The 57,232-nt window shown below is 64.1% G+C and carries 59 protein-coding genes and 1 tRNA gene (1 of these 60 cut by a window edge); 18 read left to right on the forward strand and 42 right to left on the reverse strand.

Annotation, left to right across the window (positions count from 1 at the left end):
* The 4 genes from KGZ40_00315 to KGZ40_00330 form a co-directional block, all read right to left on the reverse strand.
* Positions 1-415 (reverse strand): hypothetical protein (locus KGZ40_00315; protein ID MBS3955966.1); only part of this gene is annotated, 415 nt, incomplete at its 3' end.
* Positions 412-1,047 carry a DUF3343 domain-containing protein gene (locus KGZ40_00320; protein MBS3955967.1) on the reverse strand — a complete coding sequence of 212 codons (636 nt, stop codon included), beginning with the start codon at positions 1,045-1,047 and terminating at the stop codon, positions 412-414. The genes KGZ40_00315 and KGZ40_00320, both read right to left, overlap by 4 nt.
* Positions 1,044-1,253 carry a sulfurtransferase TusA family protein gene (locus tag KGZ40_00325; protein ID MBS3955968.1) on the reverse strand — a complete coding sequence of 70 codons (210 nt, stop codon included), beginning with the start codon at positions 1,251-1,253 and terminating at the stop codon, positions 1,044-1,046. The genes KGZ40_00320 and KGZ40_00325 overlap by 4 nt, the downstream gene beginning before the upstream one ends.
* An 11-nt stretch (positions 1,254-1,264) precedes the next feature.
* Positions 1,265-2,500, reverse strand: a complete 1,236-nt coding sequence (locus KGZ40_00330) for a YeeE/YedE family protein (GenBank protein ID MBS3955969.1) — start codon at positions 2,498-2,500, stop codon at positions 1,265-1,267.
* A gap of 250 nt (positions 2,501-2,750) precedes the next feature.
* Here KGZ40_00330 and KGZ40_00335 point away from each other — a divergent pair, with 250 nt between their 5' ends.
* Positions 2,751-3,200 carry an META domain-containing protein gene (locus KGZ40_00335; GenBank protein ID MBS3955970.1) on the forward strand — a complete coding sequence of 150 codons (450 nt, stop codon included), beginning with the start codon at positions 2,751-2,753 and terminating at the stop codon, positions 3,198-3,200.
* Positions 3,201-3,377: 177 nt separating this feature from the next.
* On the opposite strand, the gene KGZ40_00340 is transcribed toward KGZ40_00335, so the two are convergent.
* The 22 genes from KGZ40_00340 to KGZ40_00445 all read right to left on the reverse strand — a co-directional run bounded on the left by KGZ40_00340 (position 3,378) and on the right by KGZ40_00445 (position 28,726).
* Positions 3,378-3,776, reverse strand: coding sequence for an ACT domain-containing protein (locus KGZ40_00340; protein MBS3955971.1), 399 nt, complete (start codon positions 3,774-3,776; stop codon positions 3,378-3,380).
* Positions 3,777-3,877: 101 nt separating this feature from the next.
* Positions 3,878-4,165: a 4Fe-4S binding protein gene (locus tag KGZ40_00345; GenBank protein ID MBS3955972.1), complete on the reverse strand. Its 288-nt coding sequence runs from the start codon at positions 4,163-4,165 to the stop codon at positions 3,878-3,880.
* Between the two features lie 2 nt (positions 4,166-4,167).
* Positions 4,168-5,244: an acetyl-CoA synthase subunit gamma gene (locus tag KGZ40_00350; protein MBS3955973.1), complete on the reverse strand. Its 1,077-nt coding sequence runs from the start codon at positions 5,242-5,244 to the stop codon at positions 4,168-4,170.
* Between the two features lie 164 nt (positions 5,245-5,408).
* Positions 5,409-7,313 (reverse strand): selenocysteine-specific translation elongation factor, encoded by a 1,905-nt coding sequence (selB, locus tag KGZ40_00355; protein MBS3955974.1) that lies wholly within the window; start codon positions 7,311-7,313, stop codon positions 5,409-5,411.
* A 4-nt stretch (positions 7,314-7,317) separates the two neighbouring features.
* Positions 7,318-8,718: an L-seryl-tRNA(Sec) selenium transferase gene (selA, locus tag KGZ40_00360; protein MBS3955975.1), complete on the reverse strand. Its 1,401-nt coding sequence runs from the start codon at positions 8,716-8,718 to the stop codon at positions 7,318-7,320.
* Between the two features lie 55 nt (positions 8,719-8,773).
* A complete protein-coding gene (gene selD / locus KGZ40_00365; protein ID MBS3955976.1) occupies positions 8,774-9,805 on the reverse strand; it encodes a selenide, water dikinase SelD in 1,032 nt (343 codons plus the stop codon).
* 6 nt (positions 9,806-9,811) lie between these two features.
* Positions 9,812-11,185: a GGDEF domain-containing protein gene (locus KGZ40_00370; protein MBS3955977.1), complete on the reverse strand. Its 1,374-nt coding sequence runs from the start codon at positions 11,183-11,185 to the stop codon at positions 9,812-9,814.
* A 55-nt stretch (positions 11,186-11,240) separates the two neighbouring features.
* Complete coding sequence (locus KGZ40_00375) at positions 11,241-13,253, reverse strand: cellulase family glycosylhydrolase (protein ID MBS3955978.1); 2,013 nt, start codon at positions 13,251-13,253, stop codon at positions 11,241-11,243.
* A gap of 8 nt (positions 13,254-13,261) precedes the next feature.
* Positions 13,262-14,428: a tetratricopeptide repeat protein gene (locus KGZ40_00380; GenBank protein MBS3955979.1), complete on the reverse strand. Its 1,167-nt coding sequence runs from the start codon at positions 14,426-14,428 to the stop codon at positions 13,262-13,264.
* Entirely contained in the window at positions 14,425-15,087 is a 663-nt protein-coding gene (locus KGZ40_00385; GenBank protein ID MBS3955980.1) for a cobalamin-dependent protein, read from the reverse strand. The genes KGZ40_00380 and KGZ40_00385 overlap by 4 nt, the downstream gene beginning before the upstream one ends.
* Before the next feature lie 116 nt (positions 15,088-15,203).
* Positions 15,204-15,290: transfer RNA gene (locus KGZ40_00390), tRNA-Leu, on the reverse strand.
* 3 nt (positions 15,291-15,293) lie between these two features.
* Entirely contained in the window at positions 15,294-16,268 is a 975-nt protein-coding gene (locus KGZ40_00395) for a Ppx/GppA family phosphatase (GenBank protein MBS3955981.1), read from the reverse strand.
* Positions 16,268-16,795 carry a DUF501 domain-containing protein gene (locus KGZ40_00400; GenBank protein MBS3955982.1) on the reverse strand — a complete coding sequence of 176 codons (528 nt, stop codon included), beginning with the start codon at positions 16,793-16,795 and terminating at the stop codon, positions 16,268-16,270. The genes KGZ40_00395 and KGZ40_00400 overlap by 1 nt, the downstream gene beginning before the upstream one ends.
* A 6-nt stretch (positions 16,796-16,801) precedes the next feature.
* A complete protein-coding gene (locus KGZ40_00405) occupies positions 16,802-17,350 on the reverse strand; it encodes a septum formation initiator family protein (protein ID MBS3955983.1) in 549 nt (182 codons plus the stop codon).
* Between the two features lie 86 nt (positions 17,351-17,436).
* The gene (gene pyk, locus KGZ40_00410; GenBank protein ID MBS3955984.1) at positions 17,437-18,900 is read right to left on the reverse strand and encodes a pyruvate kinase; all 1,464 of its coding nucleotides are present in this window, start codon (positions 18,898-18,900) and stop codon (positions 17,437-17,439) included.
* A gap of 85 nt (positions 18,901-18,985) precedes the next feature.
* On the reverse strand, positions 18,986-19,921 hold the full coding sequence (locus tag KGZ40_00415) for a class I SAM-dependent methyltransferase (protein MBS3955985.1): 936 nt from the start codon (positions 19,919-19,921) through the stop codon (positions 18,986-18,988).
* Between the two features lie 28 nt (positions 19,922-19,949).
* The gene (gene eno / locus KGZ40_00420; protein MBS3955986.1) at positions 19,950-21,248 is read right to left on the reverse strand and encodes a phosphopyruvate hydratase; all 1,299 of its coding nucleotides are present in this window, start codon (positions 21,246-21,248) and stop codon (positions 19,950-19,952) included.
* On the reverse strand, positions 21,245-22,666 hold the full coding sequence (mazG, locus tag KGZ40_00425) for a nucleoside triphosphate pyrophosphohydrolase (GenBank protein ID MBS3955987.1): 1,422 nt from the start codon (positions 22,664-22,666) through the stop codon (positions 21,245-21,247). The genes eno and mazG overlap by 4 nt, the downstream gene beginning before the upstream one ends.
* A 61-nt stretch (positions 22,667-22,727) precedes the next feature.
* Positions 22,728-23,699, reverse strand: a complete 972-nt coding sequence (locus tag KGZ40_00430; GenBank protein MBS3955988.1) for a peptidylprolyl isomerase — start codon at positions 23,697-23,699, stop codon at positions 22,728-22,730.
* Positions 23,696-27,208 (reverse strand): transcription-repair coupling factor, encoded by a 3,513-nt coding sequence (mfd, locus tag KGZ40_00435; GenBank protein ID MBS3955989.1) that lies wholly within the window; start codon positions 27,206-27,208, stop codon positions 23,696-23,698. Before mfd ends, KGZ40_00430 begins: the two co-directional genes overlap by 4 nt.
* 236 nt (positions 27,209-27,444) lie before the next feature.
* Positions 27,445-28,392, reverse strand: a complete 948-nt coding sequence (locus tag KGZ40_00440; GenBank protein ID MBS3955990.1) for a DUF4065 domain-containing protein — start codon at positions 28,390-28,392, stop codon at positions 27,445-27,447.
* Positions 28,393-28,459: 67 nt separating this feature from the next.
* Positions 28,460-28,726 carry a hypothetical protein gene (locus tag KGZ40_00445; protein ID MBS3955991.1) on the reverse strand — a complete coding sequence of 89 codons (267 nt, stop codon included), beginning with the start codon at positions 28,724-28,726 and terminating at the stop codon, positions 28,460-28,462.
* A gap of 355 nt (positions 28,727-29,081) precedes the next feature.
* On the opposite strand from KGZ40_00445, the gene KGZ40_00450 reads away from it, so the two are divergent.
* The 11 genes from KGZ40_00450 to KGZ40_00500 all read left to right on the forward strand — a co-directional run bounded on the left by KGZ40_00450 (position 29,082) and on the right by KGZ40_00500 (position 37,516).
* Complete coding sequence (locus KGZ40_00450) at positions 29,082-29,303, forward strand: hypothetical protein (protein ID MBS3955992.1); 222 nt, start codon at positions 29,082-29,084, stop codon at positions 29,301-29,303.
* 344 nt (positions 29,304-29,647) lie between these two features.
* Positions 29,648-30,070, forward strand: coding sequence for a hypothetical protein (locus KGZ40_00455; protein MBS3955993.1), 423 nt, complete (start codon positions 29,648-29,650; stop codon positions 30,068-30,070).
* Positions 30,071-30,241: 171 nt separating this feature from the next.
* Positions 30,242-31,267 (forward strand): hypothetical protein, encoded by a 1,026-nt coding sequence (locus KGZ40_00460; protein ID MBS3955994.1) that lies wholly within the window; start codon positions 30,242-30,244, stop codon positions 31,265-31,267.
* On the forward strand, positions 31,257-31,664 hold the full coding sequence (locus KGZ40_00465; GenBank protein MBS3955995.1) for a hypothetical protein: 408 nt from the start codon (positions 31,257-31,259) through the stop codon (positions 31,662-31,664). The genes KGZ40_00460 and KGZ40_00465 overlap by 11 nt, the downstream gene beginning before the upstream one ends.
* Complete coding sequence (locus tag KGZ40_00470) at positions 31,654-33,096, forward strand: DEAD/DEAH box helicase (GenBank protein ID MBS3955996.1); 1,443 nt, start codon at positions 31,654-31,656, stop codon at positions 33,094-33,096. Before KGZ40_00465 ends, KGZ40_00470 begins: the two co-directional genes overlap by 11 nt.
* Positions 33,093-34,142: a hypothetical protein gene (locus tag KGZ40_00475; GenBank protein MBS3955997.1), complete on the forward strand. Its 1,050-nt coding sequence runs from the start codon at positions 33,093-33,095 to the stop codon at positions 34,140-34,142. The genes KGZ40_00470 and KGZ40_00475 overlap by 4 nt, the downstream gene beginning before the upstream one ends.
* A 16-nt stretch (positions 34,143-34,158) precedes the next feature.
* Complete coding sequence (locus KGZ40_00480) at positions 34,159-35,490, forward strand: cobalamin-dependent protein (protein MBS3955998.1); 1,332 nt, start codon at positions 34,159-34,161, stop codon at positions 35,488-35,490.
* A gap of 160 nt (positions 35,491-35,650) precedes the next feature.
* Complete coding sequence (locus KGZ40_00485; protein MBS3955999.1) at positions 35,651-35,863, forward strand: addiction module protein; 213 nt, start codon at positions 35,651-35,653, stop codon at positions 35,861-35,863.
* Between the two features lie 44 nt (positions 35,864-35,907).
* Entirely contained in the window at positions 35,908-36,228 is a 321-nt protein-coding gene (locus KGZ40_00490; GenBank protein MBS3956000.1) for a type II toxin-antitoxin system RelE/ParE family toxin, read from the forward strand.
* A gap of 12 nt (positions 36,229-36,240) precedes the next feature.
* Positions 36,241-36,462 carry a hypothetical protein gene (locus KGZ40_00495; protein MBS3956001.1) on the forward strand — a complete coding sequence of 74 codons (222 nt, stop codon included), beginning with the start codon at positions 36,241-36,243 and terminating at the stop codon, positions 36,460-36,462.
* Between the two features lie 544 nt (positions 36,463-37,006).
* Complete coding sequence (locus KGZ40_00500; protein MBS3956002.1) at positions 37,007-37,516, forward strand: pyridoxamine 5'-phosphate oxidase family protein; 510 nt, start codon at positions 37,007-37,009, stop codon at positions 37,514-37,516.
* Positions 37,517-37,588: 72 nt separating this feature from the next.
* Here the strand turns inward: KGZ40_00500 and KGZ40_00505 are convergent, their stop codons facing one another.
* The 3 genes from KGZ40_00505 to KGZ40_00515 all read right to left on the reverse strand — a co-directional run bounded on the left by KGZ40_00505 (position 37,589) and on the right by KGZ40_00515 (position 38,722).
* Positions 37,589-38,128, reverse strand: coding sequence for a GNAT family N-acetyltransferase (locus KGZ40_00505; protein MBS3956003.1), 540 nt, complete (start codon positions 38,126-38,128; stop codon positions 37,589-37,591).
* A 103-nt stretch (positions 38,129-38,231) separates the two neighbouring features.
* Positions 38,232-38,492, reverse strand: a complete 261-nt coding sequence (locus KGZ40_00510; GenBank protein MBS3956004.1) for a DUF5615 family PIN-like protein — start codon at positions 38,490-38,492, stop codon at positions 38,232-38,234.
* A complete protein-coding gene (locus tag KGZ40_00515; protein ID MBS3956005.1) occupies positions 38,489-38,722 on the reverse strand; it encodes a DUF433 domain-containing protein in 234 nt (77 codons plus the stop codon). Before KGZ40_00515 ends, KGZ40_00510 begins: the two co-directional genes overlap by 4 nt.
* A 198-nt stretch (positions 38,723-38,920) precedes the next feature.
* Here KGZ40_00515 and KGZ40_00520 point away from each other — a divergent pair, with 198 nt between their 5' ends.
* The 4 genes from KGZ40_00520 (at position 38,921) to nth (ending at position 41,042) form a co-directional block, all read left to right on the forward strand.
* Positions 38,921-39,238, forward strand: coding sequence for a hypothetical protein (locus KGZ40_00520; protein ID MBS3956006.1), 318 nt, complete (start codon positions 38,921-38,923; stop codon positions 39,236-39,238).
* Positions 39,239-39,555: 317 nt separating this feature from the next.
* Complete coding sequence (locus KGZ40_00525) at positions 39,556-39,825, forward strand: BrnT family toxin (GenBank protein ID MBS3956007.1); 270 nt, start codon at positions 39,556-39,558, stop codon at positions 39,823-39,825.
* Complete coding sequence (locus KGZ40_00530) at positions 39,812-40,039, forward strand: antitoxin (protein ID MBS3956008.1); 228 nt, start codon at positions 39,812-39,814, stop codon at positions 40,037-40,039. Before KGZ40_00525 ends, KGZ40_00530 begins: the two co-directional genes overlap by 14 nt.
* A 343-nt stretch (positions 40,040-40,382) precedes the next feature.
* Entirely contained in the window at positions 40,383-41,042 is a 660-nt protein-coding gene (gene nth, locus KGZ40_00535; GenBank protein ID MBS3956009.1) for an endonuclease III, read from the forward strand.
* A gap of 3 nt (positions 41,043-41,045) precedes the next feature.
* Here the strand turns inward: nth and KGZ40_00540 are convergent, their stop codons facing one another.
* The 4 genes from KGZ40_00540 to KGZ40_00555 form a co-directional block, all read right to left on the reverse strand.
* Complete coding sequence (locus KGZ40_00540; protein MBS3956010.1) at positions 41,046-42,536, reverse strand: DUF3365 domain-containing protein; 1,491 nt, start codon at positions 42,534-42,536, stop codon at positions 41,046-41,048.
* Positions 42,536-42,907: a response regulator gene (locus KGZ40_00545; GenBank protein MBS3956011.1), complete on the reverse strand. Its 372-nt coding sequence runs from the start codon at positions 42,905-42,907 to the stop codon at positions 42,536-42,538. The genes KGZ40_00540 and KGZ40_00545 overlap by 1 nt, the downstream gene beginning before the upstream one ends.
* 103 nt (positions 42,908-43,010) lie before the next feature.
* Positions 43,011-43,796, reverse strand: coding sequence for a DUF554 domain-containing protein (locus KGZ40_00550; protein ID MBS3956012.1), 786 nt, complete (start codon positions 43,794-43,796; stop codon positions 43,011-43,013).
* Entirely contained in the window at positions 43,769-44,275 is a 507-nt protein-coding gene (locus KGZ40_00555) for an NYN domain-containing protein (GenBank protein ID MBS3956013.1), read from the reverse strand. Before KGZ40_00555 ends, KGZ40_00550 begins: the two co-directional genes overlap by 28 nt.
* A gap of 166 nt (positions 44,276-44,441) precedes the next feature.
* Here KGZ40_00555 and KGZ40_00560 point away from each other — a divergent pair, with 166 nt between their 5' ends.
* Entirely contained in the window at positions 44,442-45,665 is a 1,224-nt protein-coding gene (locus tag KGZ40_00560) for a PQQ-dependent sugar dehydrogenase (protein ID MBS3956014.1), read from the forward strand.
* A 32-nt stretch (positions 45,666-45,697) separates the two neighbouring features.
* On the opposite strand, the gene KGZ40_00565 is transcribed toward KGZ40_00560, so the two are convergent.
* The 9 genes from KGZ40_00565 to KGZ40_00605 form a co-directional block, all read right to left on the reverse strand.
* Positions 45,698-46,861, reverse strand: coding sequence for a pyridoxal-phosphate dependent enzyme (locus tag KGZ40_00565; protein ID MBS3956015.1), 1,164 nt, complete (start codon positions 46,859-46,861; stop codon positions 45,698-45,700).
* A 96-nt stretch (positions 46,862-46,957) separates the two neighbouring features.
* Positions 46,958-49,333 (reverse strand): ABC transporter permease, encoded by a 2,376-nt coding sequence (locus tag KGZ40_00570; protein MBS3956016.1) that lies wholly within the window; start codon positions 49,331-49,333, stop codon positions 46,958-46,960.
* A gap of 41 nt (positions 49,334-49,374) precedes the next feature.
* Positions 49,375-50,118 carry an ABC transporter ATP-binding protein gene (locus KGZ40_00575; GenBank protein ID MBS3956017.1) on the reverse strand — a complete coding sequence of 248 codons (744 nt, stop codon included), beginning with the start codon at positions 50,116-50,118 and terminating at the stop codon, positions 49,375-49,377.
* 41 nt (positions 50,119-50,159) lie between these two features.
* Complete coding sequence (locus tag KGZ40_00580; GenBank protein ID MBS3956018.1) at positions 50,160-50,684, reverse strand: hypothetical protein; 525 nt, start codon at positions 50,682-50,684, stop codon at positions 50,160-50,162.
* Positions 50,681-52,195, reverse strand: coding sequence for a TrkH family potassium uptake protein (locus tag KGZ40_00585; protein MBS3956019.1), 1,515 nt, complete (start codon positions 52,193-52,195; stop codon positions 50,681-50,683). Before KGZ40_00585 ends, KGZ40_00580 begins: the two co-directional genes overlap by 4 nt.
* 224 nt (positions 52,196-52,419) lie before the next feature.
* Positions 52,420-53,493, reverse strand: a complete 1,074-nt coding sequence (rsgA, locus tag KGZ40_00590) for a ribosome small subunit-dependent GTPase A (protein MBS3956020.1) — start codon at positions 53,491-53,493, stop codon at positions 52,420-52,422.
* A gap of 32 nt (positions 53,494-53,525) precedes the next feature.
* On the reverse strand, positions 53,526-54,143 hold the full coding sequence (gene metW / locus KGZ40_00595; GenBank protein MBS3956021.1) for a methionine biosynthesis protein MetW: 618 nt from the start codon (positions 54,141-54,143) through the stop codon (positions 53,526-53,528).
* Positions 54,143-55,348 carry a homoserine O-acetyltransferase gene (locus tag KGZ40_00600; GenBank protein ID MBS3956022.1) on the reverse strand — a complete coding sequence of 402 codons (1,206 nt, stop codon included), beginning with the start codon at positions 55,346-55,348 and terminating at the stop codon, positions 54,143-54,145. Before KGZ40_00600 ends, metW begins: the two co-directional genes overlap by 1 nt.
* A 4-nt stretch (positions 55,349-55,352) precedes the next feature.
* On the reverse strand, positions 55,353-56,696 hold the full coding sequence (locus KGZ40_00605) for an O-acetylhomoserine aminocarboxypropyltransferase/cysteine synthase (GenBank protein MBS3956023.1): 1,344 nt from the start codon (positions 56,694-56,696) through the stop codon (positions 55,353-55,355).
* Between the two features lie 336 nt (positions 56,697-57,032).
* Here KGZ40_00605 and KGZ40_00610 point away from each other — a divergent pair, with 336 nt between their 5' ends.
* Positions 57,033-57,232: the 5' end (the start) of a DUF438 domain-containing protein gene (locus KGZ40_00610; protein ID MBS3956024.1), read on the forward strand. The gene runs 1,267 nt beyond the window's last position; 200 of the gene's 1,467 nt are visible here — the first part of the coding sequence; its start codon is at positions 57,033-57,035; the stop codon falls past the right edge of the window.

Consider the following 57,232-nt stretch of genomic DNA (forward strand, 5'->3'; position numbering starts at 1 on the left):
CGAGTCCCGCAGCCTTCGCCGCGTACATCCCGCCTGCGTCCGCGACAAGCCGCAACTCCCCCGCATTCACGCGAGGTTGCAGCGCCTCGACCGCCGCCCGCATGAGGGCCATGACCGGCTGAAGGTAGTGAAAGGAAAGTACCGTTGGCCTGATGCGATCGACGTCGTCCATAAGGCGCTCGTAGACGGCACGCGTGCCCTCTCCACGTCCCCGATCGCCTCCAAGAACCGTCCACGGCGCCTCGGTGCCGAGGTACTCAGTCACGGCCAGTGCCGCCGAGAGCATCGCGGCCGAGCCCTGGCACGACGGGATCTCGACGTTGCCGACGCGCAGAACGCCGTTGTCGCGCTCGACCTGACCGCACACCGTCTCGCCGATGCCGGTAGGGATCGTCGCTGCAACGAGTAGTCTCACCGGCCAGCACCCGCCTCACACGGAGCGAGTGTCTCGTCCGCGTTGAACGCTCGCACACCCTCGACCGAGTCCGGCACGGCGGTCCCGTCGACCATTGAGCGCGCTTCAAGAAACGCGCGATCGAGCATGAGGCCGCAGAGCGTATAGCCGAGCTCCCGCGGTCTGCGGCCGTTATGCACGGTGTCGCCCACCAACTCGAGGTTCAGGAACGGGATGTCGGGACACCCTCCGCCCGACGTGTTAACGATACGACCTGTATCCTTTTCCACAGTGATCTTCATGTTGCCGGCTCGCACCATCAGGTGCTCGCCGAAGTCAACCCATGTCACGATGTCGGCGAGCTCAAGCGTACCCTCAAGCGTGTCCGCCCATCCGCGCGGCTCGACGTCACGCGACGCCAATTCACGCTCGGCTCCGGGACGTTCGACGGCGGCAATCGCAATTGCGAGGTCGCATCCCGCTCGCAGGCGCTGCGGAGGCGCGACGAGCTCAATATCGTAGCCCGCGGCCTTGAGTACCTTCTCCGCCTTCAGGGCAGACGTCACGTCGTCGAAGAGAAAGATGCCGACGGCCTCATCGACAACCGCACGTGCGACCGCGCCCTTCTGAGCTTTGCCAAACAGCCATTTCACGATCGCTTCGCCTCAATCGTGAATCCGTCCGGCCCTTCGGCCACGTTGACGGTGTAGCCTTCGTCAGAAAGCAGGTTCGTGACGTTAGCCTTGGCGGTTCCCGAGTCAACGAGCACCCTCAGCGATTCAGGGTTGCTATCGAGCGCCTTTTTGGCCCGCATGAGCGGGAGCGGGCACGACAGGCCCCGAGCGTCCACCTCTACCATCTCTTCTCCTCTCACACAACGCGTTCGCGCTTGATGAACAGAATCGCGGCAAGCACCACGGCCATCACGCCGAGCGCCAGCCACGCGTTTGGAGCGAGGCCCGCCGGTGACGACGCGAGTCCCTGCCAGTGGGCGAAGCCAGCGCCCGCGATCATGCCCACGACCGCCATGGTCGCATCCGCGTCACCTTCGCCCGACATGATGACCTGCCTAAACGGGCAACCGCCCATCATAATCGCAGTCAAGCCCGCGACCACCATCGCCGCGAAGTTGCCAAGCGCGTTGGTGTGCGCGACGGGCTGGCCGAGAAATCCGAGATTGAACTGACCGAAGGCCAGGTTGGCGACGGTCGCCCCAATCAGCAGCCCCGCTACGCCGACCATAAGATCGAACCTGCGCACGAGCAGCACGTCACGGATGCCTCCTACCGTGCAAAATCTGCTGCGCTGCGCAACTATCCCGAACGCGAGGCCAGCGACAATCGAAATGAGGAAGGGGGCGCGCAGTCCGCCGGGAGCGGGCCGCGCCGCGGTTAGCTTCTCGGCTTCAACGAGCACCTCGCCGTCCGCTGCGACCACAGCACCTTCGACGATGCTCGCGCCCTCAGGCCTTAGCACATTTTCGCCCTGCACCACCGCGACGCCGGGGAATATCTTGGCCTTCTCGGGAGTGACCGTGAACGCGCCGAGAGCCGTGCCTGACGCCCACAGGGCCGCCAGCACGAATAGCACAGCGGCAATCGCCGGACCCGTCCACCCAAACCCTGCGCCGAGCTTCTTCGCGCGTCCGAGGTTGTAGCCGCCCTTGAGCATAAGCGAGCCAACGCTCACACCGGCGATGATTCCTGCGATGCCATACAGCGCGTTCAGGTCGCCGCCGCCGAGCCTCAGCCATGCGCGAACCGTACAGCCGAGAAAGATGAGCGACGAGACCATGAAAATGAACCCAAGCACGAATCTAAGGATCGTCGCCGAGCCGCCGCGAGGACGAAACTCCCTCGTAAGAAGCGCCGCGCCGAGCGCCCCGCCGATTAGGCCGATAATCTCCGGCCTGATGTAAGCGACACCGCCCATGTTGGCGTTAGCACCCAGGAAAAAGCCCGCAATATCCCGGTTGAAGCATGCGATACACAACCCCATGTTGCCAGGATTCCCCATGCTCACGAGCCATGCGGCCCCCACTCCCAGCACGAGTCCCGCAGCACCGATGATCCACGCCGAAGGTCCGATCAAGCGATGTTTGAACATGCGCGCCCCCTTCTTTGATGCACCCCGAGAGTGAACATGACTATAGCTGACATAATATCTACTTATTATCAACCACGTCAACCGACAACCCCTAGCCGAGGATCCCCGGGAGGTAGCTCGCGGCCTACTGGCCCGGAGCAGGGGCCTGGAGGCAAGATACAGGCATGCGCTCGCCTGCGTCGCGTGAACCGTGCGAGCCACGGGAACGTCATATTGCTTGTGAGATCCACAGTCGACCGAGGGAGTGACGATGAGCATCCGTGTATCGAGTGGGCGCGCCCGGCGCGCGATCCTGCTGACAGCATTGTTCGCGCTTGTGCTGTCTCTGGTAGCCGCGTGCGCCGGGGCCGGCGGGCCGGATGAGTTGGATGGTACGGCGTGGCAGCTCGTCGGGTGGGCCGAGGAGGCGACCGATCCCGCTGCGCATACCGTCACGATCATCTTCGATGGAGATCAGGCGGGTGGCCAGGCGCCGGTGAATTCGTACGGCGGCACGTTCTCCACGGGGCGCGGCGGCGCGTTCGCGACGAGCGAGATCGCCCAGACGCTCATGGCGGGATCCGAGCCGGCCATGGAGGCCGAGGCAACGTACTTCCGGCTCCTGGCTGAGGCGGCATCCTACGAGGTGACCGCGGAGCGGCTGGCGCTCTCCAACGCCGGGGGCGACGAGGTTCTCGTGTTCGAACCGCTGGCCCGCTAAGAGCGAGGGTCCGCCGCCGACTCGAGGGAGATGTCGATATCGAGGCCGGAGCGCTAAATCACATCAACTCTCCGGGCAAACTGTGTCACTCGACGAGAACGTGTGAGGCCCGAGTCCGTTCGCGATCAGCCGCAGCTCGAACTCGGCGTGCCTTTCGCGGAGGCTCGCGGCCTCCTACTACGTCAACGCGTTGACTGCCCGCGCGTCGTCCTCCGTCTTGACGATGGCGAGTGCTGTGCCAGCGCCGGAAGCCACCGACGCGTACGCCCAGCGCATGTCGATGCCTGCCTCGGCGATCGCGCGCGCGACGGATTCGAGCGCGCCGGGCTCGTCGCTCAGCTCCACGGCCACCGCGGTATGCTCCGTCACGTCGGCCTGCAGGCGCTCGAGGGCGGCAGCAGCTGCCGCGTTGTCGCTCGTCACCAGCATGAACTCGCCGCGGTCTTCCTTGCGGTACGCTCCGATCGCGATGATGTTCACGCCTGCTTCCCGGATGACCTCGCCGACATCGGCGAGCAGTCCGATGCGGTTCGGGAGCTTCACGACGAGCTCGTGCGTGAGGTGTGCGCGTGTCATACGAATCGCCCCTTCGTTCGTGCGTGACTTACGCTAGAATTCATACCCGCCGAGGCGCGTACTCCCGCATGCTTCGGAGCCGGGACGTCAGTCAGTCGCCGTCAGTCGCATCCGCACGAGGGCTCGGAGCCGGTCAGCCACCCGTGGATGACGGCGGCGGCACATCCCACGCCCGCATCGACGCTGATGGCTGCCGCCGGGCAGTTGCGTGCACACGCGCCGCACTCGATACAGCGGTCTCGGTCTGTGAGGGTCGCGCGACCGTCGGGCGACATCTCGAAGACACCATGAGGGCAGACAACGGTGCACATGCGGCACCCGGTGCACGCCGACCGGTCGAGTGCGACGGTCGTCACGCCGTCGATGTAGCGCAGGTCGCTCGTACTCATCGTCAGACCACCGCCGACACGGCGAGGGAGACGAGCGTCGCGGCCGCGAGGGCCAGCTGCACGGGGATGGCGCGGCGCATCTCCCACAGGACGCCGGAGGGCGAGGTGAACGTCGAGGAACCGGTGAAGTTCATCGCGGTGTAGGACGACACGGCCGTCATGCCGAGGAACACCGCGGCCATGCCCGCCGGGTCGAGCCAGCGAGCCGTCACTCCGAGGAAGACGGCCGCAAGCGCAGTGCCTACGAGCGCGCCTTTGACCGCGAACATCCTGCCAGGGATAGCGGGTAGTGCGGCCGGCACCACGAATCCTCCCGCCACAACAGCGAAGATGCCCGCGGCCAGTGCGACGAGCACCGGGGGCCAGGTCACGAGTCCGAATGCTGCGAGAGCGATGAGCAGCCCCGCAGCGACGAGTACGCGTCGGTCCCGCAGCGCGGACAGCTCGACGCCGGTGAGGACGAGGCGGTCTGCGAGTCCGAAACGGACTCGCCGCATCTCGGCGGTCGCACGCATCTCGGCGTCGAGGAATGCTGGCAGGTCAGAGGCCCGGATCGGACCGTAGACGACGCGGAATCCGGTCGCTTCGCGTACCTCGTGTGCGGCCACTCCCGGAGCACCGAGTTGGGGCAGTACGAGCGTGCGATGTTCGGTGAGGTGCTCGATGCCGCACTCGCGGACGCGGAAGATAACTTCGGACGTCCCGAACGTGCCCTTTCCCGCGGCGCACCACACGTTGACGCCGTGCGTGTTGAGGGCGATCAGCCAGGCGGATCGCCCGGTGAGCGCGAAGCGCACGGCGTCGAAAGAGAGCGTGTAGTTGGCTGTCACCAAGACGGGGGAGCGCTCATCGGGCTCGCCGATCGCGTAGAGCCCCGGGCGTACACGTCTGCCCGAGCGACGGAACCCCAGTCGTGCGCCGATCGCCTCGAATCGGTCGTGCCGGGTGATGCTGGTGGTGACCCGCGGCACCGGACCGAACAGAGTGTCGACCTCCCCATCGATGGAGGAGGGGCGTCCGTATTCGTAGGTGTCGGGCGCAGGCCCGCAACAGGTGCTCGGTCCGCAGCAGCCGCTCATGTCACGACCCTCCATCCGGTCTGCGCTCGGCGGCCGGGTGTCGAAGACAGAAGCCCTGTCATGCAGTATACGCAGCTGGCTCACTGGATCAACTAGCGACCCGACGGTAGCGCTCTCGATCCGGGGTGGGGCACTGAAGCTTTCGCCGAACGCAGGTCTGAGACTTACCCCCTGCGCAGCACTCTCGCGTCGCCCTCGCGCCTGGTCAGTCCGGTCGCATCGAAGTACTCGAGGAGCGGCAACGTGTACTTCCGGCTCACGCCGAGCACATCACGCAACTCGGCGGGAGACGCGCTCCCCTTCTCGCGCAGGTGCCGCTCGACACGCGCCGCCGCGTCCGCGATCGCTTCGGCGTCGAAGTGCAGCAACACACTGAGCCGAACCACCGCGCCCTCGGCGGCCATGCGCCCGAGGATCCTGGCCGCTGTCTTCTCGTCGATCCCGACTTCTTGTCCCCACTGTCTCGGGGTCGCCGGAGCAAGCCCGTCCCGCTTGACTAGAGCCGCGAGCGCTCTGGCCGCGGCATCTTCAGCCGCGATCGCTGACACCGCCGCAGCCGGGTGGCGCACCTCACCCTTCTCGGCCCGAGCGACTTTCCGCTCCACCGCAGCTTCGATGAGCGCGTCGAACACCTTGGGTTCGATCCTTCGGTCAACCCGGTAGCGAAGCGCCGATGTCGCGATGCCGGTCGCCTTAGGTTCTGCCTCGTGAAACGCGAGCAATTCGCGTTCGATCGCCTCGCACAGTCCGTCAAGCGCCTCGGCGGTGACAAAGAGTGTCTCCCCGCCCGCCTTCAGGCGCTGGAGCTTGGCGCGGTTGAGCTCATCGGCGACCTCGGCACGCGGCACTCCCAGCGCGGCGGCCACCTCGGCGGAGGTCATCGGGATCGCTCGCGACGCGAGGAGCCCTATCGCGGCCTTCGAAAGATCACCCGCCAGAAGCGCTTCGAGCAACTCCCGTTCATGCGTGCGCAGGGTCGTGCGGCGAGGCGGCAACGCGTCGAGAACCACCCCGCCACCGATCGTATACACCGGCGAGTACGACCGCACGATGAAGCGGTCACCGTAGCGCGGAGCGAGCGGCTCGTCGAGACGGATCTGCGCGAACACCGACTCGCCCCTTGCGAGTCGCGCGCCCTCGGTGAGCAACACCCGCCCGATGACTTCCCGTGTCCCGTGGTGCACGTGCACGCGAGCTCCCGACACGAAGGGCTCATCGCCGCCGGGCATGCCGAGGTAGGTGAACCGTGCGTCGAACCGGTCGGTCACGGTGAGGGTTCCGGGCGCGGCAACCGTGTCTCCACGTGAGATCTCACTCTTCTCAAGCCCAGCAATGTTGATCGCGACGCGCTGACCCGCCGACGCCGCCGATACCTGCTCGGAGTGAACCTGTACACCACGCACCCGGCCCTGTACGCGCGAGGGCAGCAGCTCAACCGCGTCGTCCCTGGCGACCTTGCCTGACCACATCGTGCCGGTCACCACGGTGCCAGCTCCCGTGATCGTGAACACCCGATCGACGGGCAGCCGCATCGGCAGGTTGGCGTGGCGCGCCGGAGCCTCAACGGCGACCCGGTCAAGCTCTGCGAGAAGCTCAGGGATGCCCGAACCCGTCACCGCCGACACCGGCACGATCGAAGCGCCGGCTATCGAGGTGGCGTCGACGAGCGCGCGCACCTCTTCGGTGACAAGCTCGATCCACTCGGGATCGGCAAGGTCGGCCTTCGTGAGCGCGACCACCCCGCTCTCCACGCCAAGCAGGTCGACGATCGCGAGGTGCTCACGGGTCTGAGGCATAATGCCGTCGTCGGCCGCGACCACGAAGAGCACGACATCGATCCCGGTCGCTCCGGCGACCATGTGTCGCACGAACCGCTCATGGCCGGGCATATCGACCACACCCATCGATCTGCCGCTTGGCAACGTGAGGCGCGCGAAACCGAGCTCGATGGTGATGCCGCGCGCTTTCTCTTCCGCGAGACGGTCGGGGTCGGTGCCGGTGATCGCCTTGACCAGCGTGGACTTGCCGTGGTCGATGTGCCCGGCGGTACCGAGTACCAGCGAAGGCATCTGCCTACCCCGCTCCGAGAAGCACCGATGCGACCCTGTCGACGATGCCGGACTCATCGGCGACCGATAGTGTCCGCGGATCGAGCAGCACGCGATCGTCCTTGATCCGGGCCACCACCGGCGGCTCGGCGCGCCGCATCCGCCGTTCGAGTTCGACGGCAGAAACGCCGTTCGGCTTGATGCGCACGACCACCGAGGGGATATCGGCGAGAGGCAACGCGCCGCCTCCCGCACGCGAGACGTCGTCGGCGATATCGAGTATCGCACGATCCCCCACACGCTCGGCGATCCGCTCGGCGAGCGCCGCGGCACGCACCCCAATCTCGTCTTTGGATGCCGAGAGCATGCGGAGCACGGGGATCTCGGCGAGCGCGGCCTCCGGATCGATGTACGTGCGCAACGTGACCTCGAGTGCGGCGAGCGTTAATTTGTCGAGGCGCAGGGCGCGGGCCATGGGGTGCTTTTTCAGACGGCGGATGACGTGCTCGCGTCCTACGAGGATGCCGGCCTGCGGTCCGCCGAGCAGCTTGTCGCCAGAGCACGACACGAGGTCGGCGCCAGCCGCGATCGACTCGGCCACCGTGGGCTCGTGCGGCAGTCCCCACTGGCGAACGTCCACGAGCACTCCGGATCCCTGGTCTTCGAAGACCGGCACACCGTGGGCCGCCCCCAGCAAGACGAGCTCGTCGAGGCCGACCTCCTGCGTGAATCCGACTACACGGAAGTTGCTCGAGTGGACCTTGAGAATCACCCCGGTACGCTCTGTGAGCGCACCCTCATAGTCCGCGAGGTGGGTCTTGTTAGTCGTGCCCACCTCGACCATCGTCGCGCCGGACTCCCGCATGATGTCGGGTATGCGAAAGCTTCCGCCGATCTCTACAAGCTGACCGCGGCTGACAATCGCCTCTTTGCCGCGCGCAAGCGCGGCGAGCGCGAGCATGACCGCTGCGGCGTTGTTGTTGACGGCCATCGCCGCCTCGGCCCCCGTGATCTTGCAGAGCAACTCCTCGCAGTGCGTGTGACGGCTACCTCGTTCTCCGGTCACGACGTCGTACTCGAGCGTGGAGTACGACCCGGCGACCTCCGCGACCGCCGCTGTCGCCCGCTCAGAGAGGATCGAGCGCCCGAGGTTCGTGTGCACAATGATCCCGGTGGCGTTGATCACGCGACGCAGCGAGCGCTGCGACTTGAGCGCGACCCGGCTCGTCGCGTCGGTCAGCAGCCCACTCTCGTCATACTCGATCCCCGCATCCGAAAGCAGCCGCGCGCGCCAGACGTCGATCGCCTCACGCAACGCGTCGAGTACGAGCGGCCGTGGGTATTCTTCGAGCAGCGCGGCGACTGTTGGGTGACGTAGCAGATCGTCGACCTTCGGCAGGCGCCTCAACCGTTCCTGGGTGTCCATACGCGTGATTCTACCTGTTCGCTGAGGTGTTTGTGAGCACATGCACAGCACGAGACTACACGACGACGATCCTGCCTGGCTCTCCGTGTTCCATCTCGCCCACGACCGAAGCCGACTCTCCACGTGCTGCGAGCGCCGCGAGGAGATCACCGGCTCGCGCCGGATCGACCGCCATGAGCAGTCCTCCGCTCGTCTGCGGGTCGCACAGCGCGTCCTTCCATTCCCGCTTGATCCCGCCCCACTCCACAAACGGGTCGAGCGCGGTGATCACGTCGAGCGTACGGCCGGGCTTGACCCCGTCGCGGCCGTACTCCAACGCACCCGGCCACACCGGAACCGCACGCGTCTCGACACGTGCCGCGCACCCGCTTGCGAGCGCCATCTCCCTTAAGTGGCCGATCAGCCCGAAGCCAGTGACGTCGGTCGCGGCGTTCACTCCCACCTCGACCATCGCTTCGGCGGCGGCCTTGTTGAGGTGCGCCATCGACTCGATCACTTCACTAAGCGACTCTTCAGTCTCAAGACCGGCCTTGAGCGCGGTGTTCATGATGCCCACGCCAATCCGCTTGGTCACGACGAGCGTATCACCAGGACGGGCGCCTGCGTTGCGTACGACTTTTCCTGGCTCGGCCTCGCCCATCACGGCCAATCCGAACTTGGGCTCCTTGTCGTCGATCGTGTGCCCCCCCGCGACGAGCACCCCAGCGAGCGCGCACGTATCAGCGCCGCCCTTCAAGACTTGCGCCACCACCCCGGGATCCATCGAGCAGGGAAACGCGAGCAAGTTAAGCGCGACGAGCGGGCGGCCACCCATGGCGTAGATATCGGAAAGCGCGTTGGCCGCAGTGATGCGGCCAAAATCGTACGGGTCATCGACCATCGGCGTGAAAAAGTCGACGGTAAGCAAGATGGCACGATCGCCGAGCAGGTATACCGCGGCGTCATCGCTAGTCTCGAAGCCCACCATGAGCTGTTCGGATTCTTGCGGAGCGAGTGTGGAAAGTACCGCTGCGAGATCCTCCGGACCCCACTTGGCAGCTCAACCGGCTTTGCTCGACAGCTGCGTCAAACGTACAGGCTCACCCATGAAAGCTTACGACCTCACTCCGTTGACGTGGGCGTACTCGGTGTCATCCGGGAACGGCTCGACCGGTCTGCCAAAGTAGAAGCCTTGACCGTACCGTACGCCGAGTGAGCGCACCATAGCGAGTTCCTCGGCGGTCTCGATCCCTTCTGCGACGAGCTTGACGCTGGCGGAGTCGGCGAATGTCACGAGACTCGTGATAAGGGATCGGCGAATATCGTCACCGTCACAACCGCGCACAAGCGACAGATCGATCTTAAGCCACTCTGGATTGACCTCCGCAAGGCACTGGAGGGAGGCGTATCCCGCGCCGGCGTCGTCGACGGAGATCGAGAAGCCGAGCGCCCTGAGCAGCTCCAGTGTCGCCCTGAACGCGACGAAGTCGTTGATGGCGGCGCGCTCGGTAAGCTCAAGCACGATGCTCTCGGGCTCGATCCGGGCGTGATCGAGGATGCTGCTCTTAACCATGTCGCGCAGGTGAGGGTCGCCTACCGCCTCGGGCTCGACGTTTATGAACAGGAGTCTGCCCTCGGGCAGGCCAGCGGCTGCCTCGATGGCGCGCGTGCGGCACAACCGTTCCAAACGCATAACGAGATCGGTATCGTACGCGACCTTGAACAGCTTGTCAGGATGCTCGAACTCGGTGCCAGCCGGTCCGCGCGAGAGCGCCTCGTATCCTACTACCGACATGTCCCGCAGGTCGAAGACCGGATGCACGAGCGTGCGCACATCCCGCGTGTCGATGATGTGCCGCAGGTGATCGGCTCGCTTCTCGGCATCGAGAGCTTCTCTGCTCGCTGACTCTTGCATCGCCGCGTCGAGAGCCCGGTGCACAAGGCGCTCGCTTCGCACATTGGGATCGGCAGCGACCGTCGCCGAGCCGACGTAGCACCCAAACTTGCTGTAGACGGTCGGCTCGATTACGTGCGCAAGGCGCTCTCGCACGACTCGCTCGACCCGCTCGACGATCATCTGGCGTGCGCCGGAATCCATATGAAGGGTGGCTCGCGGCGGTGAGAGGATGATGACGAACGCGTTTCCCGCGACCATGAGCTCGGCGACGATGTCCGCGTCACGCAGGGTCGTGCCTGTGATGTCGGTGAGCGTCTCGGCGACGTTGCGCATGACACCGTCGAAGACCTTCCAACCGTAGATCTCCTCGATCTTCGAGTAGCGGACCACGTTGAGGCAGAGCAAAGAGACCTCGCCGCGCTCTTCGAGCAAGCAGTTGATCCGGGGAAAAAGGAGCGGCGTGGTGGGCAACCCTGTGACCGGGTCGAAGAGAAGCCGCCGAACCTCGGGATGGGACTCGATCGCCTCGGCGAACTCAAGCCATGACTCCAGCAGATGGTCGTAGTCCGCGTGCTCCCTTGGATACTTCATGTCCGTGTCCCCCACCGCCGCGTCTCGAGTTGCCTTTCGTCCTTATACTTGTGCGTCACGCGTATGTGAAGTGCATGACCTTGACGCCGCCGCCTTCGAGCGGCACGCCAACAGCGGTATCGTATACCCGCACGCGAGGTCCGCCCCTCACATCGGCTATATCGGCGACTGCACGCTCAAACGAGAGTGTGGCGGTAACGGGTTCCCGTCCGTGATTGAGCGTGACCACAACGCCGTCGTCCTCGCCAGTGAACAGCGCGAGCTCGACCGCTGGCTGGTCGCATCCCACCGGCGAACCGCACCCCGCCGACCGCGCGACAGCGCCGTAGACGGTCCGGAGGAGATGTGTGATCGCAGCCGGAGCGGCCCACGGGTCGCCCTGGGCGATTGCGCGCTCCAGCGGCGCGGCGCACAGCACCGCTCTGCCCTGCCCGTGCTGATCGAGCGTGAGGAGCGGGGATCCCGTCGCGTCGGTTGCCACGATCGTCGCACCCGCCTGACCAAGCAGCGCGAAAGACGGCGTCTCGAGAGTCGCATCGAACGAGACAAGCTGGCCGAGTAGATCCGGCTGAGCCACCCTGCACGAGAGGCGGGAACGGGGCCCGTCATCGCCGAGGAACTCGACCCCAAAGAGCTCGCGGGCCGCAGCGTCGATATCACCGCCTCCATACGAGCAGATGAGCGATCCCCCGCCCTGAACAAACGAAGCGAGCCGCTCCCAGGTGACCTCATCGAGCCGGAAAGCGGACGGGACGATGAGAACCGTGTACGGGGCAAACGTCTCGGACTCATGGACAACGGTGACCGGCACATGCGCCTGCTTGGCGGCGACAAAGGCTTGCAGGCACGCGCGTGGATCGTAAAGAGACGCGAGATCAGGCAGCGGATTGTACCGCTCGGCTGGGATGACTATCGCCGTGCGCTCCTGTGTGAGCGAGTATCGCGTAAGATCGATGTGGGCGACCGTGCGGGCGAACTCACGCAGCTCCCCCATCGTCGGCTTCTCGGCGCCGTGCGTGTCGTGCACACCGACAAGCACCTCGAATGGGTCCCGGAAGTACGGCTCCCTGCGCTCCGCGTCAAGATCGCGCCACCGCCGCACCAACACCCCCGCCGCGCGGTTCATCAGTCCCGAGTAGAGCGCGCACCGCAGGTGAACGGCTTCTTCAGCGTGTGACTGGTCGAGGGAGTGAACGCCCGCGTCATCTAAGATGATCGGGGCGGCGCGCGACGCCGAGTGGAGCAGGAACGCGTCGAGATACGTCGATGGTCCTGACGTAGGCGGCCCCTCAGCGGCGTAGGCGCGGTATGCGGCCGTCACGTGGCTCACGCCGATCTCGCAACCGGCGAGCGTCTCTTTAGCGTCCACACCGGTCAGCCGGAAGAGCGTCTCCGGTTCGGTCGACACCATGACCGGCCGCCTCTGATCGATCTCGCGAACGGCGTCGCGCAGGGTCGAGACCCACTCGCTCATCTGCTCGGCTGAGGTGAACCCGGCGCAAAACGCTTCGTTGGCAAGGTCCCACGCGAAGATCGTCTCCTCTGCGCGGTACCGGTTCACGATGCGCTGGACGAGCGCGGCCTGACGTTGGATTAGATACTGATCACCGCGAGGATCGCGCCGCTTGCCCCACATGACGTCGAGCATGTCGGCGAGGCGATCGTCGGCGAAAAAGCAGACGATGAGCTTTACCTGATTCGCTCGGGCCGCGTCCACGATCTCCTGTAAGCGCTCATCGGCGAGGTCCGAGTACTGGCCTACCTGCGGCTCAAAGTACTTCCACGAGACGAACACCCGTGCCAGGGTGAGGCGCTCACGGGCAAACGCCTCGAAGTCAGCGGCCACGTCGCCGGCGTACCAGTCGTCCCACCCTTGTGTCTCAGCGTCAAGCGGATAGTAGTTCACACCAATGGGGAATCCGGGATTGCGTCGCGGTGGACGGGTGGCCGCCGTTGTGACGGCTGCCGTCTCCCCGGTCGGCGTCTCGACCTCGCCTGTTGCTGCGGCGACCGGCTCTGGTGCCGGATCGGGCAGTCGAATGCGCGTGTGTGGACGTTTTGTGGGCACCTGAGCCTTCACCTCCCCCGGGAATACGCGTCGTACAGTGTCCAGAACAAGCCCTGCCGACGGGTGTCGTGGTATGCCGCGCGGCGGATCTCCCACTCGGCCTCGGCGTGGCGGCCCTCGGTGAGCAGCGCGGCGGCGAGTCCGAACCGGGCGCGCACGCAGGCAGGATCGAGCGCAACAGCGACACGATAGGCATCCTGCGCCGCGCTGAAGCGCTGCAGAGCGAGGAGCGACTCGGCGTAGAGCACGTGCGGGATGGGATGATCGGCCACCGCCTTCGCAAGCGCTGAAAAGACCCTAGCGGAGTGGCGAGCGAGTCCCGGCCGCTTCGCGAATGCCACGCCAAGGCAGTAGACCGCGGTAGGTGTTCGTGCAGAGATCGTGAGCGCGCGCAGGGCGCACGCCATCGCCTCGTTGACCGCTTCTTGCTTCAGATACAGGTATGCGGCCAGTCCGAGCGCTTCGGCGTCATCGGCGTCATCGTCGAGCACGAGACGGATCAGGTCCGCTGCCAAGAAGAAGTCCTCCTCAAACGCGACCGCGTACGCCGCCCCGAGGCGGCTTGCGCGGTCGGGAGCGACATCCGCTGGATCGGGAGCGGGCTGTCCGTCGTCGTAGACGCCAGCGAGCGCGAAGAACAGCTCGTCTTGACTCGGATCGAGCTCTCCGGCCTTCCGGAAGCCGGGAAGGGCGGTGGCCACCCCCTCACGCTTGAGCGCGGCGACCGCAAGGTTGTACATCGCTCGCGCCTCAGCCGGATCGAGCTCGAGCGCCCTGCGCCACGACGCGATCGCCTCCTCCTCAAACGCGGCCGCCGAGAACGCCTCGCCGAGCTGGACGTGTGCGGTTACGAGGTCTGGCACCACCTCGGCAAGCTCGTGCCACACGAGGATCGACTGGTCCCACATCCCGCCGCGACGGTCGTACGCGAGCCCGAGCGCAAGGTACGCCGGGGCGCACCCCGGGTCGATCTCGATGGCGCGCGACGCGAAGCGGATAGCCTCATCGTAGAAGTCCCCCGACAACATGAGCTCGGCGAAAAGACAGTGTGCTCGCGCGTCCGCCCCGTCAGCGCGCATCGCAACGAAGCACGCGTCGGCGGCAGGTTGAACCTTGCCCTCCCTCGCGAGTCCTTCGGCAAGCGCGAGCTGTGAGCCGCGGGTGGGAACCGTCATGTGACGCTCCCCGGCGCCAGATGATCGCGCACGACCCTGCCGAGCAGCCTCAGAGCGCTCTCCGCTCCCTTCACGACCCCATTCGCGCCCACACTTCGAGCCAGGTGGGGATCGGCGGTGAAGGGACCGCCCGAGACAAGCAAGACGAGGCCGTCGCGGCCGCCCGCTTCGAACATCTCGCGGATTCGCGAAACCGAGCGTGCGGTCGCGATCATCTGAGCGGAGACGATGATGATACGCGCGCCGGTCTCCTCGGCACGCTCGAGGAACTCCGCGGGGCGCACGTCCACGCCGAGGTCCACCACGCGGTAGCCCTCTTCTTTGAGCGCGGCCGCGATGATGTTCTTGTCCATGGCGTGGCGGTCATGGTGCATCGTCCCAATGAGGACTGTCACGCCCGTGTCGCGCGCCGCCGCGGGAGGAGTGACAAACGACGCGACCTGCTCGGCGACGACCGAAGCTTGCGTGAAGGCGTACTCATCAATGGCACCGCTCGCCCACGCCCCGCCGAGCATCGCCATGGCGGGGGCGAACACCGTGTCGAAGAGGGACGCCTGGCCGACGCCGGTAAAACGGGCTTCCTCGATTACCGAGATCGCCGCCGCTGGATCGTGGTCGGCGAACGCCTGGTAGAGACGTGCGACTGCGTCATGTGCCATGCGTCACGCCTCCCCTTTCATCGGCTGTGCCGTATCCGATGGTTCTAACGCCAGTCCAGTATCGCAAAGCCGGAGCTCCGCGGGCAAAACGCGCCGCGCACGTCGGCTGGAGCAGGTGGTAGCGGTGGTGGGACTCGAACCCACACGGCCTTGCGGCCAGAGGCTTTTAAGGCCCCCTCCTGTGCCAATTCGGATACACCGCCTTATCAACCGGACTCTCCGTCTCCGGCGCGCGCAAGCCGCGCCCCAACGTCGAGTACGATTCCATATAGTATGTCGTGCTCGCTCACGATGGTCGAATCCAGCCCCGCTCCTTCTAAAACGGCGTCAAGCACGAGACCGCCGCCTACGATCACGCCCGCGCGCTGCGGGTGCACTCCGGGAAGCATCCGGCGCTCTGCGAGCGTCATCGACGCGAGGCTTGCTGTGATCGCCTCGAGCCGCTCGCGTGCGAGCACGACGCCATGCACACGCTCTGCGTCGTAGACCTCGAGGCGTTGGTCGATCGCGGCGAGGGTCGTAGCGGTTCCCGCGAGGGAGATCGAAACTGATGGTGGACCCGGCATCGCCGAGAAGAACGGTGCGAACCGCTCGCGCACCCAGCGGCGCGCCCGTTTCAGCTCGAGCGCATCGGGCGGGTCTGAATGAAGATAGGTCTCGGTCACCCTCCGCGAGCCCACGTCGATCGACGCGGCGTGGCGGATCGCGACCCCCGTGCCGCCCGAATCGCCCCAGACGAGCTCGGTCGAACCTCCGCCAACGTCGTTAACGAGCACACCGTCGCCCTCGATGCCCCACAGGGCGCCCGAGAACGCAAGCCTCGCCTCCTCGTATCCGGATACGATCTCTGGCGCCACACCCAGCGCTGAGAGCCGCGCCGCGAACTCAAAGCTGTTGGCGGCGTCGCGTGACGCGGAGGTCGCCACGCAGCGGTACTCCTCCACGCCCAGGCGGATCATCGTGGCGGCGTATCGCGCGATGACCTCCTCGACACGCTCCATCGCCTCGGCGGAAAGAACTCCGGACTCAACGAGGCCCTCGCCGAGGTGTGTGACATCGGTCGATCGCTCAACCTCGGTGATCTTACCGGCGCTGACATCGGCAACGAGAAGGCGCGCCGTTATGGTGCCGATATCCACAGCCGCCACACGACGTGAATCCGCACCAAGCACGCCGCTCACTACGTCGCCACCCCCGAAGCGGTTCGTGCGCCGCATGCGGCGGTTCGGCACTCGCGTTCGAGCAGCGCACACACGCCCTCACCCACCGCGTCATCGATGTCCGCGAGGTAGGCCGCCACGTGCGCGTGGAGACACTTGGTTGCGAGCGGATCACGCTGCCCAGCCATGCCCACGCCTACGCACGGGTCGAAACCGCCACCCTCGGCACTGCGCGCGGCGCGGTACGCGTCGTCAGCCGCCATCTGTCGACGCGCAAACGATGCGTCGCTCGCGAGGCGCTCAGCCCAGCGCGCGGCATCTCCCGCCGCTTCGCATGCGCTCACCTGACGCGCCAGGGCAGGACAGGTGAGCCAGAAGAGCGTGGGAAACGGTGTCGTGGCTTCTATCGTCGGCGCGGTAGCGATGACCTGCGGGAAGCCGTGACCGCACCGTACCACTGTCCGCCACTGGCCCCGGGGCTCGCGACCCATCTGAACCAGGAGCGTCTCGGCATCGCGTGCTCGAAGCCGTGTGCCAGCAGTGACCATCGTGCGCTACCGTGCGCCGAAGACGAAATCGAGGATGTCGCGCCAGAACGGAGTGTTCGCATCAGCCGCCGGCTCCACACCCGCCTCGGCGGTCATCGTGTTCTCATCGGCATCGATCACGACGTAGAGGTTCTCGCCCTCCCTCACGAAGCCGAGGCTCGTGCGCGCAACCTCTTCCACGCCCTCAGGCGTCTTGAGCCGCTCGACCTGCTCGCGCAGATCGCGGTTGCGCTCCTGAAGATCTGCGAGCTCCGCCTCCAGGCGGTGCTGCTCGCGAGTCTCCGTGTAGCGCATCTTGAGCGGCTCGTAGAGTGACCACACGAGAACGAGAAGCATCGCTGTGACCACAAATGGCAGGAACCACCGGGGCCGCTTGACCCGCGCGGGGCGGCGCGGGGCGGCGCGACGCGCGGAAGCGGGGGTGCGGCTGCGGGAGCGAACGTCGCGCGAGCCGGTGCGCCCGCGCGACGTCGCGCCGGTTGCGGTACGCCCGCGTGCGGCGGTTCGTCTGTTGTTCGTTATGGCCCCTTGCCGCGTCGATTTCTTCGATGCCATAGCTCGGACATCCTGTGAGAAGGCCAACGATCATCTATTGCGGACTTGGGACAAGCCGCGGCTCATGATAGCACAGCGTCCGTATCTCAGTCATCTAGACCTGACGTAGAGGTTGAGGGAGTAAACGGGTTCGCCGTCACATCCCGTCCGATCTCTCTGACGAGGATGAAATCGGTCGCACCCGCGGCCCTGGCCGCGACCCCCGCAGTGATGGCGACCCGCTCGCCGGCGCGCGCATGGCCCGCCTCGACAACAGCGCGGAGCACGTCGCCGAGCATGAGGTCGGTGTCGTCGGCCAGGGGCACAACGAGGGGGCGCACACCCCACACGACCTGCAGCCTTCGCGCCACACTCGCATGGGGCGTCACCGCGATGATGGGCACACGAACCCGGTGGCGCGCAACCGCGCGGGCGGTCGCGCCCGACTGCGTTGCCGTGACGATCGCCGCGAGATCGAGGTCCTCGGCCAGATCACACACGGCGGCACTCACCGCTTGCGTCACGTCGCCGTTCTCTCCCGCACTCCTCCTGTCGCCCACCGGCTCGCCGAGCGACGCTTCCTCTGCGCGGACGATGATCCTTGCCATCGTCGCTACGGACTCCGTCGGGTAGGCGCCGACGGCGGTCTCGGCGGAAAGCATCACCGCGTCGACACCGTCGAAGATGGCGTTGGCCACGTCACTCGCCTCGGCCCGTGTCGGGCGTGGCGAGGACGTCATCGACTCGAGCATCTGCGTAGCGACGATGACCGGGACACCCGCGCTGCGGCACGCGCCAATGATCCGCCGCTGCAGCACCGGCACCGCCTCCGCCGAAGTCTCCACTCCCAGGTCCCCACGAGCGACCATCACCACGTCCGTGGCGTCCACGATCGCTTCGATATCCGCGATAGCCTCGTGTTTCTCGATCTTCGCCACCACAGGAACGTCCGTCTCGCCGAGAAGCCCCCGCAACTGCCCTATGTCTGAGGCCGATCGCACGAATGACATCGCCACGAGGTCGACCCCCGCCGCGATACCCCACTCGATCGCCTCCCGGTCTCGCTGGGTTATAGGATCGATGCCGAGCGTCGTGCCCGGCACGTTGACTCCTTTGTTGGACCCAAGAACACCGCCGGTCGTGACCCGTGTCTCCACCACGCCGTCTCCGATCGCGGTGACTGAAAGCTCGAGCCGCCCGTCATCGAGCAGGAGTCTGTCGCCAGGTCGCAGGTCGCGCGCAAGACCGGGATAGTTAACGCACGCGCGGGAGGAGTCGCCCTCGCACTCCCCGGCGACGAGCATGAACGGCTCGCCGGAAGCGAGCACGGTGTCCCTCGCCATCACGCCGACGCGCAACTTGGGTCCCGCGAGATCGAGCATCACTGCCACCGCCCGCCCGGAACGCTCCGCGGCCGCCCGGACCGCGGCGCACCGTGACTCGAGCTCGGGCAAGCCGGAGTGAGACGAGTTGAGCCGCGCGACGTCCATGCCTGCGGCGATGAGAGCGTCGAGCCGCTCAGGGGCGTCGCTTCCCGGTCCGATCGTCGCGATGATTTTCGCCCGCCTCATCGGTGCCGCCCTTCAATCGAACGGCCCGCTGCGGCCACGCGATCCCGTGGCCGTCAAGCAGCATGGGCCTGGGCTACTCGTCCGCCTACTGTGCGCCTTCGTGTCCGCCAGGCAGGCGGACGATGTGGATCGTGGAGCCGTCCCGACGCACGGTAAGCAGGTCGCGCGCGAGCCGGTGAACCGCCGTGCGCACGTTGCCGTAGAGCCGCTCCGCGCCCTCCGGCTCCGTCACGACCTTGAGCGCGCGGTCCCCGCCCGCGAGCATGTAGCGCACCAGGCGCGTAGCCGCACCGCGCGGCATCGGGTAGGGTACCGCGATCTCGCGCGCGTCACCCGCCCACTCGTCGACGTCGAACAGCGCGGTGTCGCCGGCCTTGGCGGAGAGCTCGCAAAAACGCGCTACCTCGGCTACGAGGATGACCGCCCTGGGACGCTCGGCATGACCGTCTTGGCGGGGAGCTCCGCTTACGAGCCGCAAGTTCACGTCGAGACCGCGCATGGCGGCAGTACGGCCGAGATACGCCCAGTCGAGTGCGCCGTCGTCATCGAGGAGCATGACGACGCGGTCCCTGACGCGGCACGTTAATCTGAAGAGCAGCCGAGCGAGACCGAGGCCCCGCCGAGGCGTGAACGTGACGACAGCGACATCGAACACGTCATCCGCCGCAAGATCCTCAACCATCCCCTGGCGTGTCGTCAGGTTTGGCGCCGCGGCTACATCGCTCGCGAGCAGGCGGCGCAACATGCCCTCCGACGGCTCAAGCGCGGTCAGTTGCCGGGCGCGGCGCAACAGCGGACGAGTCATCAACCCGGTGGCTGCGCCTACCTCGAGCACGTCGACACCTTCGGGCACCTCGGCCAGGAGCGCTTCGACAAGCTCCGGGAATACGCGCTCTTGCCCAAAGTCCATGTCGAAGTTGTTCGCGAGCCGTTCCCTGCGCGCGAGCACACTCTCAAGCGGCACACCGAACTCGTACGGGATGACCGGGGGCTTACTCACGGGGCTGGGGGATCGATTCATGTTGGGAGCATACCCCCATCGCATCGACTCATGCGCGCTCGCGCGTGGAGATGTTGTAGAACGCCTCCATCCCCGGATAAACGGCCGAATCGCACAGCTCCTCCTCTATCCGGAGCAGCTGGTTGTACTTCGCGACACGATCCGCGCGCGCCGGAGCGCCGGTCTTTATCTGGCCGGCGTTCACCGCGACGGCAAGGTCGGCTATCGTGGTGTCCTCAGTCTCTCCAGAACGGTGCGAAATGACACAGGTGTAGCCGGCGCGCTTGGCCATCTCGATGCAATCAAGCGTTTCAGTGAGCGTGCCGATCTGGTTGACCTTGATGAGGATCGAGTTGGCCACTCCCATCTCAATTCCGCGCGCGAGCCGCTCCGTGTTGGTCACAAACAGGTCATCGCCTACAAGCTGGACCCGATCGCCGAGACGCTCGGAAAGCAGCTTCCAGCCGTCCCAGTCCTCTTCCGCCATGCCATCTTCGATCGAGATGATCGGGTACCTCGCAACGAGATCAGCCCAAAACTCGACCATCTCGGCCGAGGAGAGAACGCGCCCCTCGCCCTCCAGGTGATACGCGCCATCCCTGTATATCTCGGTGGTAGCTGGATCTAGTGCGAATACGACCTGCTCGCCGAGGATGTAGCCCGCCTTCTCAACAGCCTCGGCGATCACCTGGAGCGCCTCTTCATTACTGCCGAGGTCTGGCGCGAACCCTCCCTCGTCGCCCACGCCTGTCGCAAGCCCCCGCGTAGAGAGGACCTTTTTGAGCGTGTGGTATATCTCGGCGCACATCCGCAGGCCTTCGGCGAACGTCGGAGCGCCTACCGGCATAACCATGAACTCCTGCAAATCGACATTGTTATCAGCGTGCGCGCCGCCGTTCAGGATGTTCATCATCGGGACGGGCAACACGTGCGCGTTCGCTCCACCGATATAGCTGTAGAGCGTGAGCTCCGTGGACTCGGCGGCCGCGCGGGCTACCGCGAGCGAGGCGCCAAGAATCGCGTTGGCCCCGAGCGCCGCCTTGTTCGGGGTGGCGTCGAGCGCGAGCAGCGTCATGTCGATGAGGCGCTGATCCGTCGCGTCCATGCCGAGGATCTCGGACGCGATGTTCTCGTTGACGTTGTCAACCGCCGCGCGCACCCCTTTTCCGTGGTAGCGAGCCGCGTCGCCATCGCGCAGTTCAACCGCTTCGAACGCGCCTGTCGACGCGCCGGAGGGCACAATCGCTCGCCCAAACGATCCGTCATCGAGGACGACCTCGACCTCGACCGTGGGGTTTCCGCGAGAATCGAGCACCTCACGCGCGTAAACGTCGACGATACTGCTCATCGATCCAGCCCCTCCCTGTTCTTGGCATCGCGCCACAGACGTTCCATCACTTCGATCCCAACCTCAGAAAGCCGCTCTCCGCGTTCGCCCGCCTCACGTTCCATGTGCTCGAAACGGCCGATGAACTTCGTGCACGTTGCTCGCAGCGCTTCCTCGGCGTCGATGCCCTGCTTGCGAGCAAGGTTGACGATCGTGAATAGAAGATCGCCTATCTCGCCTGCGGCGTCAGGGGACCCCGGTTTTGCGGCGCGGAGCTCGTCGAGTTCCTCGTGGACCTTCTCCCACACGTCGTCGAGTGTCTCCCATTCGAACCCCGCGCCCGCCGCACGACGCGAGATCTTCTGCGCCCACATGAGCGCGGGCAGTGCCGCGGGAATGCCAGCGAGCACCTCAGCTCCGTCTTTCTCGTCTCGCTTGATGGCATCCCACGTCTCGGTCACCTCTCCGACAGTGCCTGCGACCGTTCCGCCAAACACGTGCGGATGCCGCCGGCGGATCTTCTCGTGGATGCCGCCCACCACGTCTTCGACCGTGAAACGATCTTCCTCGGCGGCAATTTGAGCGTGAAGCACGATCTGGAGCAGCACGTCCCCAAGCTCTTCAGCGAGTCCTGCCGAGTCACCCGCCTCGATCGCGGCAACCGCCTCGTACGCCTCCTCGATCATGTTGCGGCGCAAAGACATGTGATCCTGGATTCGGTCCCACGGACAACCATCCGGTCCACGCAGGGTCTCTATCGTCCGCACGAAGCCGTAGAAGTCAGCGATTCGATCGACGCGCGATGGGGGGACGAAGACCGCGCTCCCCTGGTGAGGGTCGATTGCGGCAAGCGAGCCGACCGTAGCGCGCGTCAACGCGTAACCGCCCTCGTCGCCCGCCGCCACCACGACCGGATGATCGGGCTGGTAGCACGAGAGAAGACGTTCCGAGACGCGCTTTGCAAGCAGCTTATTGCTCACCCCGGTGACAATGAGATGGGATGTGCGTTGCTCGACAGAAGGCGCGAGTGACCGCGCGTCGATGATGTCGAGGTCAGCGGTCAGGTCGACGTCGAGAGCCATCAGAATCACGTGCAACGGAGACACAGTGGGAGACACGTCGACCGTCGTGTTCGAGCGGTCAAGCAATCCAGTCACCAGACCACCCCGGAGCAGCGGGTATCCAAGACTCACGATCGCGACGTCACCCGCTTCGGCGCGCCGCACGAGCGCGTCAACAACTTCGGGGGTCGACGCTTGTGCGGAAACGCCAAGCCCGGCGAGTGTCACATACTCGATCCCGTGCGCGGCGAGCGTCTCGATAAGCGGGCCGGAAGCGGACGGCACCACGACCGTTTCGGCGGCACGCAGCCGCTCGAGAGAGCGAGGAGGCACGTCCCCGAGAGGGCCATCAACACCCACTATCGCGATCGAGCCCACGGCGTCCCCCTGTCCGAACCGTTCGCACCGAGGGCCACCGGCACGAGACCGGTATCCGGCGCTACTCTCCAGCAGGCGCTTCTCCAGCAGGCGCTTCGGTCTGCTCAAGTTCGGGAATCACGTACTCGATCTCAGCGGCCGCACGAAGCTCCGCGACGAACTCCTGGAACACCTCGGTGTTGCGGTCCTGCAAGATCATTTGCTCGATGAGAGTGGTTACCTCGGTGAGCGGCTGCACGCTCGCCTCGCGCGTCCCTAGCAGCTTGATGATATGCCACCCGAACTCGGACTCCACGAGGTCCGAAACCTCGCCTTCCTCAAGCTTGCCGAGCGCGTCTTTGAACTGTGGCACGTACTGGTTGGGATCCGCCCAGCCCAGATCGCCGCCGTTGGCGCCTGAGCCGTCCTTGGAGTGCTCCTTGGCAAGCGCCGCGAAGTCACCACCCGCACGAATCTCTGCGAGCACGCGCTCTGCAGTCGCCTTGTCAGCGGCGTCAAATAGAATGTGGGCGGCGTTAGTCGCAGCTGCCTCCGTAAACTGATCGGTGTTCTCCTCATAGTACGCGGCGATCTCTTCGGCGGTGACGCCCTCGCTTCCCGCGATCTCCTCGATGAGCTTCTGGGCGACAAGCTGGTCGCGAAGCTGATCACGAAGGTCTTCGAGGGTCATGTTCGCCTCGGTCAGCGCGGCGTCAAAATCCTCGATGCCGGCCTTGATGCCCTCGACCTGCTCATCGATCTCAGCATCGGTGACTGATATGCCACGCTCCTCGGCGGCCTTACGCATCAGAATCGCGTCGATCATGCTGGCAAGAAGGCTGCGCTGGAAATCGAGCAACAGCGCGTCTCCGTTCTCGCCCTCAAACATGTCGCCGTACTGGACTCTGAGCCGCTCAACCTGGGCGTCAAGCTCGGCACGGGTGATCTCTTCACCGTTGACGCGAGCCGCGATATCTTCCGAGCCGCACGCAGCAACTCCGGTAAAAAGCGCCACGGCCACAACGGAAGCAAGAACGGTGCGGGTGAACCTCATCGATCCTCCAGGGGATTCGTGTGAACATGCAACCGCGACAGTATAGCACCGATGAGCGCCTCGGCAGTGGCGGTCACAGAAGCTCCACGATTGACGGCAAGGGCCACCGAGCGATCCCGCTCGAACACGATCGCGCCCATCGCCGCGAGCGGCCCGCGCGACTCGGGCGCAAGCGTGACCGGACCAGCCGTCAGGCGATTGCGCGCGAAGGCCACCCGGCGAAGCCCGGCCTCGGCGGCGAGTGCGCGGATACGCGCGATCGCCACGAGATCTGCCACCTGCTCAGGGGCCGGGCCATACGCCTCGAACATCCCCGCAGCGACCTCGTCGACATCGCCTGCGGTCTCGGCACCCGCGAGACGCCGGTAGATGCGGATGCGCTCATCAGCAGCTGGGATGTACGTTTCCGGCACGAACGCGGGAACCGGCAGGTCGACAGTGATCTCGGGGTGCGCGACTTCTGGTTCACCGCGCACTTCGGCAACGGCCTCGCGAATCATCCCGGCGTACAGATCGAATCCCACAGCGGCGAGGTTGCCATGCTGCTCCGCACCGAGAAGCGAGCCGGCGCCTCGAATCTCAAGATCGCGCATCGCCACCTTAATACCGCTGCCGAGATCCGCGTGGTCGCGTATCGCGGTGAGCCGATCGACGGCCTGTTCAGTCAATGGAGCCGCGGCAGGGAAGAGGAAGTACGCGTACGCATGCACGTGGGAACGCCCAACGCGACCCTTAAGCTGGTAGAGCTGCGCGAGGCCGAGGCGCTGAGAGTCCTCGATGATGAGCGTGTTGGAGTGCGGGTTGTCGATTCCGCTCTCCACGATGGTGGTGGCCACAAGCACATCGATCTCGTTGGCGGCAAAACTCTCCATCACCGCTTCGAGCTGTCTTTCGCCCATCTGCCCATGCGCGACCGCGACTCTCGCCTCCGGCGCCGCTTCGCGTACGCGCGCAACCGCGTCATCGATCGAGCGAACGCGGTTGGAGACGTAGTAGATCTGTCCACCCCGCGCAAGCTCGCGGCGGATAGCCCCGCTCACGATGTCCGGGTCCCACTCACCCACGTGCACCCGCACGGGAAACCGGTTGGGCGGCGGCGTGTCGATGACGCTCATGTCACGCACGCCCGAGAGCGCCATCTGCAGCGTCCGAGGAATCGGCGTGGCCGAGAGTGTGAGCACGTCGATCTGCTCCCGCAAATTCTTGATGTGCTCTTTGTGCTCGACTCCAAACCGCTGCTCTTCATCGACGATGACAAGTCCGAGGTCCTTTGGCGTCACATCGGCCGAGAGCAACCGGTGTGTTCCGATGAGCACATCGACCTCACCTGTGGACAAGCCCTCGAGCGCCGCCTTCTGCTGCGCCTCGGTGCGAAAACGGGAGAGCACTTCGACCCGCAGCGGAAACGGTGCGAAACGCTCGGAAAACGTCGTGAAGTGCTGCTGCGCGAGGATGGTAGTCGGGCACAACACCATCACCTGCGTGCCGTCCTGCGTTGCCTTGAACGCGGCGCGGATCGCCACCTCCGTCTTGCCGTAGCCAACATCGCCGCAGATAAGCCGGTCCATCGGTGTCGCGGCCTCCATGTCGGCCTTCACGTCGGCGATGGCGGCGAGCTGATCGGGGGTCTCCTCAAACGGAAACGCCGCCTCCATCTCGAGCTGCCACGGAGTGTCCGGCGAAAACGCGCGCCCGGTGACCGCGGAGCGTCGCGCGTACAAATCGACCAGGTCGAATGCGAGAGCTCGGGCGGCCTTCCGGGCCTTGGCGGTCGCGCGCGACCAGTCGGCGGTGTTCAGCCGGGTGACACGTGGGGCGCCTCCTTCGGCACCCACGTACTTGGTAACGCGCTCGATCTGGTCGACCGGCAGGTAGAGACGGTCACCCTTCGCGTACTCGAGCACGAGGTAATCGCGCTCAACCCCTAATACCTCTTTGCGCTCAAGCGCCGTGAAGTGCGCGATTCCGTGCGCCGCGTGCACGACGTAGTCTCCAGGGGCAAACGCGAAGGTCGTGCGCGTCGCGTCAGCGGTGCGCGCTCGCCTCCGGGCCGCTCGGCGGGGATAGATGTCGCTCACGCTCACGACCGCGAGGCGAGCTTCGTGTACGACGTATCCAGAGGGCACATCGGCGTCGTCGAGATGCAGCACGCCAGCCGTAAGACGCGTCCGCACCGCCTGCTCTGGCAAGGCTGTCGGCCCTGCCGCGGGAACCTGCCCGCCGTTCTCGGTACCGGAAGCGGTGTGCGGACCGCGGCGCTCGGCCACGAGGTCGACGAGCGCCACACCCGCGGCGGCAAGCGTGTCGGCGATGCGGCGGCGGGTGCGGCGGTCCGGGACTGCGAGCACGACCGCGTGACCGGTCGCCAGCAGCTCCCGGATGCCTGCGACGAAGCGCTCCTCGCCTCCCGCGACCTGCGGCCTTTGCGCGCTGATCTCCGCGTCAACCACGCCGTCCGCCCGCAAGAGCGCAAGCAGGGTGAGCCGCTGCCGGCCACCGCCAACGTCGAGACGCGCTGGCGGGACGACGAGTCCTTCCGCCGAGACGCCCGCTTCGCGCGCCGCCTCCACGAGCTCGTCCGCGCGGCGGGTCACGTCATCGAAGAGCGAGCGCGGCTCGGCGACGGTAACGAGAACCTCGGGCGCGAGGTAGTCTGTGAGCACGCCGACCTGGCGGTAGAATACCGGCAGGTAGCGCTCGACGCCGTTGAAGTAGATGCCCTGTTCAATGAGCTCGAGGTGGCGTGCGATATCGGTCTTGCGCAGTGACTTTTCCTCGAGCGCGCGCCGAGCGGCGGAGGCAGCCCGGGAGCCAAGCACCACCTCACGGCATCCGAAGATCTCAGCGCGTCCCGCGTCTCCGATCGTCTGCCCAGTCGAGGGGATGAAGCGGCGCAAGGTCTCGATCTCGTCGCCAAACAGTTCGGCGCGCACGGGAGCGGTAGCGTCTGACGGATAGACGTCGAGTACGCCACCGCGCACTGCGAAGGTGCCGGGCTCGTCAGCCGCATCCCGGCGCTCGTAGGCCATACGGGCGAGCCGTACCGCCGTCTCCTCAAGATCAATCTCCGCACCAGGCTCGAGCACGAGCGGCTCGAAGACGTGCGAACCCTGCGGCGGAAGCGCCCGCACAAGCGCGCGCGTCGACGCAACGACCACCACGTCGCGTCCGGTGCTCAACGCGTGCAGAGCGCGGGCTCGTGCGCCCACAACACCCGGGTCCGGCGCCTCGTCCGACCACGGGGCGTCCGCGCGCTCGGGAAAGCGCAACACCGTCCCGGGACCCAGATACACCGCGGCTTGGCGCGCGTATCGCTCGGCGGCCTCCTCCCCCGCGACCACCACGAGCGTGGGGCGGGGAGCGGCCGAGAAGAGAGCCGCTGTGAGCAACGGACGAACGAGGCCCGGAGCGGCGACGGTCACGTCCTTGCCCAATGCGAGCGCGTCGCGAACCGTCGTGTAGGCTTGCCCGCTCTCGAGTGCGGTTCTGATGGGGTCGAGCAGGGACATCGGGACTCCTCGGCACCTTCTGGACACGGCAAGAACCCGCTCTCGGCGTACCGGGGCGGGGTGTCTGAGAGTATAGGCGGATATCTCGGCGGTCAAGGTGCTGGCGTTTGCGGTCACCGGACAAGTCGTGTCCTCGCCCAGATCACGAGCTTGAACCGGGTGAAAGGCAGAGTATCCCCCAGGACTGCCAGCTCCACGGGTCGCCAGCCGTGCCGTCGTGCCGCAGGTGCCGAGACTCAGTCGAGCTGTAGCCTGCTTGCGTACTCATAGGGAATGGTCTCGCGGTCGCTCGTCTCAGACCACGCAGGTTCCCGATGCGAAAACGCAGTGATGTCAGAAGCGGTCCAGTGAGCGAACTTCGAAGCGACGTCCTTCAGGGTCTGAAGCTCTTGCGCATCGAAGACTCCCGTGTCGGCTGGTCTGAGCGCTCTGAACACCGTGCCGGTGCAATCGCCGGCATCGAGACACTCCTCGCTGAGCGCGGCCTGATCGACGAGCGACGCCTGAAGGGTGTAGAAATCCGCAGGTACCGGTCCAAACTGCATGTGCACATAACGGCTGCCGGAGATTGCACGTCCGTGGCGCCTGTGGTGGAGGAAATCCGCGTAGAACAACAGCTTATTCAGCTTGGTTCGCCACGTTTGGGCTTGGCCAGCGAAGTACACCATCATCTCGCCCAGCTTCTTGACGTCTTTGCCAGCAGCGTAAGCTGCGGAATCCTCCTGGACGAGCAATGCCTCGTGCTCATCTGAAAGCGAGATGAGGCACTCCTCCACGGTACGTCGCTGTTCCTGCGTGACCCGCTCTCCGCTGCGTTCGAGTAGCTGGCGCATGTTGGCGGGCTGCTGCGCCAATCGAAGCATCTGGTCATGGGCAGCCGACTGGATGGACCCCGTCTCGTAGCGAGCAAGCGTCACCTCGCCCCATCCGAGGAGGCGAGAGAAGGCCTTCTGGCCGAGACCGTACATAGACCGGATCGCACGGATCTCCTGTGGTTGGAGCAGTCCGTGACGCGAACGGTAAATCGCGTAGGCGTCGGTGAGGGTCTGGTCGTCGAGGGCGACATCGAGCATGTCGGTGCCGCACACTTCGCAGACAGCAACCTGCGCCTCGACGGTGATCTCTTCACCCTTGACTGGATACGTCTCGGTGCGCTTCTCAATACGCGATTCGGTCTCGCGCATGCATTCTCCGCAGAACGGCATGAGTGTGTCTCCCTGCTTTCTGTTATGTCTCTTCTGCTGTCGTTCGCTACTTCGTGAAGGGGAAGGTGAAGGGCCTCTCCTGACGATGGAAGGAGATAACGCAGCCGACTGGTTCTTCGTCAGCTATTCCGATGGTGACCTTGACGTAGATGCCGTGCTCTTCGATGTAGATTCCGAAGTCGCACGTTAACTCATCGGAGAACTGCGGGTGTACATTCTCCCATGGGAGGTTCAGTGCTTGAGTCGGCTCTAAAGCCGCAACCCGATCGAGCATATCTGTGACCGAGAGACCTAACTCAGCAAGCGTATCCATACTGACCTTGCGGCCGTCTCGGCGGTAGCCTAGGCGTCCTAGAGATCGGGCCTCACGAACAAGACCGAGGAAGCATATGAGTTGGTGTGGAGCCATACCGGCACGTCCTTCCAAACAACCTCACCATACCGGCCTCCTCTCGGTCTCGGTGCCGGAGCACCGAAGCGGTGGTATCAAATGATACCGCCATCTTCGCAAAGGCGCAACCCCCCCCCCTCTCCCGCCATCCTCACCTGGTATCCTGCTCTCACACAACTGCGCGAGCAGCTCGAAGAGGCGCGCGGGCTGAAGTTCGGAATCCCTCGGCCTGCCTGCGGAACAGGCGATCGGGCTCCTCGGCGAGACGTGTCACGACGTGTACCTGAACGACGTCGCGTGCTGGCGGTGCGTGCCTGCAAACGTGTGGCGCTACACGATCGGCGGGTACCTGGTGATTAAGAAGTGGTTGTCGTATCGGGGGCGCTACTCGGGCGAGATCTGCGGCCGGAAGAGGCGCGCTACGTCGGGGAGATGTCGCGTCGGATTACCGCAATCGTGCTTATGGGCCCTGAACTCGACGCGAACTATAAGCGCGTGAAGGCGGATGTGTGGGAGTGGTAGTCTTGCCGGAGACGGAGTGCGGTGGCCGCTGACCCCCGATATGGCGGTCATGCAGATTGCTCATTCAGGGGTTAGACAAACAGCTGGCGTACGAGTGTGATGCAACAGGGAGGCGGCGTGGATCCACGCGGCGGTGCATATTCCGATAAACGTGTCGTGGCTGAGAAACTCGCCCGTGTAGGAATTGGTCCTGCGGCACCCATTAATGCTTTCGTTGACTCTCTGCGCAAAGCGAGACCATCGTCCTCAGTCCCGTACGTTGATCCCGACTGTGGCGGAGTTGAAGCTCGAGTGCTGATGTTGTTCCAGGATCCTGGACCAATGGCGGCCCAACCCAAGGGCAGCGGCATGTTGTCGATAAGTAACGATGACCCGTCCGCAAAGACCTTGTGTCAGGTGCTCGCGGAGGCGGCTATTCCTTGGAGTGAGGTGGTTCCGTGGAACGCTATTCCTTGGTACACCGGTGGAGCCAATTCCGCGGCTGACAAGTTGCAGGGACTGCTCACCCTTGGCCCTTTGACCGCCTTGCTGCCTCGTCTGTGTGTTGTGGTCACATTTGGTGGCACGGCAGCGCAGTCATGGCATCGTGCTGTCGCACAAGTTCCGGAGCTGTCGTGCTACACGCATATTTCCACACTGCATCCAGGAGTCGGGGGATTGACCAACGGATATCGGCAGAAAGCCCCGGTCGGTCGCACACAGCTGCTTCGCGACCTTGTCGAAGCACGCTCGCTGCTGACATGAAGCTGTTATCTAACCCGGGCGTCGAGCAGAAAGCGCCGTGTGAGTTAGGCTCAGGTTCGGATCGGGCGTAGGCGCTTCAGCTCACGCCAAAGACGTTAGCGGGAGAGCGCATAGGGTTCGTGTACGAGGGCAATCTTCAAACCGTACGCCCTCTGACAGTTAGGAGGCAGGATGCATGAGCGCAAGGTCCACCTCGACGGGCGTGAGCTCACGATTCGTGAGGGCCGACTCGAGTTAGGCGACGTCTCTTTCGATCCGACCAATCCTAGGATCCAGTTCCAGCTGGACACCTCCTTGTCCGACAAGGAGCCAACCCAAGAGCAGCTTGGGTTTGCTCTAGTCGTCGGCAACGACAGCTACGCCAAGCTCCGCGAGAACATCGAAAGCAACGGCGGCATCGTCAACCCGATCTGGATCGCGCCCGTCGATGACGGATTCGTCGTTGTCGAGGGGAACACACGCCTTCAGGTCTACCTCGACTTGCACGAAAAGTACCCGAACGACGACAAATGGAAGTCGATTCCGGCCTTCCTGCTGCCGGAGCAGTTCACCAGAGATCAGATTAACTTCATTCGTCTAGAGGCCCATCTGTTTGGGACTACCCCCTGGGACGCTTACGAGAAGGCACGCTATCTCTACCGCCTGAACGAGGAGGAGGACTACTCGGTCGAACGGCTGGCCCGAATGACCAAGCTGACTCCCTCGGACATTCGCAGTAGCATCCAGGCTTTTCGCGACATGGATGAATACTACTTGTCCCGATTCGGCGATCCGGGTGAGCATCAGAAGTTCAGCTACTTCGTGGAATTCCGGAAGAACGCAGACCTCAAGCGGCTGGTCAAAGAGGGTCAGCTCAATATTGTCGACTTCTGCACGTGGGTCGGTGAGGGCAAGTTCAGCCGAGGTGAGGATGTTCGCCGCCTCGGCACAGTGCTGAAGGACCCCCAAGCCCGTCAGGCTTTGATCGACTACGACTTCGAGACTGCGTTGGAGCAGCTGGGACAGGTCAACCCGGCCGCAACCAGCCCGCTGTTCGACAAGATCCAGGACGTCTCGATCGGGATTCGAAAGATGCCATTCTCCGAGATCGAGGGCATCCGGCGCGGACAAGAACCTGCCAAGGTTGCCTTGCTGGAGGAGCTGGCCGCCACTGTCAACTCGTTCATGGCCAGCCTCAAGGATCGCAGTGCCAACTAGGCAGCATCAGCGAATTCTCGCCATCGTGCTCAAGGCCATGAGCCAGCGGGGCTTCTCGCTGGTTGCAGTCGACGGTAAGACCGAAGGCTGGGATCAGCTCGGGCTGGGCCGCCCAGGCGATTTCGGACGCCATCGACCCGATGCGGTCGGTATCCAAGCTGACGGCACTATCGGCATCGCTGAGGCCAAGACGGCCGATGATGTTGCGTCCCCCCGGACTCGCGAGCAGCTCGAGGATTTCCTGGCTCCTTCTGACGTCGACTATGCCGCTGTCTTCTTCGGCTACCCTCGCAGCGCTGATGGTGTCGTCAAGAGTTTGCTCATGTCCATCGGAGCAATCAACTGTCCACAGCTCGAGCTAATCCCCGTCCCAGACGAGTTGCTCGATGCGAAGTAGGACCCCGCAGGACTTCACGCCGCGCACCAAGCCGCTTCCGCATCAGCGCGAGGCGATCGAGTACGTGATCAAGACCCCTGAGGCGGCGCTTTTCGACGAGCAGGGTCTTGGCAAGACCAAGATCATCATCGACGCCTTCTCTGAGTTGATGCGTCGGGGCGACATCGACGCTGCACTCGTTGTGGCGCCGATGGGGCTGGTCTACAACTGGGAAGCCGAGATCAGCAAGCACTCTCACCTCGTACCGGTCGTGCTTCGAGGCAACGGTCGTCAACGCAAGTACCGTTTTCTGTCGGGGGCCAATTTCTATCTGGTCAACTATGAGGGAGTCGTCGCCCAGCGGGATGTCTTTCGCAAGATGATCCAGACGCGCCGCTTCGCCATCGCGCTGGACGAGGCTACTCGCATCAAGGATCCGCATACCGAAACTGCCAAGGCGCTCTTCGCGATCGGCGAGCATGCCTCGCACAAAGTAATCATGACCGGGACGCCCATCGCCAATCGGCCGGTCGACCTGTGGTCTCAGTACTTCTTCCTGGACGGCGGACGACTGCTCGGAACTGATCACAGATCTTTCGCCAGTACCTACGACCCCGACTGCGAAGGCGTCGAGGATCGGCTTGAGGATCTGTCGGCCCTCATTCGGGCCAACTCGATTCGTCGCCTCAAGAACGACGTACTCGAGTTGCCGGATAAGGTCTTCATAGTCCACGAGATCCCCCTGGCCGGACCACAAGAGCAGATGTACCGCGACTGTGCCGATGAGCTGATCGTTCAGTTGCGCTCCATGTCAGGGCAGGCATACATCCGCGAGATCGACAACGTTCTCGAGCGCCTGCTTCGCCTGGTGCAGATCGCCAGCAATCCTGGGCTCTTGGACCCCATGTTCGCTGCACCAGTGGCCAAACTCAACTATCTGGATGAACTGGTCGACCGCCTGCTTGACCAGCATGAGAAGTTAATAGTCTGGTCGGGTTTCGTCGACAACATTGAGACCGTCGTACAGCGACTGAAGCGCTACCGGCCGCTAAGGATCCACGGTGGTGTGGGAATCGAAGAACGTGCCGAGATCGTCGATGCGTTCCAGGAGCGAGATACTAACCGTGTACTGGTCGCCAATCCGGCCGCCGCGAGGGAAGGGCTGACTCTCACGAAGGCTAGCGCGGTGGTCTACCTTGACCGCAGCTTCAACCTTGTAGACTACCTGCAGTCGCAGGACAGGATTCACCGGATCGGCCAGACCCGAGAGTGCGAGATTCACAAGTTGATCGCCTCTGGAACGGTCGATGAGTACGTCGATGCCGTCATTGAGTTGAAGAGCAGCGTGGCCGGGTTCGTCTACAGCCCGAGCGACGCAGGCAAGGCGCAGATGACACAGCTGCGTGATGAGAAGGACGAGATCCTTCGGTTCCTAGAGGAGGGCGAGGCGTGACTGACAACACACTGAGTGTACAAGGGCGACAGATCCCGTATGAGCTCAAGATTCTAAGCATATACGACCTGCGCTACTACGCAGAGAACCCTAGGATCAACTACATTATCTCGACCCATGACGGCGAGGTAACGCAGGAGATCATCGAACAGAAGCTGCTGGCTCTCGATACGACCAAAGACCTCGTTAGGGACATCGAGGAGAATCAGGGGCTGATCGAAGAGGTGCTGGTAATCGGCGACGAGGTCGTCGAAGGCAACACGCGTTTGGCGGTCTACAGGCGGCTGGCCAAGAAGCACCCCAACGACCCACGCTGGAAGACGATCCCGGCGAAGGTGCTGTCTTCCGAGATTCGGCCGCAAGAGCTCTTCTTCATCCTCGGCACGCTCCACATCAAGGGCAAGAACGAATGGAGTGCCTACGAGAAGGCGGCCTACATCTACCGGATGGTTCGCGAGCTGGACTACTCACCGCAGGATGTTGCTAAGCAGCTTGGACATCAAGCTGGCACGGTCGAAGCCATGCTCAAGTCCTATGAGACGATGCGAGACATCTACCTCCCTCAGGCAACCAAGGATTCCGACGATTTCGAGACCCAGGATGCGCTTCGCAAGTACAGCTACTTTGAGGCCTTCTATCGTCAGAAGGATCTGGCACTTCGGGCACGAGAGACGCCGCTATTCGTCGAGGAGTTCTGCGAGTGGGTCATCGCCGACGTATTCCCCAAGGCCGACAGCGTCCGAACCGAGTTGCCGAAGATCCTGAACAACAAGCGTGCCTCCAGGACCTTCTACGCCCTCGTCGATACCGAGCCGGAAGCTGCGTTTGAAGAGGCCGAACTGGTTCTGCATGAAAGCAAGCCTGAGCAGATGGATCCCTTCTACATGGGTGTGAAGGAGTTCCGCGACTTGCTCCAGAACGCGTCAGTCGAGGAGATCAAGGCCGACCTCGAGGCGGACGGCCCACGCGCAAAGGCGTGCCGTGACCAACTGAAGCGATGCCACAAAGAGCTCGTCCGCTTCTGCCACCTGCTTGGCCTGGAATAGCGACGGAGTCCATTAAGTGCAGTCTGTCCTGCTGGTCGAACCTGACTACAAGAATAAGTTCCCGCCGCTCGGACTCATGAAGCTCGCCACGTACTTCCGTGAGCAAGGCGTTCTCGTTGAGTTCGTCAAGGGCAAGTCGCTGACGCACCGTCAGCGGCGATGGGACGCCGTCTTCGTGACCACCCTCTTTACATGGGAGTGGAAGCGGACGGTTGAGACGATTCGCTACTACGAGAAGTCGACCGGAAGCCCGACCGTCTACGTTGGGGGCATTGTCGCGACCCTGATGCCCGACGAGCTTCGCAAGGAAGCTGGTGCGACCGTAGTGACCGGACTGCTGGACCAGCAGGGCAAGCTCGGCTTGCCTGGGGACGACCGTATCGACTCGATGGTCCCTGACTACTCGATTCTCGACGACATCGAGTACAAGTACCCAGTGGAGGACGCCTACTTCATCCATGCCACGCGTGGATGCGTCAACCGATGCGCCTTCTGCGCCGTTCCTAAAGTGGAGCCAACGTACAAGAGCTATCAGCCGATAATCGACCAGATCACAGCGATCAAGGAAGCCCACGGCGAGAAGCGCGACCTGGTTCTCATGGACAACAACACGGTCGCCTCGCCCAAGTTCGACAAGATCATCGACGAGATCATAGAAGCTGGGTTCGGCGCTGGTGCGCGATTTGGAGCCCGCAAGCGGCACGTGGACTTCAACCAGGGGCTAGATGCGCGGCTGCTGACCGAAGCGAAGATCAAGCGTCTTGCGGAGACCTCCATCTGGCCGCTTCGGATTGCGTTCGACAGCCTCGACGTTCGTGATGACTACGAGCGAGCGGTGCGTTGGGCGGCGAGAAGCGGGCTTACCCGGTTGTCGAACTATGTCCTGTTCAACCACGAGGACACCCCTCAGGACTTCTACGACCGGCTTCGGCTGAACGTTGAACTCAATGAAGAGCTCGGCACCAAGATCTACTCGTTCCCAATGCGCTACAGCCCGGTGATGCGAACCGACCGCCGTTACATAGGCGAGCACTGGACTTGGCGCTACGTGCGTGGGGTGCAGTGCATCCTCAACGCCACGAGAGGGGTGGTTGGTGTCAAGAGGGAGTTCTTTCTTCGGGCCTTTGGCGCCAACTCTGATGAGTTCGTCGAACTGATCAGCATGCCTGAGGACTACATCATGAATCGCGAGGCGCATGAAGATTCAGACGCGAGAGAGTGGAGAGAGTGTTACCGTAAGCTGTCACAGTCCCAGCTGGCAGACTTCAAGTTGCGAGCACTGAACGGAAAGCTTACTGTGCTTGGCTCGGGTGACCAAGACGTGGAGCGCTTGCTTGCGCACTACTAGCTCAGCCACTCTCGAGATGGTGGCGCTCCACGCCAACCCGCGCGTCCAGCAGACTCGAGCACGGGAGCGTCCGCCGCGCCTCGTAGATGACGCGCAAAAACGTTAGTCGTAGCAAGAATCCGGTTTGGTTCTGGTAAGGCCGGGGGCGTATCATCGAACCATGAACACGCCAGCGATCGACATCAACAAGCTCGCGCCTGAGGAGCGTCTCGCCTTGATCGGAGACCTGTGGGACAGCCTCCGCACCAAGCCCGAGGTGTTGCATATCTCTCCAGCGCAGCAGAAGGTGCTTGACCGGAGGCTCGACGAGCTCGACAGCGGCGACGCCGCAGTCATCTCCTGGGACGACGCCAAGCGGCGGCTTCGCGACTAATCGGCGTGCGCAGCGCCTGGTTCCTTATATCGGCAGTCTCGGACGTGGCGGAGGCGCGCGACTGGCATGAACTCCAGCGGCCGGGACTCGGCGACGAGTTCATTGATGCCGTGGATTCGGCGGTGGACTCCGTTCTCGGTTTCGCTGCAGCACATCCCGTTGTCTACCGCAGATCTCGCCGCTTCTTGCTGCCGCGCTTCCCATACTGTCTGTACTACCGCGTCGATGACGCCGGGATCATCGTGGTCGCCTGCCTACATGCGGTTCGCGATCCGGAGCATCATCGGCGTCGGTCGCGTGCTAACACGCGCTTCGTGACGCGCGAGAGGTTGGCGTATCCTGTAAGCGCAAGCCGCGCAAGTTAGGCGCCAAACACGTTGGTCGCACAGGTAGACCCGCAGTTCAGCAACTCTTCATATCAGGACCGAGCAATGCTGATGTGTCGGCGGCTCGTGTTGCAACGCCTGTACAACGCGGCGTGGTTCATTACTGGCGACGGCCAAGGCACCGTTCAGGGTATTCGGGAGCCAGTGCGGGATCTGTCCTGGGTGAAGTTCGAGGCATCAATACGCGGGCGCGTAGCAGAGATCCTCGCCTGACGACAAGATCGACGTTATCGTGGGGGCACGCTCCATTCGCCCGTACCTGGAGCAACGTCCCGATATTTGTATCCGGGAACGACTCTGACCAGCAGGGATAGCCTTGGAGGCCTGATCGGGAAGATCAAGAACGCGTCAAGAGACTCGCGTCTCAAGGAACTTGAGCCGACACTCCGAGACCTCGAGGAGCTCGACGACGCTTCCCTTCCGTCCGCTCATGCTTCAGATGACGTGCCAGACATGCCTTTGCCTGGCAGAAACGAAATACGTCGCTACGCGAACATGGCGTTGTCATTCAGCTAGCGCTAACAGTCGCGGGATTGGGCTAGCTCTTGGAGATGAGCGGCGAGCGAAGTGAGTCAGATGCGCGTGTTCGGTGCGCGGACGTTCGCCTCCTAGAGGCTACCTCTCTACCGCGGTTTGTCGGTGTCGATGCCATTGTTAGGCTCCATCGGGCGACGCCAGGCTACTCCGCACAGCATCTAGGCTACCATGGACGTCCACGATTCGAGTCTCGACGAGCAACCGCGATGGGAGTCAGAGAATGCACCAGCCAATGCGACGCAGGCGACAGCTTCTCCCGGAAGAGGAGACCGTGGCCATGCTCGATGCCGCAACCTCGGGCGTTCTTGCCGTAATGGGCGAGGATGGATATCCGTATGCCGTACCCCTGAGCTTCGCCTACGAAGACGGCAGCCTCTACTTCCACTCGTCGAGGGCCGGGCACAAGCTCGACGCCATCGCCCATAGCGATAAGGCATCGTTTTGCGTGATCGCCGACGACGACGTGGTCCAGAGCACGTTCACCACGCATTTCCGCAGCGTGATCGTGTTCGGTCGCATTGGCGTGCTTTCCGATGACGAGCGCAGACGTCACGCCCTCATGCTGCTCGCCGAGAAGTACTCGCCCGACTACCTCGATGACGCCGCCGCGGAGATCGAACGCAGCTGGAACCGCATGTGCGTGCTCGAACTGGTAGTCGAGGAGATGACTGGCAAGGCCGCGATCGAGATCATCGAGGAGCGCGATCAGAAGGCGAAGGCCGCCGAGTAGAACGACGCCTTCGCGTCGGCCATCCGCTTGGATGTGCCCAACATGGTGCGGTTGAGCCGCAACCAATAACGCTCAGGTCAGTGTACCTTGCATTGTCCGATCAAAACGCTTGTCAGGTGGCGCGAGCGGCTTGGCCATGAACAGCGCACCCCCGGCCTCTGGCAGATACGTGGCCTGCGCGAAGCCGGCGGCCTCGTAGACGAATCGAGCACGGACGTTGCTCTCAAGCACCTCCAACGTTAGCTTGCAGCACCCGTCCGTAATGGCGCGGTCAGACACCGCGTCTAAGAGTGCGCGACTCACACCCCTGCCCCGCGCGTCCGGCACCACGTAAAGGTCGTGGATGTTGATCAGTGGCGCCGCCGCGAAGGTCGAGTAGCCGAAGAAACACACCGCGACACCGATGGGTCGCGCGCCGTCGTAGGCCAGGAACACGAGGGTCGTCGGATGATCGCGCAGACCCGAGGCAAGCCGGTCGCGTACGTCAGCGGCGAGGGGGGCTCCGTCCGCAAGAGGATCCTGGGAGTACGCGTCGATCAGATCGACGATCGCGGATGTGTGCTCCCGGTCACCCAAGTCGGCCTCGATGACCTCAACGGACACGCCCTTCACCTGTTCTCCGTCCATCCAACGTGTGGCGGATGAGCGGCGGCTCACCCGCTTGCTTGATTGTAGCGCTCGCGACCGTCCGATCCGCTTGTTCGAGAGTTACGGGCTACAGCTGCGGTCGTATCCGCACCCTTCCCGCAGAGACCACAGTGAACGCGCCCTGCATCTCGTCAGCATGCTCTCGAATCGCCGCCGCAACGAAATCCGACTTCTGAGCGGGCGTGAGACCAGCGAGCCGTACCAGGAGAACACCGGAGACCACGCGTCGAAGGCGGAACACGAGCTCACCGAAGTCCTTATCGACGGTGATGAGAATCCGACCCGCGGCATTGGCACGGTCGACGCCCTCGTCAGCAAGCAACCTCACGCGACGGACTTGGGAAGTGGATAGGCGACGTCTGCGCGAAGGACCTCGGCGCCGAAGCGCACAGCGGCGAGCACGTCGTCGCGGGTCAGACAAGGGTGGGCCTCGAGGATCTGCTCAATCGACTCGCCGGCACCAAGCTCGTCAAGGATGGTCTCGACCGTCACGCGGGTGCCTTCGACAACTGGCTTGCCCATCATGACGTTTGGGTCAGACACGATACGAGATGACATCTCAAGAACACCTCCTTGGACTCTCTACGAAGATACCCCGACAAGTGGAGTCGCCGCCGCCTCCCGCCACCCTCGCCTGATATCCCGCTCTCACACAACTACGCGAGCAGCTCGGAGAGGCGATCGGGCTGAAGTTCGGAATCCCTCGACCTGCCTGCGGAACAGGCGATCGGGCTTCTCGGCGAGACGTGTCACGACGTGTACCTGAACGACGTCGCGTGCTGGCGGTGCGTGCCTGCAAACGTGTGGCGCTACACCATCGGCGGGTACCTGGTGATTAAGAAGTGGTTGTCGTACCGCGGGCGTGCGCTGCTGGCGCGGGATCTGCGGCCGGAAGAGGCGCGCTACGTGACCGAGACGGTGTGTCGCAGCGCTCGTGCTGATGGGGCCGGAGCTCGATGCAAACTACGAGCGCGTGAAGGCGGATGTGTGGGAGTGGTATTCTGCCGGAGACGGAGTGCAGCGACCGCTGACCTCCGATATGGCGGTTATGCAGACTGCTCATTCAGGGGTTAGAGCGACGGGATGCCTGGCCTGGATTGCCAGCGCGATCCGTCCCGGGAGGCAGGGGCTTAAGGGCTCCTCGGCAGGAAGCGGGCCAGCGCCAGCCGGGGGTGTACGGAAGCGGGGGAGTGGGGCCGCCGGTGCCTGAAGGGTGTCAGCCGCGTGCTCTAACACGCGCTTCAACTCGACGCGCAGGAGGTTGGCGTATCCTGTAAGCGCAAGCCGCGCGAGTTAAGCGCTACTACGTTAGCGGTACAGCCAGGTCACCCTCACTTGGCGGAAGCTCCAAAAGGGTATACATTCTATACTGGAGCCGAGCGAGGGATGCGATGCCGTACACGTTCGAGTTCGACGAGGCCAAGAACTGTGCCAACAAGGTCAAGCACGGTGTCGACTTCGTCGAGGCGCAGGAACTTTGGCACGACGACAACCTGCTACTCGCAGCTAGTCGCTCGGAGACCGAACCGCGATTCTTGATCATCGGGATGATCGACGGCAAGCACTGGTCAGCGATCGTCACCTATCGCGGCGAGACGATTCGGATCATCTCCGTGAGGAGATCGCGGGTACGGGAGGTGGAAGCGTATGAAGGCCAGTGAGCTGGACAAGAAGTTCGACGAGGGTGTCGAGGACGTCATCGACGAGTTCGACCTGTCGACAGCGATGCGGCCCAACCGCGAGCAGAAGCGCGTAAACGTCGACTTCCCACTGTGGATGGTCGAGTCGCTTGACCGCGAAGCCAGCCGTCTTGGGGTGACCCGGCAGTCAATCATCAAAGTATGGATCGCGGAGCGGCTCGAGAAGGCCGGCTAACCCCTGATTTCAAGTCCTGAGTTCAAGTTTGAATCGCAACACACGGCCTTCCTGAGCAACTCCCTACGATCATGCATAGCCCAAGCCCGAGGTGCTGCATATCTCTCCAGCGCAGCAGAAGGTGCTTGACCGGAGTGGTTGTACCGTAGGAGGTGCACCCAATGCCGCTACTACTCCGAATCCGCAAGCACGGCGGCGAGCATCTCCGCCGGTAATTCGTCGCCGCCGGTGCCCCGGCGTCGCTCGGCGCTCGCGCTTCGCTGAGCCGCGCCGCGCCGCGTGAAGCGCCTGGTAGTATCATCATCTGGCCGAGAAAACCGCTCGCGACCCGACGGAGGCAGCGATGCAACGCGCCGAGCGCGCACGCGTCATCATGGACCGGCTCGCCAAGATCTACCCCGACGCGCACACCATGCTCGAGTACGACACGCCGTTCCACCTGCTCATCGCGGTGATCCTCTCGGCGCAGACCACCGATGCCGGCGTCAACAAGGTCACTCCGGCGCTCTTCGAACGCTTTCCCCAACCCGGCGACCTGGCAGGTGCCGATCCCGCGGAGGTCGAGGGCCTCATCCGATCCACCGGCTATTTCCGCAACAAGACCAAAGCGATCATCGGCGCGGCCCAGCGCATCGTCGTGGAGTTCGACGGGCAGGTGCCCGACACCATGGAAGGTCTCATCAGCCTGCCCGGCGTCGCACGCAAGACCGCCAACATCGTCATCTCAAACGCGTTCGGCATCGTCGAGGGCATCGCGGTTGACACCCACGTCCTGCGACTCGCGCACCGCTTTGGGCTGTCGACCGAAAAGGATCCCGATAAGGTTGAGCGTGACCTGATGGAACTGTTCCCGCGCGACGTGTGGTTCCACGTCAACTACCGGTTCATCGACCACGGACGCGCGATCTGCACCGCCAAACGCCCAGCGTGCGGCTCGTGCGCGCTCAACGACGTGTGCCCGAGCGCGTTCGCGATCACGGGGTGGCGCGAGACGGTCGCCTGAATGTCATCCGGCGATGTCAGGCGGCGGATGCGGCAGACGGTGCGCCACACGAAACGTGACGATCGAGCCACACCCCGGACTGCTCCGTACACTGATCTCCCCGCCGAGCAGACCGGCCAGCGTCCTGGAGATCATCAAGCCGAGTCCCTGCCCCTTCAGACGCGGCAGGCCGCCATCGAGGCGGTGCGCATGCGCGAAGAGCGCGTCGGCTTCACCGGGAGTGATACCTGCGCCTGTGTCTTCAACGACAAAATCGACTCCGTGTTCACCCGTCACGACCGCGAGCGCGACGAAACCGCTGTCCGTGTACTTGACGGCGTTGGCGGCAACGTTGATGAGCACTTGTTCGACTCTCCTGCGATCGCTGTAGAGCACAGCCTCACCTGCCGCCGGAGCCACCCGCAATGCAAGACCGCGTTCCTCGGCGAGCGGACGCACGATCCCTGCGACCGAATCGAGGACCTCGTTAGCGTCGAACTCCTCGGCAACTAAAACGATGCGGCCCGCCTCGAACTTCGACAGATCGAGGATGTCGTTGATCAGGGCAAGCAGGTGTTTGCTTTCGCTGTTGATGATGCCGACCTGCGTGCGCTGTTCGGGAGTGAGTGTTCCGGCCAGGCCCATGGAAAGGATCCCTGAAAAGCCGATGATCGAGTTGAGGGGCGTGCGCAACTCGTGGCTCACCGTCGCAAGCAGCTGCGTCTTGGCAGCGCTCTGTTCTTCGAGGACGTCGACCGCCCGCTCAAGCGCATGGTTGCTCGCGCGCAACCGCCGCTCCGCCACAAGCGCCATCCCGCCAAGCGCCACCGTCATTCCGGTGGCAAGCAGGCCGAGCAGCCCGATCTGAATCCACGAACGCCTGATGAGCTCCGATGCGCTCACCGCGAATGGACCGTATGGCATCGTCACGCTCAGCGCGCCCCTAATCGACCCGACGGCCCCTGCCCACTCGTCATGGCAGTTGACACACGCCGCCTCCACCGCAAGGGGCCTCGCAAAACGCAACACCTCAGCGCCGTCGCGCTCGGTGAGGAGATGGCGCTCGTCGTCAGTGGAAGCGGCACTCTCGATCGCCTCGCGCTCCCACCTGTCGGCTGCATTGTCCGGATTGAGCGGCTCCAGGCCGACGACCCGCGCCGAGATGCCCGTCTGTCGCACGAGCCACTCATCGGTCAGGCGCACGAAGTAAGCGGGGTTGACACGCACGAGCACCGTGCCGTCAGGCAGCTCTAGTGTCCGCTCGTCCTCGGGCAGATACGGGTTGGGCGTCACGTCTGCGCTCTGTAGTACGTAGACGCCAGCGTGTTCGCTCACCCATCTTCGCGTCACGACTATCTTGTCCACGTACGACGAGGCGACCGAAAGTGCGAGATGACGCTGCTGGACGCGGATCGTGTCGGCAGACTGCACTCCCGCGAAGGCCACGGTCACGATGAGTATGGCGAGCGTGGCGACCAACACCTTACCGGTGATGGTGGAAAAGACTCCGCCCATCAGCGCGGAAGGTGCCGTCGGACCTCGGCTACAAGACCATCGTTGGAAAACGGTTTGGTGATGTAGCCGGCCGCGCCTGCCTTCTCGGCGGTTTCACGATCGTGCGCGCCGCCAAGGGCGGTGACAAAGACCACGGGAATCGCGGCGGTAGATGCGTTCTCGCGCAACGCCTCACACAGCTGCCATCCATTGACTCCCGGCATCATTATGTCGAGGAGGACAACATCTGGCTGGATGCGTGCGATTGTCTTCATGCCCTCGAAGACGCTCGGCGCTGTCTCAACGATGAAACCCGCGGTCTCCAAAACCATCTCCATGAGACCGGCCATCTCAAGATCATCGTCTATGGCAAGCACCACGGCCCGCCGCATCCGCGCTCCTCCCCGTATGGCCCGTACTCATTTCATAGTATCGGTTTGCGGCACAGATCGGGTGAGTCTCACAAGATCCATTAGTCGGAAGACTCGTGGCCGTTCACGTCAGAAACCCAGTCAGCACCGCTGCGATAATGATCGCTGGAAGCATGTTGCCAACAGGCAGGCGCTTGATGCGCGCGAGATCGAGACCTATCGCAAAGATGAGTGCGCCTCCGGTAGCCTGGATCGCGTTGATGACCGCCTCGGTGACGAAAGGCTCGATCGCGTGCGCGCCCAGCGCGACGCTCCCCTGGATGACAAGGATCGGGATCGCTGAAAGTGCGACACCTACTCCGAGCGTGGTCGCGAGCGCGATCGCCGCGATCCCATCGAGCAGGGCCTTGAGGTACAGCAACGACGGGTCGCCGAGGCCGTCTTTGATCGAGCCCAGAATCGTCATTGCTCCCACGCAAAACAGCAACGACGCGGTCACGAACCCTTCGACAAGCGTGTGCGCCTTCTCTCCGGGCTGCTCGGCCCGACCGGGCGCGAGGAACGGCACACGATGCGCGATCCTTTGGAGGAAGTGGCCGAAGTGCTCGAGTCTGTGCTCGATACGCAACGCTTCGCCGAGCAATGCGCCAACGACAAGCGAGCCCACTAGGACGAGGGCCGCGTATGGTCCCATTCCGTTTGTGCCAAGATCGGCAAGCCCTCCGATAGCCATGCTCGCGCCGATCACGATCGTCGCCAGCCCTATCCCGGAAAACGCGATAGCGCGAAACCTCTCGGTGATGACTCCACCAAACATAAGACCTATAGCCGAACCCACAAGAACCGCAAGCACGTTGACCAGAACACCGGAACCGAGCACGTTCACTCCTCGCTCTCTTCGGTCAGCCATAACTCCTTGAGCTCGGCGGTTATGGCGTTGCCGCCAGCGGGGATGCCCGCGCCTGAAGCAGGGTACCGCTTTGGACCAATTCGCGCACGTCCTCGGCCGCCGGCGTCGAAAACCACGTCACGTGCGCGGATCCGCACGCGGCCTCCACCGTGCGTGCGTGCCCGTGCGACAAGCGCATTGTCGGAGGTCACGACCGTGACCGTCTCACGCGCTGCGGCCCCCTGTATGATTCGCACAATCTCATCATCAGCTGAGCCTCGTCGCGCGAACACGACTTCTACCGGCTCCATGTTCGGTGCCGCAGGCGCCCCGGTTGCTCGCTCGGCGTCAAAAACGACCACGATCCGGCCCCGCCCGAGAAGCTCCGCTCCGCGCGCCCTAAGTCGCGCGATGAGCGCGTCGCGTTGTCGATCGAGCGGGAGGTCCCGGGTGGCGGGATCGGATCTTGTGACGTTGTAGCCATCGATCACGTAGAGCATGGCGCGTCCTCACCGCATATATCCACCAAATACATTGTACATGCGGTTTGCGACACCCAGGCCCCACCTCCCAGGCCCCACATCCCTCTCGCAAGAATTGGGGACGTACTAACTGCAGGCACAAGACGACCGTGCACGCTAACGAGTGAAACCGGGGTAGCTGCTCGTGCCACATGTGATACGTGCGATCCTGACCACAGCGCTCTTCGCCACGCTACTAGGGTGCGCCGGCCCGGCGGAGCCGCCGACCATCGTCGACCCCAGCACCCCATCGGCCCCAGAAGGGCCATCCACCCCTCCGGAGAGCTCTCGTCTTGAGGACTTGAAAATCGACTTCGTTCTCGTCGCTGACGGATTCGACCAGCCGCTCTACGTCACGGGAGCGGGCGACGGATCCGGAAGATTGTTCGTGGCCGAGAAGACCGGCGCGCTTTGGACGGTGCGCGACGGCGAAATCGACGACACGCCCTTCCTCGATCTGCGCGGCCGGGTGAGCACCGAGTCGGAGCTCGGGCTTCTCGGCGTAGCGTTCACGCCCGATTTCGCGGCGAGCGGAGTGGTGTATGTGAGCTACACCGACCTCAGCCATGCAAGCGTTCTCTCGCGCTTCGACTCTGATGGCGTCACAGCCGACCCAAACAGCGAGCGCGTTTTGCTGCGCGTCGAGCAACCCTACGCTAACCACAACGGTGGAGGGATAGCGTTCGGACCCGACGGGATGCTCTACCTCGGGCTCGGCGATGGCGGCTCAGCAGGGGACCCGCTGCGCGCCGGCCAGGATCTCTCGACACCGCTCGGCAAGATGCTGCGGATCGATGTCGGCGCGACAGGTGCGTGGAGCACACAGGCTGGCGTCCCGGCGGACAACCCCTTCGTCGATGTCGCCGGTGCCGATCCGCTCATCTGGTCGTACGGACTTAGAAACCCGTGGCGCTTCAGCTTCGACCGTGAAACCGGCGACCTGTGGATCGGGGATGTGGGCCAAAACGCGTTAGAAGAGGTGAACTTCCAGCCCGCGGCGAGCCAAGGAGGCGAGAACTGGGGATGGAGCCTCTTCGAGGGCACCGACCCCTTTCCGCCAGACCGCGATGTCACCGAGAACCGGGACGCCTTCGCGTGGCCGCTCGTTGAGTACCGCCACCCTACCGGCAAATCCGTGACCGGCGGCTATGTCTACCGGGGCGACGCTTTTCCGCTCATGCGCGGCGTCTACCTGTACGGAGACTTCGTGACCGGACGCGTGTGGGGGGTCGCACGCGGCCCCGATGGTCCTGAAACCAGAGAGCTCGCCACAACCGAGATGGCCATCTCGTCGTTCGGTGAGGATGACGAAGGGGAGCTCTACGTGGTCGATTTCCAGGGAGGGTTATATCGGGTCGAGGCGCGATAGCGACCTGCGGCCTGCGACCTGCGCCCTACAGACTACCCGCCCGCAGGTGCGCCAAAGAGCCGATCGCACTCGGCGACGTACGCCTGAAGGGGCGGGGGAAGCGCTTCGACCGGACCCGCGGGCGGCATCGGCCCAGAGTGGTATGTGTCCCAAAACAGCACGTGGTCACGAGCTCCTTGGAGGCGGCCGCTCTTCGTGTCCGCCATGAGCGCCGCGAACGCCTTGCCCGTATAGGTGGTCTCGAGTTTCACTCCGGCCGCGCCAGCGAGCTTGACCGCTTCGATGCTCTCGGAGGTCGGCACACCGTAGCCGGGATCGAAAAACTCGTGGCGCAGCTCTAGGCGCAAGTCTGCGAAGGTGAGTTCGGGAAAGGCCGAGTCGAGCGAGCGCATCAACATGATCGTCTCGGCAGCGAGCTTCTCGGCGAACGGCTCGTTGGCGACCTCGCCGGGCGTGACACGGATCGCGAGTACCTGTGGCGCCATACGCGCACCGGCGCGCTCGAGCGCGGCAAACCCAATCGCGAGCCCCACCGCCGTGCCGAGCGTCCCGCCGGCGACGTAGACGACATCTGGCGCGACGAAGTCTCCGAGCGCGAACGCAATCGCGCCCAAGTCGAGCTCCCTGACCTGCGCGGCAACCTCGAACGCCGCGTTCACGTAACCAATCGTGCCGAGCGAGTTGGTACCGCCCATCGGGATGACGTAGGGCTCAACACCGTCTCGCCGGGCGAGCCCCCGCCGGGCGAGCACCGCTTCGCGGCGACCGTCCCATCCGTCGATGGGGTGGATCACCGTGCCGAGCGCCGCATGGGCACGCAACGTCGCTGCGGCGAACGGTCCCGGGGCCTGCGGCGAAAGCACAACGTGCGGCTCGAGTCCGAGCGCGCGGGCGTGCACCGCGGTGGCGAGCGCGTGGTTCGAACCGTACGCGCCAAACGTGAGTACCGCCGCGCGGCCCTGCGCCTTCGCTTGGCCGAGAAGGAACTCGAGCTTGCGAACCTTGTTCCCGCCGTAGATCGCATTGGTGAGGTCGTCGCGCTTGACCCAAAGGCCGTGGACGGGCCAGATCTCCTCGGCGTCCTCATCGAGCGGGAGGATGTCCGCGCCGTTGGCAACCGGCGTGGGCAGATCGCAAAGCTCGACGCGAGGCAATGCGGCGATACCCGGGAAGCGCTCGAACAACGGCAGCTTCATCGGTTCAAGCCTCCCCGACCGTCAGACAGGATTCCTGCTACCGCAAATGGTAGCAGGGCGCACCCGGATGGTCGCGCGCTAGCGCCCAGTGCTGCGCTACTCGTAGGCGATCGCGTCGCGCACGCTTACCTGGGCCGCTCGAAACGCCGGCAGGAGGCTTGCTGCCACCGCGATAACCGTGACCGCCACCAGCCACACAACCACACCCTCCCACGAGTACTCGAAGGTGAGCGGCAGCGCCATCGCCCTCTCAAGCATCGTGAGCAGCGCCAGGCTCATCGGATACGAGGCCAGCGCGCCGAGGAACCACGCGATGAGCGCAATGACGACCCCCTCTGTCACGAATATCTGGTAGATCGAGCGGTGCGACGCCCCGATGGCACGCATGACGCCGATCTCGCGGGTCGACTCGAGCACGTTGATGGTCATGGTGCCCGTGAGTCCGATTACGCCAACGAGTGCGAGGATCGCCCCCATGATCGCGAGGAACGTCACGAGTATGCCGAGTTGGCTTGCGACCTGGTCGCGCTGCTCCGTCGCGGTCTGTGAGAACGCCACCGGGACTCCTCGCTCTTCGAGCTGTCGCTCAACGAGGCGCGCTACGCGAGTCTGTTCGGCCTCGTGCGCCGACGTGGTGCGCACCTGCAACCTCATGATCGCACCGTGCGCACCAGTGATGGCTTCAAGGTGTTCCAGCGGCGTGAACGCGACCGGGCCCATGAGCCCCGCGCTCACGACGCCCACGACCTCGAAGACACGATCGTCACCAATCACGTTGAACGTGGCGCGTGACCCTGAAGTGAGCCCGGGTTCGCTCTTAACAACGTCAGCGTTGAGTACGATCGCGTTACTGTCGTCTGCGGTAAGCCACCGCCCTTCGGTGAGGCGCGGCACGATGAAGTCTGAGCCGGGACGCACCCCGATGATGTCGATCGGTTCTGATTCTGTGCCGTCGGGACGGGCGAAGACGGCACGATACTCCGGCATCCCTGAAACCGCGACCACGCCTTCTACGCGCGACGCGACACGCGTGACCGTCTCGGCGCTCTGCGGGCGCGCGAACCACAACTGGGCGTCGTAGTCCCACATGTCGATCTCGTCCACGGTAGCAAGGATCGAGCTCTGCACGCTCGTCACCGACATGATCACCGAGGATGCAAGCGAGAGCGTGATGAGCGTCAATGTGAGACGTCCCTTGCGTAGAAACGTGTTGCGCAGCGACAGTGCGACCGGTCGCGGCAGCCCGCGAACGAGACCCAGCGCGCGATCGAGCAACCCGTGCCCAAACGACGTGCCGCTCATCCCCGTCGCGTTGAGCGCCCGAACCACGCTCGTACGTGTCCCGAGACGCACCGGGACCACTGCCGCGAGCAGGGGCACGGCCAACCCCACCAGCACGCCTAGCAGCACCACGTACGGCGGCGGCGCGAACGAGGTGATGCGGAAGTTCAGCAAGTCAGCGGCGTACCCCGTGAACCACCAACCAGCGAGCGCGCCGGCGGGCAGCCCCACGGCGACCGCGCCTGACCCGTAGACCGCGACCATCGCGAGGTACATCCACGTGACCTGGCCGGCTCGCCCGCCCACAGCCTTCATGATGCCCACTTGTCTCACCTGTTGCGCCATGATCGCTTGCACCGTTGTCACGACAAGAAAGCCCGAGAGCGCAAGCGAGAGCAGTCCGAGCGCGAGCAGCAGCAGCGAAACCGCCTTGAAGATGTCTCCGAGAAAGTGACTGCCCGGCTCGGGCACGCTGGTCTGCACGACCTGCACGCCGCGCGGGAGCAGCACGTCGTCGCGGATGGCCGTTGCGAGTCGGCTCGCTTCGGCCCTGTCGGGTGTGCCCGCAGCGACAACCTTAAGCTCGTTGTAGCTGCGTGGCTCGTCGAGCAGGCGCAGGGTATCCATCGAGACGTAGCCGGTGGCGGCGTTCACGAACGTCGCAGGAAACGCGTTGATGTCGTGGACGATGCTCGTCACGCGCAGCCGCACACGTGTGCCGCCGGGTGTCTCGGCTGTCACCACGTCTCCTACAGCGTGCGGGGCGACCAGATTGACCGAGCGCTCCAGCACAAGCTCCCCGGCCGCGGGAGGCCACGTGCGCGCCGACTCCACCGTCACGACATCGATCTGCCCGCCCTCGAGATCGGGCACCGCGCGCAGCTGCATGGTGTCCCACCCGGCGGAGGAGACAGCGTCGCTTTGCTCTCCCTTTTCGTAGCGAATCGCGAGCGTTCGCGCGCCCTCGGCAAAACGCACTCCCTCAAACCGCTCGACAGCGCGCACCACGCTTTCATCCAGATCGGACACCGCAAACGTGATGGTGGCGGGCATCGACGCCGAGTAGACCGCGTCGAACTCGCGAATGAGGATGCCGCGTCCGCCCATCACGACAGTGATCGCGAACACGCCCACCGCGATCGAGAGGACCACGAGCAGAGTGCGGAACCGGTGTCCGGCGAGGTCTCGCACGACCTTGCGCCACCGGGGAGCCAGAGCGGCAAGCGGCCCTCTCATGGACCGGAACGCGCGGTCCGTGGGCGGTGCGTCGTCTCCTCGACTATCTCGCCGTCGCTTACCGTGAGTGAACGCCGGACGCGCGAGGCGATATCGGCGTCGTGGGTGACCATGATGATTGTCTTGTGAGCGTCCACCAACTCTTCGAACAGGTGAAACACCGCGTCAGCGGTTTTTGAGTCGAGATTGCCGGTGGGCTCATCGGCAGCCAGGATGGGCGGGTCGTTGGCGAGCGCGCGAGCGATTGCGACGCGCTGTTGCTGACCTCCAGAGAGCGCCGAGGGCAACTTGTAGGCCTGGTCGGTCATCTCGACCTGTTCTAAGAGGCGCATCGCTCGTTCGGGGCGCTCGGCCGGGGAGTGCATCGCGCAGAAGTCCATCGGCAGCATGACGTTTTCTATGGCCGTGAGCGTGGGCAACAGCTGGAAGAACTGAAACACTACGCCGATCGTGCGACCGCGCCACATCGCGAGCTGGTTCTCGTTTAAAGCATGCACAGAAACCCCGTCGATGACCACCTCGCCCGACGTTGGATGGTCGATGCCGGTGATCATGTTGATGAGTGTTGTCTTGCCCGATCCGGACTTTCCCACCAGCCCGATGAACTCGCCGCTACGCACCTCGAGGTCGACACCGCGCAGCGCGGTGAACGGAACCCCTCCGGTGTCGTAGACCTTCACCACACCGCGGAGCGAGACGAGCGGCGTTTCACGGCCGTGGGGTGCATCAGGGACGTTCACGTGCGCAGAAGTCACTCCCTCAAAGGCAGATGCGCCAGACGTCAGATCATCCGGCGGTCGCGGCGCATACGGTACAGCCACCACAATCCGTATGCGAAAACGAGGCCGACTCCGCCGATTACGCCTTTCATCGGCTCGATGTCTTGCGGTCGCGGCTCGCCCCTGGAGATGATCTCAAGTGACGTCGCGTGCACGTCGAACTCGCCGCCGTGCTCCTCGCAGGCGATGTTCACGATACCGGTCACGCGCACGATGTCGCCTGTGTGCCGGTAGTCGCCAAAGTGCTCTATCCTTGCCGCCATCTCATCCGTGACCCAGATGCCGAGACCGACCTCGTCGCCAAGGATGTTCACCCACCTGCCGCCGCCCATCGCTCGCAAGTGCTCGCCTATCGCCTCACCCTCGACCACGATCTCGTGACCGTCGAGCGCGCGGTCTATCTCGACCACCTCGGCAGGGCTGAGTGGGGCATCGAACATGGTGGTCGCCAACGCCGACTGGACGCTACCCAATGTGGCGAGCGCGGCAACAAACGCCAATACACACGCTAACGGCCACCGCATCATCGCGAACGCCACCTCCTCACGTCAAACGCCAAGACCACCTGCGACACGAGCACGAGTACCGCGATAAACTCAAGCCGCCCGGCCCACATCTGAAACATGTACACGAGTTTGAGCCCCGTGGGCATCGTCGCGGACGTAATACCAATCGAAAGTCCCGAGTTCGCCGTTGCGGAGATCGATTCGAACATCGCCTCGGAAGCTCCGTACCCATATGCCGCACCCGCGACACCGCCCACGACGTACGTCACGAGGTAGAGGATGAATACCGTCGCGGCAGCGCCCACCACTTCCGGCTTGAGGACCCTCATGCCGAGATGATGGTAGCGCACCGTCATTGCGGCGCTCTTCGGTGCGATCGCCTGCTTGACGTGAAGAACGATCGATTTAGCGATCACCCCTACGCGCAAAGCCTTGATGCCGCCACCTGTCGACGAGAGCGAGCCCCCTACGGCCATGCCGAGCATGATCGCGATCAATCCCACACCGCTGAAATCATGAATGAACTGGCTCCCGTACACTGTCTGGTGCCCCGCGCTATGTCCCGAGATGACCTGGAACACCCCTTTACGGAAGACCCCATATGCGCTGGTGAAGGTATCCGCGTACGTGAGTCCGATTGCGACAAGCGCCGACCACGCTGTAATGACGAACGCAAGCACGCGAGTCTCGATGTTCTTGCGCAGCTCCCTGCGTGATCCACGCCAGATCTGCGCATGGAGGGCGAAGTTGATCGATCCTGCCATCATGAGAATGAGAGCAAGAGCCTCGATCAGGTAGTGGTGGTAGTACATGAGATTCATCCGCTGCGGCGCGAACCCTCCCGTGTCGAACGCCGCGGCGGCTATCCAGAATCCGTGCAGGAGACTCCTCGCCGGCGACATGCCGATAAACGACATGATCGCGAAGAAGGTTGCCGTACCGAGTGCGACGTAAACCGCGGTAACAACCCAGATGAACCGCGCGGTGTGAACGATGTTGGGAAGAATCCGCTCGTCACGGCCCTCGGCGACGTAGAGTGAGAACGCGCCGCCACGAAGTCCCACCGCGAGCGAGAGGGCGGCGACGACGATCCCCTGTCCTCCGATAAGCTGCATCAGATGCCGCCACATGTTATGGGCGTAGGACATGTGATCGAGGTCGACCGCGACAGTCAGCCCTGAGACCGTCAAACCGCTGATCGCGTCGAAGCACGCGTCGAGGTAGCTCGGATAGTTGTCCGAAAACGCGAGGGGCAGCGCTGCGGCCATAGCGGCGGCGATCCACCCCAGCGCGGTGATTGCGAGCGCGTGCGTGTGATTCATGCGTGAGGGGCGCACCTCGGCGTGCATCAGCGCCATGCCGACGGCGCACGACACTCCAGCTCCCAAGGCGAAATCAAGTGCCGCGTCCCACTCCCGCGCAAGCACTCCCACCACAAGCGGGATGATCATCGCGAGGCCGATACCCGTGACGAGAATCCCAACGAAGTGGAGTATCGTGCGCATGTCCGGGGAGTACAGCCGCACCCACATCGCTGTCGCCTACCGCACCCACGCCACGAACAACACCACGAAGAACATGGCCGCGATGAAGGCGCTCAAAGCCGCAAGTTCGAGTAGCAACCCGCTCAACCAGTGCTGAAGCGGGCTGTGGAAGCGATGTACCCTCATGATCCGCTTTCGCCGCGCGGAACGGTCACGACCTGTTCAGAGTAGCGCACGTGAGGCCGTTGGCGCACGTGGACTCGGTTCCGGCCCTAGCCGCCGCGTCCGTCACGCCTGTGACGGGAGCGGCCTCTGTCTTGCCGCGTCTCAACGTGCGCCGCCTCATCTTTGAGCGCACGGTAGCTCGCCAGGCGTCTCTCGGACAACCTGCCATCCTCGACCGCCTCCCGCAGCGCGCAACCGGGTTCCCGAACGTGACGGCAGTCCGCGAAGCGGCACCGCTCGGCAAGCTGTTCGACGTCAGGAAACGCCGCCGCGATCCCTTCGCCGCCGCTCAGGAGTGCGAGCGCCCTCATCCCCGGCGTGTCGATGAGGATGCTCCCGTCCGCCAGAAAGAACATCTCGCGGGCGACGGTCGTGTGGCGCCCCTTCCCATCCGTTTCGCGCACCGCTGCGGTCTGCTGCACCTCGTCCCCAACCAAACTGTTCACCAGCGTCGATTTCCCAACTCCCGAGGCGCCAAAGAACGCGCCGGATTTGCCCCTTCCAAGGCAAGCCGTGATCGCATCAACGCCCTCTCCCGTAATGGCGCAGGTTACAAGCGTTTCGATACCCAGTGCGACCGCCGAGACCTCGGCGCGCGCAGTCTGAACGTCAGTCGCGAGGTCGGACTTGGTCAACACGACGACCGGCTGCGCGCCGCTCTCCCACGCCAGCACGAGTTCGCGTTCGAGCCGAGCGATGTTGGGCCCTGGACTGAGCGCCTGCACCACGAATGCGACATCGACATTAGCCACCACAACCTGCTCAACCCCTTGCTCACCAGGGTCTTTGCGCGAAAACGCCGAGACGCGCGGTATGATCGCCTCAACTATCGCCAGGTCGTGCCCTTCCGGACGCGCCAGCGCGACCCAGTCGCCGACCACGATCCTCGCGTCACCCAAGTCCCGCAGGTGAGCGGCGGGCTCCGCACGCAGCGGCCCGGTCTCGGTAAGCACCAGCGGCTGTCCTCGATCGACCCGGCTCACGCGACCGGGCACGAAGCCCTTCTCGGCAAGGTGGACGAACAGCTCCTCGAAGTGTCCCGAGAAACCGAGCGCGCTAAGATCACGGGGCGGCTCGGCCCGGGACGCGAGGCCGCCAGGCGCCCCGCTTGCATGTGGCATGATCTTCTCCGGCACATGGGATAGGATACCCGTCACGCCCTCGCCACCAACACCACTGCTGTGTCCGCTCGCAGGTTGGGCCACAGTCGCGCAGAGCGCACGCCACCCACCCGGACATCTGTGATGAGCGGGATTTCGCGCTCTATCGCCCCGCCGTTCCCGGCGACAAAGTCGCGGAAGTCGGTGATCGTCGTGTGATGGATATTGGGCGTGTTGTACCACGTGAACGGTATCGAGCGAGAGACCGGCATGCGGCCCCTCAGGGCAAGGTAACCGCGCACCCGCCAGTGCCCAAAGTTGGGAAACGTCACGACTCCCCGGCGCCCGACTCGAAGCATCTCGCGCAACACGAACGCGGGGCGCCTGACAACCTGCAGTGTCTGGGAGAGCACAACGAAGTCGAATGCGTCGTCACGGTAGCCAGGAAGTCCTTCGTCGAGGTCGATCTGCACCACCGACAGTCCCCGTGCAAGAGCGTTCGCGATGTCTGGCGAACTAAGGTCAACACCGCGCACCGTGCATCCCTTCTCATCGCGAAGGTGCGCCATGAGCGACCCGTCCCCGCAACCCAAATCAAGCACTCGGCTTTCCGGAGGAATCATCTCGCTGATCAGGCGAAGGTCGGACCGGAGCAGCTCTGCCGCGGTCATCAGGCACCACCTCTTCCCTGCGTCTTACGCGCGCGCTCCTCAGCCACGATGCGGGCGAGAAACGGCTCCAAGTAACGTCGCTGCTGCTCTGGCTCGAGCAGAAACGCATCGTGCCCGTACGGGCTTTGAATCTCTGCGAACGAGACTTCCGCATCAGCGGCCTTGAGTGCGTCGACAAGCTCGCGCGCCTGGTACGTGGGGAAGAGCCAGTCGCTTGAAAACGACAGAACGAGCACCCGTGCGCTCATTCCCGCAAGCGCATCGGCCAGCGACGGGTAACCCGCCGAGAGATCAAAATAGTCCATCGCCTTGGTCATGTAGAGATACGTGTTGGCATCGAAGCGCTCGACGAACTTGCGCCCCTGATACGCAAGGTAGCTCTCGACCTCGAACTCCGTGACGAACTCAAACGCGTGCTCCGCGCGATCGCGCAAACGCCGTCCAAACTTGGCGCGCATCGAATCGTCCGAGAGGTACGTGATGTGCCCGATCATGCGCGCGACGGCGAGTCCATGGCTCGGCTGACCGCGTTCATAGTAGTCGCCGTCAGTGAACCCCTGATCGCCAAGAATCGCTGTCCGCCCGACTTCGTTAAACGCTATCGCCTGTGCGGCAAGCCGCCACGTGGTCGCTATCACCGCGACCGAGGCCACCCGGTCAGGGTGCCGTTGCGCCCACCTGAGCGCCTGCATCCCGCCCATCGAACCGCCCACGACACACGCGAGCCGCTCTATGCCAAGCGAATTGAGGAGCGCCGCTTGGACGTCAACCATGTCTTCGATCGTGACGAGCGGGAAACGCAGGCCGTACGGCGAATTGGTGGCGGGATCCGTCGAACCCGGCCCAGTGGTGCCTGAGCACCCTCCGAGAACATTCGCGCAGATCACGAAGTACCGCTCCGTGTCGATCGCCTTGCCGGGGCCAACAACCGGTTCCCACCAGCCCGGACGCACCTCGCCGAAGCGGTCCGGACCGTTCGCGACGTGAGCGTCACCGGAAAGCGCGTGACACACCAAGACGGCATTCGCTCTCATCTCGTCAAGCGTGCCAAATGTCTCATACGCCACCGCCACGTGTTCGAGCCGATGGCCGGATACGAGATCAAAACCGCCGGAAAGCTCGATTATGCGCGGACCTGACGCGGGCGGCTCAGACGCGTGCGCCGACGCACCCCCGCCGCCCACGGCACGCTCATCCCGGATCACGGCGCTACACCCGCTCCAGCGCTTGCTCGAGATCGGCGATGATGTCGCCGATGTCCTCGATGCCCACCGAGAGGCGCACGAACTCCTCCGAAATGCCCGCGCGCTCGAGCTGCTCGGCAGACAGCTGGCTGTGCGTGGTCGTGGCCGGGTGGATGATGAGCGACTTCGCGTCACCCACGTTGGCGAGGTGGCTGAACAGCTCAACGCCGTCGATAAGCGCGCGGCCTGCCGCTTTGCCGCCTTTGACGCCGAACACCACGATGCCGCCGTAGCCGTTCTCCAAGTAGCGGTCGACGTTCACCTTGCTCGGATGGGTGTCGAGGCCTGGGTAGGTGACCCACTCCACCTTGGGGTGCGCTTCGAGGTAGCGCGCGACGGCAAGGGCGTTGTCAGAGTGGCGTTGTACCCTCAGCGACAACGTCTCGATGCCGAGGAGGAACTGCTGTGAGTTGAACGGGGAGAGCGAGGCGCCCAAGTCGCGCTGGAGTTGCACGCGCGCCTTGATGCCGAACGCGACATTGCCGAGACCGGGAAAGTCACCGAACACATCCCAGAACTTGAGCCCGTGGTAGCTCGGGTCGGGCTCGGTGAACCACGGGTGGCGTCCGCCGCCCCAATCGAAGTTGCCGCCGTCGACGAGGATGCCGCCAATCGAGGTGCCGTGCCCGCCGAGCCACTTGGTGAGTGAGTGGATGACGACCGCTGCGCCATGCTCGATAGGTCGGCTAAGGTACGGGGTCGCAAACGTGTTGTCGACGAAGAGCGGGATGTTGAGCGCGCGCCCCGCCTCGGCCAGTCCTGCGATGTCGGGGACATCGAGGCGCGGGTTGCCGATCGTCTCGACGAACCACGCCTTGGTAGTCGGATCGCTCGCCTCGGCGAACCCGTCGGTGTCCGCGGTGTCCACGAAGCGTACGTCGATGCCGAGCTTACGGAACGTGTGCAGGAAGATGTTCCACGTGCCGCCGTAGAGCGACGTCGAGCTCACGATCGAATCGCCCGCACCGGCGACGTTTAGCAGCGCGATCACCTCGGCCGAGTGGCCCGAGGCGGTGGCGAGCGCCGCCGTGCCGCCCTCAAGCGCGGCGACGCGCTGCTCAAGCACGTCGTTGGTGGGGTTCATGATGCGCGAGTAGATGTTGCCGAATTCGCGCAGGCCGAAGAGGTCGGCGGCATGATCGGTGTCGCGGAAGTTGTAGGCGACGGTCTGGTAGATCGGAACCGCGCGCGACCCGGTCGTAGGGTCCGGCGTGGCGCCGGCATGGATGGCACGCGTGTCGAATCCGGGGGTACGAGGGGCGGTGGCGTCGGGCGTGGAGCCCGTCTCAGATGCGGTGTGCTCGCTCATGGTCGTCTCACTCTCGTGTCGTATTCGCTGAGGATAGATGTACCCGACCTAGCGTCCGGCCGGGTGGCCGAGGCGCCCAGACCCGTCGCATGCACGACAAGACCCGGGCTGGGCCATCAACTCCATCATCATCGCGAACACGGTGACGTGAACCATGGTTGTAGCTTCCGCACCTCCTTGCGCAACTCGTAGTGATTCAGTGAATCCTGCCACCGCCTCGGGTTCTCGTCAAGCTCACGCAAACCTGCACAGGCATTCGTCGCTACAGTACACTCGGAGGGTACCGCTTCATCGGACCGCGCTCGGTGCCCACGATTTTGCCCCGAGAGGAGCCTCATGCGGATCACACGCGAAACCAAACTTCACGGCCTGCTCGAAACCTACCCCTTCCTCCTCGAGTACCTCGCCGGACTCAAGCCGGAGTTCGCAAAGCTCAAGAACCCCGTTCTCCGCAACACTGTCGCACGCGTCGCGACCTTATCGGCCGTCGCGGAGATGGGCGGCATGAGCGTGGACGATCTCATTGAGTCGATCTC

The sequence above is a fragment of the Clostridiales bacterium genome, assembly GCA_018333995.1.
In the GTDB taxonomy this organism is placed as follows: domain Bacteria; phylum Actinomycetota; class Coriobacteriia; order Anaerosomatales; family SLCP01; genus JAGXSG01.

Excerpts from the sequence above, each read along its gene's own strand:
- KGZ40_00580 (MBS3956018.1), bottom strand. The coding sequence starts at position 50,684 with ATGATGCGGTGGCCGTTAGCGTGTGTATTGGCGTTTGTTGCCGCGCTC.
- selB (MBS3955974.1), bottom strand. The coding sequence starts at position 7,313 with ATGCCTTCGCTGGTACTCGGTACCGCCGGGCACATCGACCACGGCAAG.
- KGZ40_00550 (MBS3956012.1), bottom strand. The coding sequence starts at position 43,796 with ATGGCTGACCGAAGAGAGCGAGGAGTGAACGTGCTCGGTTCCGGTGTT.
- KGZ40_00500 (MBS3956002.1), top strand. The coding sequence starts at position 37,007 with ATGCACCAGCCAATGCGACGCAGGCGACAGCTTCTCCCGGAAGAGGAG.
- KGZ40_00415 (MBS3955985.1), bottom strand. The coding sequence starts at position 19,921 with ATGAATCGATCCCCCAGCCCCGTGAGTAAGCCCCCGGTCATCCCGTAC.
- KGZ40_00350 (MBS3955973.1), bottom strand. The coding sequence starts at position 5,244 with ATGAGCGGCTGCTGCGGACCGAGCACCTGTTGCGGGCCTGCGCCCGAC.
- KGZ40_00405 (MBS3955983.1), bottom strand. The coding sequence starts at position 17,350 with ATGGCATCGAAGAAATCGACGCGGCAAGGGGCCATAACGAACAACAGA.
- KGZ40_00525 (MBS3956007.1), top strand. The coding sequence starts at position 39,556 with ATGCCGTACACGTTCGAGTTCGACGAGGCCAAGAACTGTGCCAACAAG.
- KGZ40_00605 (MBS3956023.1), bottom strand. The coding sequence starts at position 56,696 with ATGAGCGAGCACACCGCATCTGAGACGGGCTCCACGCCCGACGCCACC.
- metW (MBS3956021.1), bottom strand. The coding sequence starts at position 54,143 with ATGACCGCGGCAGAGCTGCTCCGGTCCGACCTTCGCCTGATCAGCGAG.
- KGZ40_00470 (MBS3955996.1), top strand. The coding sequence starts at position 31,654 with ATGCGAAGTAGGACCCCGCAGGACTTCACGCCGCGCACCAAGCCGCTT.
- KGZ40_00460 (MBS3955994.1), top strand. The coding sequence starts at position 30,242 with ATGCATGAGCGCAAGGTCCACCTCGACGGGCGTGAGCTCACGATTCGT.
- KGZ40_00340 (MBS3955971.1), bottom strand. The coding sequence starts at position 3,776 with ATGACACGCGCACACCTCACGCACGAGCTCGTCGTGAAGCTCCCGAAC.
- KGZ40_00515 (MBS3956005.1), bottom strand. The coding sequence starts at position 38,722 with ATGTCATCTCGTATCGTGTCTGACCCAAACGTCATGATGGGCAAGCCA.
- pyk (MBS3955984.1), bottom strand. The coding sequence starts at position 18,900 with ATGAGGCGGGCGAAAATCATCGCGACGATCGGACCGGGAAGCGACGCC.
- mfd (MBS3955989.1), bottom strand. The coding sequence starts at position 27,208 with ATGTCCCTGCTCGACCCCATCAGAACCGCACTCGAGAGCGGGCAAGCC.
- KGZ40_00585 (MBS3956019.1), bottom strand. The coding sequence starts at position 52,195 with ATGTGGGTGCGGCTGTACTCCCCGGACATGCGCACGATACTCCACTTC.
- KGZ40_00370 (MBS3955977.1), bottom strand. The coding sequence starts at position 11,185 with ATGAAGTATCCAAGGGAGCACGCGGACTACGACCATCTGCTGGAGTCA.
- KGZ40_00540 (MBS3956010.1), bottom strand. The coding sequence starts at position 42,536 with ATGGGCGGAGTCTTTTCCACCATCACCGGTAAGGTGTTGGTCGCCACG.
- KGZ40_00455 (MBS3955993.1), top strand. The coding sequence starts at position 29,648 with ATGGCGGCCCAACCCAAGGGCAGCGGCATGTTGTCGATAAGTAACGAT.
- KGZ40_00565 (MBS3956015.1), bottom strand. The coding sequence starts at position 46,861 with ATGAAGCTGCCGTTGTTCGAGCGCTTCCCGGGTATCGCCGCATTGCCT.
- KGZ40_00445 (MBS3955991.1), bottom strand. The coding sequence starts at position 28,726 with ATGGATACGCTTGCTGAGTTAGGTCTCTCGGTCACAGATATGCTCGAT.
- nth (MBS3956009.1), top strand. The coding sequence starts at position 40,383 with ATGCAACGCGCCGAGCGCGCACGCGTCATCATGGACCGGCTCGCCAAG.
- KGZ40_00335 (MBS3955970.1), top strand. The coding sequence starts at position 2,751 with ATGAGCATCCGTGTATCGAGTGGGCGCGCCCGGCGCGCGATCCTGCTG.
- KGZ40_00385 (MBS3955980.1), bottom strand. The coding sequence starts at position 15,087 with ATGGCACATGACGCAGTCGCACGTCTCTACCAGGCGTTCGCCGACCAC.
- KGZ40_00430 (MBS3955988.1), bottom strand. The coding sequence starts at position 23,699 with ATGAGGTTCACCCGCACCGTTCTTGCTTCCGTTGTGGCCGTGGCGCTT.
- KGZ40_00545 (MBS3956011.1), bottom strand. The coding sequence starts at position 42,907 with ATGCGGCGGGCCGTGGTGCTTGCCATAGACGATGATCTTGAGATGGCC.
- eno (MBS3955986.1), bottom strand. The coding sequence starts at position 21,248 with ATGAGCAGTATCGTCGACGTTTACGCGCGTGAGGTGCTCGATTCTCGC.
- selA (MBS3955975.1), bottom strand. The coding sequence starts at position 8,718 with ATGGACACCCAGGAACGGTTGAGGCGCCTGCCGAAGGTCGACGATCTG.
- KGZ40_00555 (MBS3956013.1), bottom strand. The coding sequence starts at position 44,275 with ATGCTCTACGTGATCGATGGCTACAACGTCACAAGATCCGATCCCGCC.
- rsgA (MBS3956020.1), bottom strand. The coding sequence starts at position 53,493 with ATGCCACATGCAAGCGGGGCGCCTGGCGGCCTCGCGTCCCGGGCCGAG.
- KGZ40_00380 (MBS3955979.1), bottom strand. The coding sequence starts at position 14,428 with ATGACGGTTCCCACCCGCGGCTCACAGCTCGCGCTTGCCGAAGGACTC.
- KGZ40_00400 (MBS3955982.1), bottom strand. The coding sequence starts at position 16,795 with ATGGTCACTGCTGGCACACGGCTTCGAGCACGCGATGCCGAGACGCTC.
- KGZ40_00530 (MBS3956008.1), top strand. The coding sequence starts at position 39,812 with ATGAAGGCCAGTGAGCTGGACAAGAAGTTCGACGAGGGTGTCGAGGAC.
- KGZ40_00345 (MBS3955972.1), bottom strand. The coding sequence starts at position 4,165 with ATGAGTACGAGCGACCTGCGCTACATCGACGGCGTGACGACCGTCGCA.
- KGZ40_00330 (MBS3955969.1), bottom strand. The coding sequence starts at position 2,500 with ATGTTCAAACATCGCTTGATCGGACCTTCGGCGTGGATCATCGGTGCT.
- KGZ40_00440 (MBS3955990.1), bottom strand. The coding sequence starts at position 28,392 with ATGCGCGAGACCGAATCGCGTATTGAGAAGCGCACCGAGACGTATCCA.
- KGZ40_00325 (MBS3955968.1), bottom strand. The coding sequence starts at position 1,253 with ATGGTAGAGGTGGACGCTCGGGGCCTGTCGTGCCCGCTCCCGCTCATG.
- KGZ40_00485 (MBS3955999.1), top strand. The coding sequence starts at position 35,651 with ATGAACACGCCAGCGATCGACATCAACAAGCTCGCGCCTGAGGAGCGT.